This is a genomic window from Aeromonas sp. TW 6, assembly GCF_013168745.1.
Taxonomy (GTDB): domain Bacteria; phylum Pseudomonadota; class Gammaproteobacteria; order Enterobacterales; family Aeromonadaceae; genus Aeromonas; species Aeromonas caviae.
On the sequence record NZ_JABERS010000024.1, the window covers coordinates 1 to 57,140 of the forward strand.

The following is a 57,140-nucleotide window of genomic DNA, read 5'->3' on the forward strand; positions in this document are numbered from 1 at the left end:
TGAGCTAAACGACCTGGGATTCAATGTTCAGAGTGGTGGGTCGTGTAGGGTTCGAACCTACGACCAATTGATTAAGAGTCAACTGCTCTACCGACTGAGCTAACGACCCACATCCTGAACCTTTCACCAACCGCATGTGGCGGCCAGTGTTACAACATGGTGGTCGTTACTGGGCTCGAACCAGTGACCCCCTCCTTGTAAGGGAGGTGCTCTCCCAGCTGAGCTAAACGACCTGGGATTCAATGTTCAGAGTGGTGGGTCGTGTAGGGTTCGAACCTACGACCAATTGATTAAGAGTCAACTGCTCTACCGACTGAGCTAACGACCCACATCCTGAACCTTTCACGAACCGCATGTGGCGGCCAGTGTTACAACATGGTGGTCGTTACTGGGCTCGAACCAGTGACCCCCTCCTTGTAAGGGAGGTGCTCTCCCAGCTGAGCTAAACGACCTGGGAATATTGTCTTCACCTGCTGTGAAGAAATGGTGGGTCGTGCTGGATTCGAACCAGCGACCAATTGATTAAAAGTCAACTGCTCTACCGACTGAGCTAACGACCCTCACCACGACCAGTGCCGACTGCATTACTGCTCCGGCTCTGACGGCGGCCTATATTACGGATTTATCATCCTGGCGCAATAGAAAAATCTTAAATTAAATCTGATTGTTCACTGCGCATACAAAGCACGGCGGTATTTACAAGAGTGTTACGAAAACAGTGACATGCAGCAATGTCACAGCTTGGCCAGACTCTGTTTGGCCAGCTGGGCCGGCGAGGTGTTGGGGTAACCCTTGATCACCTGCTCATAGAAGGCCTTGGCCTCTGCTTTCTTGCCGTCAAGCTGGGCGAGCATGCCGAGTTTCAGCAGGGCATCGGCCCGCTTGGGTGACTTGCTGTATTTGTTCGCCACCGTGGAAAACTGGCTCGCGGCCCCCGCCCTGTCACCCTTGTTGAACATCAGCTGGCCGAGCCAGTAGTGGGCATTGGGAACATAGCTGGAGTTCGGGAACTGCTTGATGAACCCTTCGAAGGCAGGAATGGCCTTGTCGTAGTTCTTCTCCTTGAGCACCATGTTCACGGCTGCGTCGTAGGCCTGGTTCTCATCCTGGTTGGTGGAGTAGTTGGCAGCCGCGGCAGGAGGCGTTGCAGCACCTGCAGCAGGTGTTGCGGGCGCGGCGGCAGGCTGGCTGTTGGCCACCTTGTCGAGCTCTTGGTAGAGTTGGCGCTGGCGCTCCTGGGACTGCTCCATCTGGTAGGTCTGCTGTTCCAGCTGACCACGCAGCTCGGAGACCTCCCCTTGCAGGGAGTCGACCTGTTGCTGCAGTTCGGCCTGCAGACGCAGACGGGCGTTGAGGGTACGCTCCAGCAGAGCAACCCGGTCTTCCAGGCTGCCGGTCGGTACGATGGCACCATTGTTGCCGCTCAGCACTACGCCGCTGCTGCCAGAATCCCCGCTCAGATCGCTCACGGGTGCTGCCGCTTGCGCATTCAAAGCAACCAACACGGCCAGCGCAACACCAGCTTGCTTGTACACAGATTTCATTCGGATCAAACCTTAGCGTTTAGTGCAAATAAAACGGCCAGCGCATAGTCGCTCGCTGATACAGATTTCATTCGGATCAAACCTTGACGTTTAGTGCAAATAAAACGGCCATCGAAATGGCCGCTTGCATATAAACGAACTTCGTTCGACTCAAACCTTAGTAAACCAGGACCGCACGGCGGTTCTTGGCAAAGGCTTCCTCGGTGTGGGACAGATCCAGCGGCTTCTCTTCGCCATAGCTGACGATGGAGAGCTGCTCGGCCTGCACACCCAGGGTTTGCAGATACTTGGCAACAGCCTTGGCACGACGCTCACCCAGCGCGATGTTGTATTCCGGCGTACCGCGCTCGTCGGCGTGGCCTTCGATCAGTACCTTGACGCTCGGACGTTCACGCAGGTAGCTGGCGTGGGCATCCAGCAGGTCGGCGTACTGACCCTGAATGTCGTAACCATCGTACGGGAAGTAGATCACGTTGTCGCGTTGCAGCGCTTCGAACTTCTGACGCATCTGCTCTTCCGGGGACAACATGCCGTTGGCGCCGCCGGTTTGTACACCGCCCATGCCGTCGGTCATGCCGGACTCGGCGCCAGCGGCGTCGGAGTCGGAAGAGGAGCTACAGGCAGCCAGGGTGAACAGTGGCAGTGCGATGGCCAGACCCTTGAGCAGTTTATTGAGTTGCATGCTATTTCCTTAAACCTTTATAACAAAACAAAAAACAATCGATTTTTATCAATTCAAGAAGGGCGACCAAGCTGGTGCACGAATTTCACCGCTACTGGTCGGAAGCACTGCCTTGAAGCGACCGTCGGTCGACACCAATGCAAGACTCTTACGACCCTGATAGATGGTGGCATAAATGATCATGCTGCCATTGGGAGCCACACTTGGCGATTCATCCAGAGCACTCTGGGTCAGTACCAGCATGGCTCCATTTTCCATATCCTGGCGAGCGATGCGATATTGTCCCTGAACCCGGGTCACCATCACCATGGACTTGCCGTCCGGTGTGATGGATGCCCCCTGGTTGGAATCCCCTTCCCAGGTCATCCGGCGAGTCATGCCAGTCGCCAAATTTACGCTATAAATCTGGGGTTTGCCACCACGTTCAGAGGTGAACAGCAAAGTTTGACCGTCCGGCATCCAGGAGGGTTCGGTGTCGATGGTGCGGTTATTTGTGACTCGAGTGAGTTGCTTGCTAGCAACATCAACGACATAGATGTCAGGCTGCCCATCTTTGGACAGAACAATAGCCAAACGACGACCATCCGGAGACCACTCCGGCGCACCGTTGATGCCACGGAAGCTGGTGATCAGACTGCGCTGCTGGGTGTAGATGTCCTGCACATAGATCTCGGACTTCTGGTTCTCGAAGCTCACGTAAGCCAGCTTGCTGCCATCCGGCGACCAGGCCGGGGACATCAGGGGTTCACGGGAGCGCAGCAGAGTCTTCTCGTTGTAGCCGTCGTAGTCGGAGATCCGCAGCTGATACGGGAACTGGGTGCCCTGCTGCACGGAGACATAGGCCAGACGAGTCAGGAAGGCACCACGCTCACCGGTCAGACGCTCGTAGACGATGTCGGAGATGCGGTGGGCAAACTGGCGCATCTGCGCACCCGGGATGGTCGCCATGCGGCTGTCCAGGATGTAACCGTTCGCCTCACCGCCCTGGGTCTTGGCCAGCTGGCCTTTCAGGACGTCGACCAGCTCGAAGTTGATCTTGTAGGTGCCATCACCCACGGCGGCGATGGAGCCGACCACCACGGCTTCGACTCCCTGGGAAGCCCAGGGTGCGAAGTTGATCTCGCCGCTGGAGCTCGGCGTCTGCGGCATCTGGCCACGGGCCAGCGGCTTGAACTTGCCGCTGCGCATCAGGTCGTTGGAGACCACTTCTGCGATATCCTGCGGCAACTGGCCATTGCCCTCCCACTTGAAGGGAGCGATGGCGATGGGACGTGCACTGTCGATACCGCCGGTGATGACGATATCCAAGGCCGCCTGAGCACTCTGGCCCAGCAACAAACAGCCAACCAAAGCAAAAAACACTTTTCTTATCATGGCTTAAACTCTCAGTTCCAATTTGAGACTCAGTTCTCTGATCAACAACCCTTGCCAATCAAAGCAGAAACACTCTCTTAAATCGTTGGCGCTAGCTGAAGGCGTAGATCCTTCATCAATTCGAATGCCGCCGGATCCTTCGGCACCGGCAACTGGTTGGCCTTCAGCACCGCCGCCTTGCCGGAGCGGCAGACCGCCGGATCACCCTGACCGTTGTCCACCGAGATGACGAAGCCGCTACTGGCCAACTTGACACCGATAGTACATGTTTTGCCCCGCATGGTGGGATCCAAAATCATGTAGCGCTCGACCGTGGCCTTGATGAGGGCGGCATACTTGTCGACTTCGCCCTTGGCGGCTGCCGATGCTGCCTGACTGCGCGCATTGGCCTCGGCGGCCAGCTGCTGCTCCATCATGGCTTCCATCTCTTTTTGCAACTTGGCCTCTTCGGCCGCCTTGCGCTTGCGCTCCGCCTCAATCTTGGCCTTTCTGTCGGCCTCGGCCTTCGCCTTCTTCTCTGCGTCAGCTTTTGCCTTCTTGTCAGCCTCTTCCTTCGCCTTCTTCTCGGCCTCGGCCTTGGCTTTCTTCTCGGCTTCCGCCTTCGCCTTTTTCTCGGCTTCGGCCTTGGCCTTCTTCTCGGCTTCCGCTTTCTTGGCCTTGGCCTCTTCCGCCTTTGCCTTCTCTTCAGCCTGCTTCTTCTCCAGCTCTTCTTTTTTCTTCTTGAGCGCCAGCGCCTTGGCCTCTTCCGCCGCCTTGCGTTCGGCTTCGGCCTTCTTGGTCTTCTGCTCTTCCAGCTTGCGGGCTTCCTCGGCTTTCTGGGCCTTCTCTTCCGCCTGCTTCTGTTCAGCCTCTTTCTTCTGCTTGTCGGCTTCGGCCTTGCGGGTCGCCTCTTCGGCCTGCTTGCGCTTGGTCTCGGCGATACGCAGACGCTCCTGCTCCTGTGCCAGCTCGCGTTTGACGCGCTCAGCGTCTTCCTTGTCCTTCTGCTGCTGTGCAGCCTTGGGCTGGGCCTGCTTCTGCTGCTGGACCTGCTGCATCTGCTGCTCCAGCATTTCGCTGTCCATCATGACCGCATTGACGATCTGTCCCTTGGACTCGGGGCGCTTGGGTTTACTGAAGTCGACACCGACCAGCAGGATGATGCCGATGATCAGATGCAGCAGCAGCGACGCGACGAGATAACCGGAAATACCACGCTTCACATCCATCTCCGTCAGTTCACCGGATCCGTCATCAGACCAACCTGAGGCACACCGGCTTTCTTGAGGGCCACCATCAGCAGGATCACCTCCTCGTAGCGCACGGACTTGTCACCGGCGACCACCACAGGCGCGTTCTGGTTGATGGCCAGATAGCCCATAGCCTTCTCGGTGATGTACTGCTGCATCGCCTCTGGTGTGCCGCTCGGTACGGGTTCGTCATCCGCCTCGCCGGCCTTGATGACGTACTCACCCTCGGTATTGACGCTGACGATGAAAGGCGGCTTGGCGTCTTCCGGCAACTGCTCGGACTCCGCCTGGGGCAGGTCGACCTTGACCCCCTGCGTGATCACGGGCGTGACCGCCATGAAGATGATGAGCAGCACCAGCATGACGTCGATATAGGGCACCACGTTGATCTCGGCGACCTTCTTGCGTTTGAGCCGCTGATAGGTTTGCATTACTTCTCACCCTGCTGTGCGATTTGGCGGTTCAGAATGGTGGTGAACTCGTCCATGAAGTTGGCGTAGGCGTTTTCCAGCCGTTCGACCTTGTTGGTGAAGCGGTTGTAGAAGATAACGGCCGGGATGGCGGCAAACAGACCCATGGCGGTGGCGATCAGCGCCTCCGCGATACCCGGTGCCACCATCTGCAGGGTCGCCTGCTGAACCTGACCCAGAGCGATAAAAGCGTTCATGATCCCCCAGACGGTACCGAACAGACCGATATAGGGGCTGATGGAGCCGATGGTCGCCAAGACCGGCAGGTTGGACTCGAGATCGTCCACTGCTCGGGACAGGGAGACGCGCATGGCACGATAGGTACCGTCCATCACCGCATCCTGACCACGGGCACCGGCCTTGAGCAGGCGGGCATACTCCTTGAAGCCGGAGTAGAAGATGTCTTCCATGCCTTCGATGTCGTCACGACGGGAGGAGGACTCCTGGTAGAGACGATTGAGGTCGACCCCGGACCAGAATCTGTCTTCAAACTGCTCCGAGGCGAGGTTGGCCGCCTTGATGGCCTTGGAGCGCTGGATGATCAGCGCCCAGGAGACGACCGACATGCCCATCAGGGTCATCATGACCAGTTTCACCAACAGACTGGCTTGCCAGAACAGGCCAATAAACGAAATTTCAGCGTGCACTTAACAGCACTCCCTTGATTTTTTCAGGTATTGCAACAGGTTTCATTTGCGGATGACTGACACAGGCGATCTGTACCATGGCCTGAGTGATCAGCCGTCCATCAGCCGCCAGGATCTGCTGTGAAAAACGCATGGAAGCGCGTTTCACTTCAGTTACTTGCGTCATTACGGTCAGCAGTTCATTGAAGCGGGCCGCCGCGCGGAAGTCGATTTCGGTGCGACTCACCACAAACGCGATCCCCGCCTGCAGCAGGACATCCTGTTCGATGCCGCCTGCGCGCAGGAATTCGGTGCGGGCCCGTTCCATAAACTTGAGATAATTGGCGTTGTAGACGATGCCTCCGGCATCCGTGTCTTCGTAGTAGACACGCACCGGAAACTCAGAGACTTCCCCCATAAAAATCTGTGATCCATTCGACAGTCAGATGGGGGGCTATCATAGCGCAGGGCTGAATAGGAAAGAAGCAGGGGGAGACAGGGAAATCCCCTCTCTCCCTGTTTTTTATGGCGTGCTGCGGCGCCGACAGGCCGAAGACCACAGGGCTGTCAGCATCGCAAGAAAAGCGGAAAAGAGAAGTGGCTGCGAGCGGCGTGACGAACGAGGTTCTGTCGCTCTGACCGGGCGACGGCACGCCCCTCAAAAAAGAAGAAGGAGGTGGGCTGATGCCGACCTCCTTCATCATTTATGGCAGGTAGTAGCTGCTGGTCAGCCAGAGCCCGCAGAGCAGGCTGGGCAGGGCGAGCCAGGGGAAGAACAGCACGCGACCCACCAGGCTGCGCGGGTGAAACCCCAGTCCATGCATGACACCGCAACAGACCGCCCACATCAGCCAGGGCGCAAGCCAGAGGCCGTGCTCACTGGTATTGGCCGCGACCAGGTTGGGCGCCTGCAAGATGGCGACAGCCAGCAGGGCCGCCGCCAGCAGCATCAGACCTTGCCATGGCTGGCGCTCCAGAGGAGCGGCCAGCCGGGCGAGCCTGTCACTTGTCTTCATCAATCTGACGATCCAGGTTCTCGGTGTGCTCCAGCCAGAGCGCATTGATAATCCCAAACGCACAGGCCAGCAGCAGCCCAAGGATCCAGGTGAAATACCACATATCAGGGCACCTTCTTAGTAGAGCGATTGTTGGTTGTCTTCGATGTGCTTGTTACTCACCCGGCCGAACATCTTGATGTAGGTCCAGATGGTGTAAGCCAGCACGGTCGGCACGAAGACGACTGCGACTACCGTCATCACCTTGAGGGTGTTGAAGGAGGCGGTGGAATCCCACATGGTCAGGCTCTGGGACGGCTCGAGGCTCGAGGGCATCACGAACGGGAACATGGAGAAGCCCGCGGTCAGGATGATGCCGGCGATGGCCAGGGAGGAGAACAGGAACGCCACCCAACCCTTGTCCAGCTTGGCCGCCACGGCGGTCAGCAGACACATCACCAGACCCAGCACGGGTGCGGCAATCATCCAGGGATAGAGGTTGTAGTTCTGCATCCAGGCACCGGCCTGCACCACCACTTCCTTGTGAAGGGGGTTGGTGACGGCGTCGGTGGCGACGGAGCCCACAATCACATAACCATCCATGCCGCTCACCCAGACACCGGCCAGGGCGAACAGCACCAGGGTCAGCAGGGAGAAGATCATGGCGGCGGTGCGAGAGCGCGCCAGCACTTCACCTTCGGTCTTCATCATCAGCCAGGTTGCACCCTGGGTGATGATCATGAAGAGGCTCACCAGACCGGCCAGCAGGCCGAACGGATTGAGCAGACCGAAGAAGTTGCCGTGATAGGTCATCATCAGGAACTGGTTGAAGCTGAACGGTACACCCTGCAGCAGGTTGCCGAACGCCACCCCGAAGATGACAGGGGGAATGGCGCTACCGGCAAACAGAGCCCAGTCCCAGTTGGAGCGCCACTTGGCATCTTCCTGCAAGGAGCGGTACTTGAAGCCGACCGGACGGAAGAACAGCGCCATCAGGGTCAGGATCATGGCGATGTAGAAGCCGGAGAAGGCCGCCGCATAGACCATGGGCCAGGCGGCAAACAGGGCACCACCGGCGGTCACCAGCCAGACCTGGTTGCCTTCCCAATGCGGCCCCATGGTGTTGAGCATCACGCGACGCTCCACATCCTTCTTGCCGACGAAGGGGAGCAGGGCGCCCACCCCCATATCGAAACCGTCGGTGATGGCAAACCCGATCAGCAGCACGCCGACCAGCACCCACCAGACCAGACGCAACAGTTCGTAATCAAACATGGGTCACTCTCCTTATGCCTTGCTCTGTTCGAAGTGGTACTTGCCCGTCTTCAGGCTGCTTGGGCCCAGGCGCGCATACTTGAACATCAGGTACATCTCGATGATCAGCAGTACGGTGTAGAACAGGAAGATCCCGATCAGAGAGAACCAGATCTCGGACGCAGGAATGTTGGATGCAGAGACATAAGTCGGCAGCATCTCGGCGATGGTCCAGGGTTGACGACCATATTCAGCGACAAACCAGCCCGCCTCGATGGCGATCCAGGGCAGCGGAATGCCGTACAGCAGCGCCTTGAGCAGCCACTTGCGCTCGCCGATCTTGTGGCGGGTGCTGTCATAGAAGGCCAGACCGATCAGCACCAGCATCAGGATGCCGCAGGCGACCATGATGCGGAAGGCGAAGAACAGCGGCAGTACCTGCGGGATGGAGTCATCCACGGCGGCCTTGATCTGCTCGTCGGTGGCGTCGGTCACGTTGGGGGTGTAACGCTTGAGCAGCAGACCGTAGCCCAGATCCTGCTTCACTTCGTCGAAGCGGGCGCGGGTATCGTCGGACTTGTCACCGGATTGCAGCTTGGTCAGCAGGTCGTAGGCGGTCATGCCGTTGCGCACGCGCAGCTCATGCTCGCTCTTGAGATCCTTGAGACCAGTCACCTGACCGTCCAGGGAACGGGTGGCAATGATGCCGAGGGCATAGGGGATCTTGATGGCGTAGTCGGTGCGCATCTCCTCCTGGTTCGGGATCCCGAACAGGGTGAAGGATGCCGGAGCCGGCTCCGTGTTCCACTCAGCCTCGATGGCTGCCAGTTTCACCTTCTGCACTTCCCCGGTCTCGTAGCCGGACTCGTCACCCAGCACCAGCACGGAAAGGATGGAGGCCATGCCGAACGCGGCCGCGATGGCGAAGGAGCGACGAGCGAACGCCACATCACGATTCTTCAGCAGGTAATAGGAGGAGATCCCGAGCACGAACATGGCGCCCGTGGTATAGCCTGCCGCCACGGTGTGGACGAACTTGACCTGGGCAACCGGGTTGAACACCAGGTCGGCGAAGCTCACCATCTCCATGCGCATGGATTCGAAGTTGAACTCGGCACCCACCGGGTTCTGCATCCAGCCGTTGGCGACCAGGATCCACAGTGCGGAGAGGTTGGTCCCGAGCGCCATCAGCCAGGTAGCCGCCAGGTGCTGGTGCTTGCTGAGACGATCCCAACCGAAGAAGAACATACCGACGAAGGTGGACTCCAGGAAGAAGGCCATCAAACCTTCGATGGCCAGCGGGGCCCCGAAGATGTCGCCAACATAGTGGGAGTAGTAAGCCCAGTTGGTACCGAACTGAAACTCCATGGTGAGCCCGGTGGTAACCCCGAGGGCAAAGTTGATACCAAACAACTTGCCCCAGAACTTGGTCATGTCCCGGTACACTGTGTTGTTGGTCATCACATAGACAGACTCCATGATCGCCAGGATGAAGGCCATCCCCAGCGTCAAGGGTACAAACAGGAAGTGATAAAGGGCCGTCGCAGCAAATTGGAACCGCGATAGGTCTACCACATGCTCAGCAATCATGATGTTTCCTCACCGATTATTGGCACGGCTATTTTAAGTTTTAAGGACAAAGCTTCCATTGGAAGTCCCCGAACGGTCGGTCACCCCTCACGGACTGACCGGATTCGACTGCCACCACATTAACAACAAGGCAATATGCAGGAACAAAAAAAGCTAATGTTTAACATCTAATAAACAATAACCAGGGTTCTATTCCCGCCTATAATGATCGCTGTTTTATATCACCTTTATTTGATTGAAATCAATGTAAAACCACCCTCAATACATGTTTTTTCAAGGTAACTTATGGGGCTTTTCCCATTAATTATGGGAGCTTCATCACAAAAAACACCAAGTCGTAAATAATTGATTTAAATCAATTTTATGACACACCTAAATAGTTTCAATTCTGTTAAACAAATACGCAACCCCGGAAATAAAGCCCTCGCGTCTCGATTATTTCAATAAATGGCCAGGCTCATCCAAAAATCAATTTAAACCCAGTAAAAACACATGTTTATGCGGATTGACACCCCCACCAAAATCATTAGTTTATCTAATCAAAAGCCCATAGATTTTCTTGTTTGTCCCACCCGGAAAGAGCTCCTACAATGCGCCTCGCAGTGAGGGCATACCTCTGAATACAGGCCGGTCATTCCGGGTTCCCGGTACGTATTCGATGAACATTTCGAACCTGTTTGTTGGGATTAATGATGAAAAAGTTTGTTGCCAAGACCATCCGTTACTACAAGCTTTCTTTCGTTCAACTCTATCAAATGAACCGACTCTGAAGCCTCGCGACGGCTCCTCTGTTTTTTCCCGACCGGTCTGCAGACGCGCTCACTGTCTGTGAACATCCATCCTGAATTGTCTTTGCCCACCGCCTGTGCCGTGGGCTTTTTTTTGCCCGCAAAACAAAAAGCCGCCTCAAGGGCGGCTTTTTGGTTCATATCGCAACGTCTACTGATCTGCCGGTCGTTCCAGGCCAAAGTGTGCGTAGGCTCTCTGAGTTGCGATCCGCCCTCTGGGTGTACGTTGCAGATAGCCTTGCTGGATCAGATAAGGTTCCAGCACGTCTTCTATGGTGTCCTTCTCCTCACCGATGGCGGCGGCCAGGTTGTCGAGCCCGACAGGCCCCCCCATAAACTTGTCGATGACGGCCAACAATAGCTTGCGATCCATGAAGTCGAAACCTTCATTGTCCACGTCCAGCATGTCCATAGCACGGGCCGCAATGGGTCCGTCAATTCGCCCGTCAGACTTCACCTGGGCAAAATCTCGTACCCGCCTTAACAAACGGTTAGCAATGCGCGGTGTCCCCCGGGAGCGACGGGCTACCTCGAGAGCGCCGTCTTCCGTCATGTCGAGCCCGAGGCAGCGGGCGCTGCGAGAGACGATGTCGGTCAGGTCCTTGACGTTGTAAAACTCGAGGCGCTGCACGATGCCAAACCGGTCACGCAGGGGGCTGGTGAGGGAGCCGGCCCGGGTGGTGGCACCGATCAGGGTGAAGGGAGGGAGATCGAGCTTGATGGAGCGGGCCGCCGGCCCCTCCCCTATCATGATGTCGAGCTGATAATCCTCCATGGCCGGGTAGAGCACCTCCTCCACCACCGGGCTGAGACGGTGGATCTCGTCGATGAAGAGCACATCGTTCGGTTCCAGGTTGGTGAGGAGCGCCGCCAGATCGCCGGCCTTCTCCAGCACGGGGCCCGAGGTGGTCTTGATGTTGACCCCCATCTCGTTGGCGACGATGTTGGCCAGCGTGGTCTTGCCAAGGCCGGGAGGCCCGAAGATCAGCAGATGATCGAGGGCCTCCCCGCGCTGGCGGGCGGCCTCGATGAAGATCTCCATCTGATCGCAGACGTGATCCTGTCCGGTGTAATCGGCCAGCTTTCTGGGCCGGATGGCCCGATCGATGATCTCGTCCTCACGGGCGGCACCGGCCGAGATGAGGCGATCCGCTTCAATCATTGTCTACCTCACACCAGGCTGCGCAGGGATTCACGAATGATCTCCTCTACCGACATGCCGTCGGCGGCCACCTTGCTGACGATCTGGCTGGCCTGCTGCGGCTTGTAGCCGAGGGCCACCAGTGCACTGGCCGCTTCCTCACTCGCATCCGGGGCACGCAGCGGGCTCTCTTTCGCGGGCAGGGTGATTTCGGCCGGGGAGAAGAGATCGTGGCTGACCCAGCCCTTGAGGCGGTCTTTCATCTCCACCACCAGGCGCTCGGCGGTCTTCTTGCCCACGCCGGGCAACTTGACCAGGGAGCTTATCTCCTCGCGCTCAACGCTCATCACAAACTGGGTGGCCGTCATGCCGGAGAGAATGGCCAGGGCCAGCTTGGGGCCGACCCCGTTGGTCTTGATCAGCTCGCGAAACAGCGCCCGCTCCTGCTTGTGGTTGAAGCCGTAGAGCAGCTGGGCATCTTCACGCACCACAAAGTGGGTGTGAATGACGGCCTCCTTCCCGAGTTCGGGCAGATCATAGAAGCAGCTCATGGGCATATGAACCTCATATCCCACCCCTCCGACTTCCAGCAACACCTCGGGGGGTTGCTTCTCGATGATGACGCCTCTCAAGCGACCGATCATGTTCTTTTCCTCGCCACGCAGACTCTCGCAAATTGGGTCATAGCATAAAGAATAACTGGATAAGTATCCAGCATAGGTCCATGCAGATCATGGGATGACCAGCTCTTCATACCCGGCCATTTCCCTCGTTCAGAACACAGTCTGTCACTTTATTTTCCATCGGGGATGGCACATCTTCGTCATTGATTGAACACTGAAATGGTCTTGTTCGGCACCATGGAAGGCTTGAATCATGAAAATCGTCACCACATCCAACCTCGGACTCACCATTCTGCTCGGCTGCACCTTGGGCATGGGGGCGATCGGCTGGTATGGCAGCCAGCGGCTGGCTGATCTGCTCTCCTACGTCCTGGGTGCCGCCTGGCAGACGGCAGATGGTGCTATGGAGGGCTCCATCGAACTCGGCAACCAGTCGCTCTATATCCAGAAAATGCTCTCGGGGATCCCCCTCGACGCACCGGAACTGCAACGGGCAAAAGAGGCGGCCAGCGACGCCTTGCGCCGGGTGGAGCAAGGCGGGCTCATCGATGGGGCGGCCATTACCACACTGAAGCAGCATGAGCAGACCTATCAGCAAGAGCAGGCACAGCTGCTGACACTCTATCGCACCTTCACGAGCGCCGATGAGGCGCTGCGTGCCAGTTCGGAACGCATGTCACGCCTCTCGACTAGGCTGGAGGTGATCGGTGACGAGGCCGTCGAGAGCCTCACCCGCTCACCGGATCAGGCCATCAGCTGGAACGGCGGCCTCGCGACCCGCTGGCAGGCGGCCGATGGCGGCATGGAGGCCAACATCGGATTCCTGCGCCAGCTCTATGCGCTGGAGAAGATGCAGAGCGAAGGCCCTACTCCTGCCATCCAGGCCGAGCTGGCACAAGCCACCCGCTTCTATCAGGACGCGGTTGACGGCATGCTGGCAACCGGCCAGTTCGATGTGCCCGGTGACGGGGAGTTTGCAGGCCAAATGCTCTCCACCCAGTATCGCGCCCTGCAAGCCGACAATGCCCGCCTGATCCGTGAATGGACCACAGCCCTGAGCGCTTATCAGAACCAGCTGGCCCGTTACGAACACAGTGCCGACCAGCTCAGGCTGGCTCTGGTCGAGGTCGAGGCCCAGGGGGACGCCACCGTCGAGGATCAGGTTCACCAGCTCAACGCCATCATCGACTACACCAGGGGACTCATCCTGGGGGGCTTGCTGCTCAGCCTGCTGATCGTCACCTGCTGCGGCTTCTGGCTGGTGCGCACCATTGTTCGCCCGCTACTCCAGGTCGACAAGCGCATGCAGGACATCGCCGCCGGGGAAGGAGATCTCAATGCCCGCATCAACCTCTCACGCGACGACGAGATTGGCTCCCTGGCCGGCAGCGTGGATCGCTTCATCGAGAAGCTGCAGAAGATGATCAGCGCCACCATGGACAACAACCAGCACATCAACCAGCACGTGCACACCTCGGTCAACCGGGTCCAGGCCATCAGCCAGAGCAGCCGCCAGACCGCAGCGCATGCCCAGGCGCTGCACCACGACAGCGAGCAGATGGTGCAGGTGGCCACCACCATCTCGGACAACTGCAACCTGGCGGCACACAACGCCAACGAGGTGCGCCAGCTCACCACGCAAAGCAGCCAGTATGTCTCCTCCGCCACCGCCGGCATGCAGCGGGTGGTCATGGAGGTGGGTGAATGTGCCACCGCCATCAACGCCCTCAAGGAGCAGGCAGGGCAGATTGGCCAGATCATCTCCACCATCAGCAATATCTCGGAGCAGACCAACCTGCTGGCACTCAATGCCGCCATCGAAGCCGCCCGGGCGGGCGAGATGGGGCGCGGTTTTGCCGTGGTGGCCGACGAGGTGCGCACCCTGGCCAATCGCACCGCCACCTCCAGTGCCGAGATAACGGATGTGATCAACAGCATCCAGCAGCAGACAGAGCAGGCTTATCTGATGATGCAACGCAACCTGAAAACCGTGGAATCGGGTATGGCGGACTCCGACAACACCAAGCAGATCCTGTTCAAGGTAGAAGAGGCCATCGATCAGCTCGCCGACATGGTGCAACAGGTGGCAGAGGCGACCAGCCAGCTCTCCCACACCCTGGGGCACACCACGGGCAAGGTTTCGGATATCAGCCTGCAGGCCCAGACGGGCGAACAGGAAGCCCAGGAGTGCCTGCAACTGGCCTCCTCCCTCCATCAGGCCAGCCAGCAGCAACAGCAGTTGCTGTCGCAATTTCGGGTCTAGTGCGGGCGGGGCAAGGCCCCCGCCCTCCCCCCAGCGCCGCTGAATTTAGCCCTTGGGCCGGGGGGCTTCGCCTGTTAAAATTCCGCACTTGAAATTTTCCAGGGCCAAGCCGCCCGAACTAGCGAAGGTCTACCGCGATGCGTACCAGCCAATATCTGCTTTCCACTCTCAAGGAAACCCCCTCCGACGCTGAAGTTGTCAGCCACCAGCTGATGCTGCGCGCCGGGATGATCCGCAAACTCGCTTCCGGCATGTACGCCTGGCTGCCGACCGGCCTGCGGGTCCTGAAGAAGATTGAAAACATCGTCCGCGAAGAGATGAACAATGCGGGTGCCGTCGAAGTATCCATGCCGGTGGTACAGCCCGCCGAGCTGTGGCAGGAGTCCGGCCGCTGGGATGACTACGGCCCCGAGCTGTGCCGCCTGACCGACCGTCACAACCGCCCTTTCGTGCTGGGTCCGACCCACGAAGAGGTGATCACCGCGCTGGTCCGTTACGAAGTGAACAGCTACAAGCAACTGCCGCTCAACCTCTACCAGATCCAGACCAAGTTCCGCGACGAAGTACGCCCCCGTTTCGGCGTGATGCGTGGCCGCGAATTCCTGATGAAGGATGCCTACTCCTTCCACATCGACAAGGCCTCGCTGGTCGATACCTATGAGAAGATGCACGCTGCCTACTGCAAGGCGTTCACCCGCATGGGTCTGAACTTCCGTCCGGTGCAGGCCGATACCGGCTCCATCGGGGGTACCGGCTCCCACGAATTCCAGGTGCTGGCCGAGAGCGGTGAAGACTTGATCGCCTTCTCCGATAGCTCCGATTACGCCGCCAACATCGAGATGGCTGAAGCGCTGGCACCGGCCGGCGAGCGCGCTGCCGCCACTGCTGCCCTGACCAAGGTGGCTACCCCGGCCGTCCACACCATCGACGAAGTGGCCGCCTTCCTGAACGTGGCGCCGACCGCCATCGCCAAGACCCTGCTGGTACTGGCAGAGGAAGATGAGCACGGCAAGCAGGCCGTCATCGCCCTGGTACTGCGTGGCGACCACGAGCTGAACGAAATCAAAGCCGAGAAGCTGGCTGGTGTTGCCAACCCGCTGACCTTCGCCAATGACGAGCAGATCAAAGCGGCCGCCGGTTGCGATGCAGGCTCCATCGGCCCGGTCGGCTTTGCCGGTCGCATCATCGTCGATCGCAGCGCCGCCCATCTGAGCGATTTTGTTTGCGGCGCCAACGAGACCGGTTTCCACCTGACCGGTGCCAACTGGGATCGCGACATCGCCTCTTTTGAGGTTGCCGACCTGCGCAACGTGGTGGAAGGTGATCCGAGCCCGTGCGGCCAGGGCAAGCTGCTGCTCAAGCGCGGTATCGAAGTGGGCCACATCTTCCAGTTGGGCACCAAGTACTCCGAAGCGATGAAGGCGAGCGTGCTGAACGAAGGCGGCAAGTCCGTCACCATGGAGATGGGTTGCTACGGTATCGGGGTTTCCCGTCTGGTGGCTGCCGCCATCGAGCAGAACAACGACCAGTACGGCATCATCTGGCCGGATGCCATCGCCCCGTTCGAAGTGGCCATCGTGCCGATGAACATGCACAAATCCGAGCGCGTCGCCCTGCAGGCACAGCAGTTCTACGCCGAGCTCAAAGCCGCCGGGGTGGACGTGCTGTTCGACGACCGTAAAGAGCGCCCGGGTGTGATGTTCGCCGACATGGAGCTGATCGGTGTGCCCCACGCCATCGTCATCGGTGACCGTGGTCTGGACAACGGCGTGGTGGAGTACAAGTGCCGCCGCTCCGGCGAGAAGCAGGAAGTGGCGATCAAAGAGATCGTTGCCATGCTCAAGGCCAAGCTGGGTCGCTGATAACGCCGACACCGCCTTTCGCTTTTCATAGGAAAGCCCCGAGTGCCACGGCACTCGGGGCTTTTTATATGGCTCTCAGCCATGATGCACAAAAATGCGTCTCCAGCGTGAACCAATGAGATAACTGCATTGCCCTGTACACGGCACGGCTGATTTCCTAGACTGGCGCTCTTTACCCAGCTTGCCCGAGAAGTTATGTCCATCGCCTCAGCCAATACCGTTGTCGTGCTCGACTTCGAGACCACAGGGCTTTCACCCGGACAAGGGGATAGAGCCATCGAGGTCGGTGCCGTCAGAATCAAGGATGGCCATATCAGTGAGCGTTTCTCGGCATTGATGAATCCGGGCTTCAACGTGAGCAGCTTCATCGAGCAATATACCGGGATCAGCAATGCCATGCTGAAACAGGCTCCCCCCTGTAACGAGGTGATGGCGGATTTCGTCGACTTTATCGGTGATGACAATCTGGTCGCCCACAACGCCTCCTTCGACAAGCGCTTTCTGGATGCGGAAATAGAGCGATTGCCGGCGCAATACCGCGGCCAGTTCGCCTGTTCCCTGCTGCTATCGAGGCGCCTGTTTCCCGATGCCCCGGATCACAAGCTGGGTACCCTGGTGCAATACCGGAGTCTGCCCAATGACGGGGTGTTTCACCGTGCCCTGGCGGATGCAGAGGTGACGGCCCACCTCTGGCTTGCCTTGTTGGAAGAGCTGGCGTGTCGACATGGCATTATCGACCCGGACTTTGAATTGCTGCTGACCCTTGGCAAGAAGCCAAAACAGGTGATTCCATCCTTCCTGCGGGAATATGCGACTCGGAAATAATATGTGCCGACATGCATCATCAATCATCCATGCCATGTCGGCACTGAATTTACCCGCCTTCAAATCCATGATGGCCCGGCGTAAAGAGAGGCAGGCAAGCAGATAATTTAGCACTGCACATCAATGAAAAAGCGCGCCAAATGGCGCGCTTTTTGTTTCCTTGTCATCTGGCGACGGGGCAGGTTCACGGCGCTTCAGGCATTGCGACCGATAAAGAGATCGGTCACATGGCAGCTGCTTCTCGCGGCCAGCGCATCCAGCATGTAGGCTGCCGCGTCTTCCGGCGTCATGAAGCCACTCGAATCCACGTGATCCGAATTCTCCCAGAACTCGCTGCGGATCCCGCTCGGATAGAGGTTCACCAGTCGCAGGGGAGCACTCTTCAGCTCGGCCCGCAAGGATTCGAGAAAGCCGCGCATGCCCCATTTGGAGGCGCAATAGAGGCTCTCGTTGGCCTTGCCGGTCTGGGCGGCAGAGGAGAGCACATTCGCCAGCACCCCGCCCTTGTCACTGATGAGGCGCACCGTCTGCTGGGCCACCAGTATGGTGGAGATGAGATTGCTCTCCACCACCCGGCGGATCTGCTCGGCGGTGTAGACACCCACCGGACCGAACTCGCCGACACCGGCACAGTGGATCACCATGTCGGGCAGACCGCCCCACTCCACCGCAGCGGCAAAGGCGACATCCACCTCTTCGTGGTGCGCGAGATCGGCAGCAATGCCGATCACCGCCTTGCCGAGCAGCTCTTCCTGCTCCTGCAGTTTCTGGTAACGGCGACCCATCATGGAAACCTGATGGCCGCGTTCAACCAGCCCTATGGTCAGGGCGCGGCCCAGTCCGGACCCCGCGCCAGTCACTATGATGTGGCCCATGTGTGCTCCTCAGGGAGATCAGAAGGTGAATTCACCACCGATGAACCAGCCGTCGATGGTCTGATCGACGCGATCGAAGTCCATCTCGGCCTCACGCCAGCCGGCGCGGATCTTGAGCGGCACGGAAGAGAACTTGTAGGAGCCGCCCAGACGGTAGTCATAGTTGTCGGCATCCTGCACCCGCATATCGCCAAACGCAGCAAAGCCGGTCCCCGGGATGCGTACTTCACCCCCGGTGTAGGCCATCAGCACATCCTTGTCATAGGAGTAGTGCTGGGTGTTGAAATCACCGTCGTAGCGACGACCGGTCAGACCCAGATCGATCTGGAACAGGTCGTTGTTGAACAGGCGATAGTAGAGGCTCAGGTCGTAAGCCAGCAGATCGTTGTTGAAGCTGCCGCCGCTGCTGCTGAAGTCGGACATTTCGAACTTGGCGTTGGGCAGCAGCAGGATGCCGTGCTCCAGTTGCAGGTAGCCGCTCCAGTTGTAGTTCTCGTCGTAGCTGCCATCGGCACCCACGCTGCTGAGCTGGCCACTTCCCTGGGCATTCCACAGATCGGCACCCGCCGCAAAACGCCAGTCATTGGCGGCCATGGCCCCATGGCTGAGCAGAGCCATCACAGTGCCGGCAATCAGGGTCTTCTTCATCACTTCGCTCCATTTTGGACTGGAAAGGCCATCATTTTACCCGCTGGGCAAGGAATACCTAGAGTAAAAAGCTGAACAAGCGTCCATAAATGTCAGTGCTTCATCCCTTTCATGGGTTCGACCGGCTTCACGGGCAGGCTCAGTGACAGCGTCTGACCATCGTCCAGGGTCAGGGTCAGCGGGAAGGGCGTGCCCTGGGCCAGGGTATGGATGTCGAACAACATGATGTGCAGGCTGCCGGGCTTGAGCACGGCCTCCCCCTTGGCCGGGATCTCGATGCTCTCCACCTGGCGCATCTTCATGACGCCGTTCTCGTGCAAATGGGTGTGCAGCTCGACACGGCCCGCCTCAGGGGACGCTCCCGCCACCAGTTTCACCGGTTTGTCCCCATCGTTCCTGAGCACCATGAACGCCGCCGTGTTCGGCGAGCCAGGGGGCAGCAGGCGCACATAACCATCGACCGCGTCGACCTTGGCCAGGGCCGGGGCGGCCAGAAGCAGTGCCATGGTGGAATAAAACGCACGTTTAAACATGGTTGAAATCCTTTTATGATGTTGTTAAACGAGACAAAGCTTACCCCTGTGGCAAGCTTTTGACAGCCCCCGACAACAAGGATTCAGACATGGCCCTCACAATTCTGGCCGAACAGCAGGACGGCTTGCTCACCCTGACCTTCAATCGACCGGAAAAGCGCAATGCCCTCAACACGGAGACGTATCTGGCGCTGACCGACGCACTGCGCCAGGCCGCCTGGGACGAAGAGGTCCATGTGCTGCTGTTGCAGGGCCAGGCGGAGTGCTTCACCGCCGGCAACGATCTGGACGACTTTGTTGGCAAGCACGCCCTTGAGCCGGACGATCCCATCCTGCAATTTCTGCACACCCTGGCCGACTTCCCCAAACCGGTGATCGCCGCCGTGGGCGGCCCGGCAGTCGGCATCGGCACTACCCTGCTGCTGCACTGCGACCTGGTCTATCTGGCTGACAACGCCCGGCTGCAGCTGCCTTTCGTCGAGCTGGGACTGGTGCCGGAGTTTGCCGCCAGCCTGCTGCTGCCACGCGCCGTAGGTCACCTCAAGGCGGCGGAGCTGTTGCTGCTGGCAGAGGCCATAGATGGAGAAGAGGCGCTGCGTCTCGGGCTCGCCAACCGGGTGCTGGCCCCGGCGGACCTGCTCCCCTTCGCTCGGGAGCAAGGGCTGAAACTGGCGGCCAAGCCGCCGATGGCGCTCCAGAAGAGCAAGGCGCTGCTCAAGCAGGAGCTCAAACAGGCGGTGCATTTCGTCATCGACCTGGAAGCGCGCGCCTTCGCCCAGGCCCTGCAAGGGGAAGAGGCGCAAAACCGCATCGCCAGCAAGCTGCAAAAACGGCGCTGAACTCAGTTGAGACGGAACCGGCCTATCAGCTCACAGCCCTGCACCCTGTCCTGCACCTGGATAAGCCGGGCGATCTCCGGATTGGGGTGGCGCTTCAAGAAGGAGAGCAGGGCGGCGCGGCAGCAGCCCAGCTCGCTGATGAGAGATTCGCACTCCCGGTTGGGGCACTGGGGCACCAGGGCGGTGACCAGCTCGGAGGCGAGCTTGAGGTAGCGCAGTTCATAGGCGGGCTCTTCCATGGCACGCCAGAAGTCGGCCATGCGGTGACAGGTGGCGACCCGCATGCTGGCCAGTTCGTCCAGATCCCCGGAGGCCAGCTCATACACTTCCCCCAGGGCCTGCTGATAGAGGCAGATCGCCGTGCCCAGAGCCCCCATGCCAAGGGCATTCTCCGCCTCCAGCATGTAACGTTGCCAGTTCTGATGTTCCATGTTCCTCTCCTTTGCCGACACGAGTGGAGTCTGTATCATGGCCAATCGAGAACAAATATCAACCAGACCCTTTGTGCAGGATCCCTCAACCCGCCGTTCTGGGCTGATTGACGCGACACTGCTTGCCGGGGTAACCAGGCAGATCCGCCGCCTTGCTGCTGCACGCCAGCCGTTTGGCTTCGGCGAGGCGATCCGCGAGGTTGACCTCATCGATCGGCTGCCAGGCCATCTGCTGGCCGAGCCAGCTGGCCCAGGCAAACTCGACGAAGTAGACCTGATCCTTCTTGCTGAAGTAGCCCGCATCCTGCAACAGCCCCGCCAGGGTGCGGTAGGGATAATCCGGCAATTCACCGATATGACCGGGCAACTGCTCGGGAGTCAGGGGTTGACCCCGTTCATCCTTGAGCCAGGCCCAGTGGTTGTTCTGCATCTGGCTCCAGAAATTGGCCCTGTCCTGCAACCGTGCAATCACCTTGACCCTGACCTGCTTCACCCCCTGCTGCCACAGCGCCTTGGTCAGGTGGTGCCTGTCCACCAGCCAGTAACCCCCATCCGGCGCGATGACGATGGGGATCTCTTTCTTTTTCATCAGTTTGTCGAGCTGCTTCTCGCTCTTGTCCGCCAGCTCCCGGGCAGTTGTATCCACCTGCAACTGCCCCACGCCGCCCTGGGTGGGGTGCAGCGCCTCTATGTTCACCTCGCACCAGCTTCCCACCGGGCTGCTCTTCTCGCACGGGGCCAACGCCCAAGCGCCCTGGCTCAGCACGCAGACCAACAAGATCCATGCTCTCATCATTCTCTCCTTTTCCTAGCGCTCACGGCGCCCCTTCGTTGACAGCCGCATCGGATATCAATGGGACTCATGCTGGCGGTCTGACCAGCAAAGGGGATATCATGATTTCCCATCTGCCGGCGATGCATTCTCGCCGAGTTTTCTCCCCGCTTCACACATTTTGAAGGATTCACCATGAAAGGATGGAGCCCCCTGCTGGCCCTGCTGGGCTGTGCCTGCGTCCAGGCTGCCGATGTGCCGCCCGGCACCCCACTCGCCGCCGAACAGGCCGTCGTCCGTCATCTCAAGGATGAACCGGCGAGCCTGAGCCCTCTCAAGCTGGTGGGACTGCCGGAGCTGCAGGTCCTCAGAGACCTTTACGAGGGGCTGCTGACCCAGGGGCCGGACGGCAAGGTACTGCCCGGGGTGGCATCCCGCTGGGACAACGAGGGGAACCAGACATTCACCTTCCACCTGAGGCCGGATGCCCGCTGGTCCAACGGCGACCCCGTGCGCGCCGCCGACTTCGTCTATGGCTGGCGCAAGCTGGTTGACCCCAGGGAAGCCGCCACTTTCGCCTGGTTCGCCCAGCTCGCCCGCTTCGACAAGGTGGACGACATAGTGGCAGGCAAGCTGGCCCCCGATGCGCTCGGGGTGGAGGCCGTCGATGACCATACCCTGAAGGTGACCCTCTCCCAGCCGGTGCCCTATTTCCTGAGCCTGCTGACCCACCCCAGCCTGTCGCCCCTGCACCAGGCCAGCATGGAACAATATGGCAACCAGTGGACCCAGCCCGGCAAGCTGGTGGGCAACGGCGCCTTCGTGCTGAGTCACCGGGTGGTGAACGAGAAACTGGAGCTGACGCCCAATCCCTACTACTGGGATCGCGCCCACACGGTGCTGACCCGCGTCACCTTCGTGCCCATCAACCAGGAGAGCGCGGCCACCCACCGCTATCTGGCCGGGGATCTGCACATCACCGAATCCTTCCCCAAGGAGCAGTACCAGAGCCTGATGGCCCAGATCCCGGGGGAGGTCTATACCCCGGAACAGCTCGGCACCTACTACTACGCCTTCAACACCCAGCGCCCGCCCCTCAATGATGTGCGGGTGCGCCAGGCGCTCTCCTACACCATCGACAGGGGCCTGATTGCCGACAAGGTGCTGGGCACCGGGGAGAAACCGGCCTACCACTTCACCCCGGACGTGACCGCCGACTTCGACCCCAAGCCCAATCTGCTCTCCACCAGCAGTCAGCAGGCGCTGGACGAGCGTGCCAGAGCCCTGCTGAAAGAAGCGGGCTACGGCCCAAGCAATCCCCTCAAGCTGACCTTGCTCTACAACACGGCGGAAATTCACAAGAAGATGGCGCTGGCCATCGCCAACCTGTGGAAACAGAAGCTGGGGGCCCGGGTCGAGCTCACCAACCAGGAGTGGAAAACCTATCTCGACAGCCGTCAAAGCGGCCAGTTCGAGGTGATCCGCTCCTCCTGGGTCGCCGATTACAACGACCCCTCCGCCTTCCTCGGGCTCTGGGGATCGGGCCACAGCGGCAACATGGCCCGGTTCGCCAACCCGGCTTACGACAAGCTGCTGGCGCAGGCGGCCAACAGTCAGGATCCCGCAGAACGGGCCCGCCTGTTCGATGAGGCCGAGGCCATCTTGCAGAAGGAGGCCCCCATCGCCCCCATCTACCAGTACACCAATGCCCGGCTCATCAAGCCCTGGCTCAAGGGGTATCCCATCAACAACCCGGAAGACGTGGCCTACAGCCGTCAGCTCTACCTCGTCAAACACTGAGTCCGGGGAGGGGTCGGGACATCTGACCCCTCCTGGCACTGTTCCTGTTCAAGTTCCCGGCATAAAATGCCGCCTCTTTTCATTCATCAACCCCGTGATCCGATCCTGCCATGCGTGCTCTGCTCCTGATTGCCCTGTTTGTTGCCCTTCCCGCCAAGGCCGCCGATGAAACCGAATGCCGCCAGGCCTTCCTCGAATGGATGTTGAGCCAGCAGAAGCAGTTCAGCGACCGCAAGGCCAGCAAGATGGAGCGGCGCAATGCCGAACGAGCCATCGATCAGGCCCGGGATGCCTTCGCCAAGCAGGAGAGTTTCTGCCAGACCATGGCCTGGGTCGCCAGCACAGAAGACAATGACCCCCGCTTCAAGCCGAGGACGGGGGAGATCCACGACTTCACTCCCCGCGGCTGAGCCGCCATCTACGACTTTTTTCAGCCTTTCCCGTGTTGATTTATTGACCCAAGCCAAGGTGGTGTAACAGTCCACATCTACAATGACGCCGTAACAATCACAAAAATAAAAAATAATTTTATCAGTTACTTGGCTCATTCAGGATGCGCACATGACCACAACCCGGCACGAAGGGGAGATCCGTTTCCCCGATCACATATCACTGATCTCGACCACGGATCCCGCCAGTCACATCACTTATGCCAACCAGCACTTTTGCGATGTGGCGGGCTACAGCGCGACCGAAATGGAAGGGGAGCCCCACAATCTGGTCCGCCACCCCGACATGCCCAAGGCCGCGTTCGCCGACATGTGGCGCCGCCTGCAACAAGGAAAGAGCTGGATGGGGCTGGTAAAGAACCGCGCCAAGAGTGGTCAGTTCTACTGGGTCAACGCCTACGTCACGCCGATTCTCAACGATCAGCAGCAGATCATCGAATACCAGTCTGTCCGCACCCGTCCCCAGGATCACGACATCGCCTGGGCAGAGCAGCTCTATGCCCGGATCCGTGACGGCAAGGCACTGCCCTGGCTGACCCGGCTGACTCTGGAGCCGGGGCAGCTGTGTCTACTGCTCTCTGGCACCGCCCTGCTCGGCATGGGGGCCAGTCTGGTCACCGGCCAGCCGGGGTGGGGCGTCATCACCCTGCTCTGCTTGCTGGCCCAGATGGGACATGGCAGGCATCTGCAACGGCGGCTGGCCAGGCTGCTGACCATGGCGGGCGAGGAGCAGGGCAGCGCCCTTTGCCAGGTACTCTATGCCAGGCGTCAGGACAGCCTGGCCGCCCTTGAACTGCTGCTGCGCATGAAGAAGGCGGAGCTGCGCGCCGTGGTGGGTCGCAGCGCGGACACCAACCAGCAGATCCTGCAGGCGGCGGAGGATGACAGGGGGCATATCCAGACCATAGACACTCACCTGCAACAGCAGCGGGCCCAGAGCGAGCAACTGGCGGCGGCCATCACCCAGATGAGCCAGTCCATCCGCGATGTGGCTGACAATGCCCACCAGGCCAATGCGCTGGTGGGCGAGGTCCAGCAGGTGTCCGCCAGTGGCCAGCAGGCGCTGGCCACCACCCGGGATTCGGTCGACAGGCTTCATCAGGAGCTGGACGCCAGCCAGGGCGTGCTGGCGCGCCTGACCCAGGACAGCCAGAAGATCAACGGCATTCTGGAGGTGATCGGGCAGATTGCGGATCAGACCAACCTGCTCTCCCTCAATGCGGCCATCGAGGCGGCACGGGCCGGTGAACAGGGGCGCGGCTTTGCGGTGGTGGCCGACGAGATACGGGCCCTGGCCCAGAAGACCCGCAGCTCCACCGGCGAGATAAGCGACATGATAGGGGCGCTGCAACAGAGCACCCGGCAACTGTCCGATGGCATGGAGCAGGGGGCCCAGACATCAGTGCTCTGCCAGCAGCACATGGGGGCCACCGCCGAGGTGCTCGACCAGATCAACCGGATGCTGGCCCGGGTGACCCACACCAGCGACGAGATAGCCCAGGCGGTGAGCCAGCAGGCGGATGTCACCAGCACCCTGGATCAGGGGATCCACCAGATCCACCAACTGGCGAGCCACACCGCGGACAACAGCCGTCAGGCCCTCGATGGCATCACCCTGCTGGTGGAGCGGCTGCAAAACCTCTCCCGCCTGATCAACCAGTTCCACGACTGACCCCCTTGCCGTGTAGTTTGGCGCGCCTCCGGGCGCGCTGCCGATCTCTCCTCTCCTTCACGACGACAGGCTCCCGCCGGGGGCAAGAAGTCCGTCTCAGGATTTGCCCTTGAACTGCTTGATGCTGCGCTTGCCCTGGGTGCGACGGTTCGCCTGCTTGTCTCTTGGCGCCCGTTTGCTCTCCCCGCTGGCGGGTTTGTCGGTCACCGGGAAACCTGCCAGCGCCGCCAGGGGCAGGGGCCGACCGGTCAGGGCCCGGATCCCCTCGAGCGCCTCCCCATCCCCGTGGCAGGTAAGGGAGATGGCCAGACCGCTCTGTCCGGCACGGGCGGTACGACCGATACGATGCACGTAGACGGGCGCATGGTCCGGCAGATCCAGATTGATCACCACGGGCAATGCCTCCACGTGGATGCCGCGCGCCATCAGGTCCGTGGCCACCAGCACCCGCACCCTGCCCTCCTTGAAATCCGCCAGCGCCTGCTCCCGCGTGGCCTGATCCTTGTTTCCATGCAGGGCCGCCACCGTCATGCCAGCCCTGGCCAGTTTCTTGGCCACCCCGTCCGCGTCGTCCCTGGCACTGATGAAGACCAGCACCTGGGGCCACTCTCCGGCCTCCAGCAGGGCGATCAGCGCAGGCACCTTGCTGCTCCTGTTGACCAGATAGAGCCGCTCCTCGATGTCGCTCACCAGGCTGTTGAGCGGCTCGGCCTCGATGCGCACCGGATCCTGCAGCAGGCCCGAGGCCAGGCTCTCCAGCTCGACCGGCAAGGTGGCGGAGAAGAGCATCTGCTGCCGCGCCTCCGGCATCGCCTTCATCAGCCACTGGATATCGGGCCAGAACCCCATCTCCAGCAGGCGATCCGCCTCATCCAGCACCAGCATGCGCAGGGCACCCAGCCCCAGCGTCTGCTGGGCCAGCAAGTCCCGCAACCGTCCGGGGGTCGCCACCAGCAGTTGGGGGCCGAGAGCCAGTTCCCGCTCCTGCCACTCCTGGGCCACACCGCCACACAGGGTCAGGAGGCGCACCCCCAACCCGTCGGCAATCTCCTGCAGGGCGGCGCTCACCTGGCTTGCCAGCTCCCGGGTGGGGACCAGTACCAATCCCTGTACCCGGTCGCTGGCTGCGTCCAGCCTCTGCAGCAGCGGCAGGCCGAATGCCAGGGTCTTGCCACTGCCGGTCCTGGCCAGGGCAAGCAGATCCCGTCCTGACAAGGCTGCAGGAATGGCTAGCTGCTGAATGGGGGTCGGTTTTTCCAGCGCTGCGGGCAGCAGGGGCAACAGGGCGGGGTCAAGGGCGAGTTCGTCAAACGTCATGGGGATCGCAGATACAGGCTGAACGAGGATGTGGAGGCGAAGTCTAGCCAGACCCACCCCATAAGTAAAAGGTTCGGGAGAGCAATAAAAACGGCCTGCCCCGTGTGAACGGGGCAGGCCGTCAGGCAATCAGCCTGTGGCGCGACTTACAGAACGGCCAGGGCGGCGGCGTAGTTCGGCTCGTCGGCGACTTCGGCCACCAGCTCGCTGTGCAGCACCTTGTCGTGCTCATCCAGTACCACGATGGCACGGGCAGCCAGACCCACCAGCGGGCCGGAGGAGAAGGCCACGCCGTAGTCCTGCAGGAAGGAGACGCCACGCAGGGTGGAGAGGTTCACCACCTTGTCCAGACCCTCGGCGCCGCAGAAACGGGCCTGGGCGAACGGCAGGTCGGCAGAGATGCACAGCACGACGGTGTTGTTCAGGGCACTTGCCTGCTCGTTGAACTTGCGCACGGAAGTGGCGCAGGTCGGGGTGTCGACGCTCGGGAAGATGTTCAGGATCTTGCGCTTGCCGGCGAAGGTCGCCAGGGTCGCATCGGACAGATCGCCAGCAACCAGGGAGAAGGGCTTGGCCTGCTCACCGGCAACGGGGAAGTGGCCGGAGACGGAGACGGGGTTGCCTTGCAGGGTGACGGTATTGCTCATGTTAGGTCCTTGATGATTGATGTGGGATCCAGGGTCCCCAGTATAGGCCCGCCACGGGATGACAAACACCCGCTAATGAAAGGGATTTGGCATCCCTTTGCGTCCCCCCTGCTCCAGGGGCAGATCAGCGGCCACTGACATGGACCCGGACAAAGAGGAGAAGAGGGCTTGACCTTGGACTTTACACCAAGGTTTACACTCGGCTCAGTCATCCAGGATCCCGCAGGGGCGGGATCCCTCAAGAGGAACGCATCATGAGCAAATCCTGCTGCAGCCATCAACACGCCGCCGCCCCCATCAAGGCCGTCAGCAAGGCCGTCACCCCACAGGCCGGGCACAGCCACACCAGCCACTGCTGCGACAACGGGGCACAGGCCAGTGGTGTCGCCAACCCGACCCGCCACGATCATCAGGGGCAAAGTGGCGCAGACAGCCCGGGTGATGAAGAGCCCCCCAGAGGCGCTTGCGCCACCGACACAGCCCACGGCCACGAACACGAACACGAACACGACCACGACCACGATCATCATGATCAGGGGCACGAGCACGCCCACACGGGCGCCGCGACCGAGCCGCCGCTGGCTAGCACCGAGCAGAACAGCCGCCGCCATAGCTGGCAGGTGCTGGGCATGGATTGTCCCAGCTGTGCCCGCAAGATAGAGACCGCCGTCAGCCGGGTGGAGGGCGTACAGCAGGCCCGCGTGCTGTTTGCCACCGAGAAGCTGGTGGTGGATCTGGCCCCCGGCCTCTCCCCCGACCCCGTTACCGCCGCCGTGCTGGCCGCCGGCTTCCAGCTCAAAGGGGGAGCTCAGAACACGGCTCGCAGCGAACCGGGCCGCAGCCCGCTGATGCAGAGAGTCAGCAACCTGCTCGGCAAATACTGGCAGCCCCTGTCGCTCGCCGGATTGATGGGGGTGGCGGCCCTGTTGCCGGCCCAGCTAGGTCAGCCGCTCTTTACCCTGGCCACCCTCTGGGGACTGTGGCCCGTCGCCCGCAAGGCGTGGGCACTGACCAGAAGCGGCTCTCCCTTCGCCATCGAGACCCTGATGACGGTCGCCGCCGTGGGGGCCCTGTTCCTCGGCGAAACCGCCGAAGCGGCCATGGTGCTGCTGCTGTTCATGCTGGGTGAACATCTGGAGGCCTACGCCGCCGGCCGCGCCCGCGCCGGGGTCACCGCCCTGATGGCGCTGGTGCCCGACAAGGCGCTGCGCATCCGCACCACTGCCGAGGGCGAGGTGCGGGAAGAAGTCGCTGCCGACCAGCTGCGCCCCGGTGACATCATCGAAATCGCCCCGGGTGCCCGCCTGGCCGCCGATGCCCGCCTGCTCGACCCCCTCGGCGCCTTTGACGAGAGCGCCCTGACCGGCGAATCCATCCCGGTGGAGCGCCGCCGGGGTGACAAGGTCCCCGCCGGCAGTCTGGCGGCGGATCGGGTGCTGCGCCTCGAGGTGGTGTCCGAACCCGGCAACAACGCCATCGACCGCATCCTGCATCTCATCGAGGAGGCCGAGACCCAGCGCGCCCCCATCGAGCGTTTCATCGACCGCTTCAGTCGCTGGTATACCCCGGCCATGATGCTGGTTGCCCTGCTGGTGGTGCTGGTACCGCCGCTCGCCTTCGGCCAGAGCTGGGACGAGTGGGTCTATCGCGGGCTGGCGCTGCTGCTCATCGGCTGCCCCTGTGCCCTGGTCATCTCCACCCCGGCGGCGGTCACCTCGGCACTGGCGGCAGCCACCCGGCAGGGTGGCCTCATCAAGGGGGGCGCCGCGCTGGAGCGCCTCGCCCACATCGATACCCTGGCCTTCGACAAGACCGGCACCCTGACCCTGGGCAAGCCGCAGCTGACTGAACTGGTGAGCCTCAATGGCCAGCCTGAGGCCGACCTGCTGGCGCTGGCGGCAGCCATCGAGCAGGGCTCCCACCACCCGCTGGCCCGCGCCGTGGTGACGGCGGCCAACGAACGGGGCCTCAGCCTCGCCGCCGCCCAGGAGCTGCGCGCCCTGCCCGGCATGGGCGTGGAAGGCCGCATCGACGGCGCCCTCTGGCAGTTGCTGGCACCGAGCCGGGTCGCCTCCCTCGATGACGCAACACGGGGCCGGGTCGCCGCCCTGGAGCTGCAAGGCAAGACAGTCGTGGTGCTCGGTCAGCCCGACACCGCTCCGGCCGCCCTGCTGGCCCTGCGCGACCAGATCCGGCCAGAAGCGGCGGCGGCGCTGCAAGAGCTCAACCAGCTCGGTCTCAAGAGCATCATGCTGACCGGCGACAACCCCCGCGCCGCCGAGGCGATCGCCGGCGAGCTCGGCATGGGCTGGCGCGCCGGCCTGCTGCCGGAGGGCAAGGTCGATGAAATCGCCAAGCTCGGCCTCAGCCAGAAGGTCGCGATGATCGGCGACGGCATCAACGATGCACCGGCCATGAAGCGGGCCAGCATCGGCATCGCCATGGGAGGAGGCACCGACGTGGCGCTGGAGACCGCCGATGCGGCGCTGACCCACAACCAGCTCGGCGGGGTCGCCGCCATGATCCGGCTCTCCCGCGCGGCACTGGCCAACATCCACCAGAACATCGCGCTGGCGCTGGGGCTCAAGGCCATCTTCCTGGTCACCAGCCTGCTCGGCATCACCGGCTTGTGGATTGCGGTGCTGGCCGACACCGGCGCCACCGCCCTGGTCACCGCCAACGCCCTGCGCCTGCTGCGAAAACGCTAGGCCGGCCGTTAACGGTACAACCAACAGCCGCCCCAACGGGGCGGTTTTTTTTATTGCCTCGCCCACGAGCAAAGAAAAAGCGCGGCTGCCGGTCGGCAGTCGCGCTTTGCTTACTCTCTCGGTGTTATCCCGCCCTTGGCGAGGCGGAATTCAACCCGGGGCTGCCGAGCCAGCCCCGGGCTCGATGGGAAAGACTTACTTGGCGCTGCACTCCTGGATGATGACGCTGCCCACCTCGCCGGAAGTCTGGGTCGGGTCAACCTTCACCAGGAAGCTCCACAGACCCTGTTCCAGCGTGATGCTGTTGTTGCCCATGCCACCGTCGCCGTGCTGGAGCGGGTAAACCTGCTCGGGCTCCAGTGCGATCAGGGTGCCACCGGCATCCTTCACGAAGAACTGCTTGCTCCAGTTGCCATCGTCGTTGGCAAACTTGAAGTCAAAGCTGCCCGCGTAGTTGAAGGCGGCCTGATAGATGGCGAGGTTGCCTTCCATCCCCTTGTAGCTCAGCTGGTAGGCCGGCTGGGCGTTCCAGTCGCTCAGACTGCCGCGCACATAGAGCGGGAAGCCGAGCGGATTGCCCGCGACGGTATCCAGCACCTTGCAGCTCTGCGCCGGTTCGGTGTAGCTGACACTCAGGGTGGGCTTGTCCTTGTTCATGGCGGTGAAGACAAACTTGTAGGTGCCAGCCTTCTCCACGTTGAACGGCAGATCCCCGCCATTGGCACAGAGCGTATTGACCTGGCCGGTCGCAAGCTGGTCGGTATCGCTGCACTTGCCGTAATTGACGGGGCCGCTCCACTCGTTGCCAGCGATCTTCACCTGGGTCGACCCCAGCTGATCCGCCGTCACCTCGGTGGTGAACTCATAGGTGAAGTTGCCACTGAAGTTCATCTTGTTGACCGGATCCCACTGATTCAGGAAACCGCGCACGAACACCTCGGTGTCACCGAAGGGAGGCAAGGTGCTCAGATCCGTCTTCTTGCTCACCGGCAGCCCCGCGCCCTGGGCACCGCTCTGCGGCTTGACGAACACCGCCGCCGACCAGGCGCCAAGGGTCAGCTGACCGCTGTCATTGGCCGCACCGCTGGCGATGCTGTCGGAGTCACGGTGGGCACCGCTCAGGACCATGCCGGTCAGATCGATGGGCTGATCCTTGCCGTCACGGAAATCACCGATGCTCTGGGGCTGATTGGTGGCGTTGATCATCACTACCAGGCCGTCGATGGCCGGATCCAGATCCGCACCGGCGCCCACCCCGTCATCCACGCTCATCACGATGAGACCCGGGATCTGCTCAGGGCCGGTGTTGCGGAAGTCGACCCGCTTGATCACCTCGGCGCCGCTGCCAAGACGCAGCAGACGAGAGGATTGACGCAGTTCGGAGAGCTCCTGGTAGAAGTTCACCATCTGATGCATCTCGGCCGAACCCGGCTTGGCGTGCTGGCCAAGCACCTGCTCGATCAGCTCGTAGTTGGCCTCGTCCTTGTCCTTGCGCGGCAGCCCTTTGTCAAAATTATTGTCACTTAAGCCGTAGTCAACCCGGTTGTACCAGTCACCGGAGTCGTAGCTGTCCCGCTCCATGGACTTGGAACGCAGCAGTTCGACACCCGCGTGGGTGAAGGGAATGCCCTGACCCAGCATGGCAGTCGCCAGAGAGACCCCCTGCATCCGCACCAGGTCGGCCCCGGCGGGTGCCTTGTACGCCAGGTTGTCGAACAGGGTCTGGTTGTCGTGCTTGTCGACATAGTTCTGGATTTCGGTCGGATCCTGGGCATAGCCCGCCGGTTGACCGTTGTAGTCGATGTCGGAGCCTTTCTTCGGAATGCCGTCCTTGTCGGTCAGCACGAACTCCTTGAGGTTGCCCGCCATGCCGAGGCGCACCAGATCGGACTGATGCAGGGCGGTGGCGAGATCGACGCCGTCCAGCTCGTTGGCATCCACCAGGGCGCCGTTGCCAAAGCCCTGGGTCTTGCGAATGGCTTCGCCGCCGTCGAACGGGCTGCCGCCGCGCACCGCGTCACGCAGCCGGTCGGAGAAGGAGCCGATGCCGGTACCGGCCAGATGCTTCTGGGTCGCCTGCACGAACCGCTTGTCATCCTGTACCTCGCCGAAGTTCCACCCCTCGCCGTAGAAGTACATGTCCGGATTGACCTTCTTCACCTCGGCCAGGGCCTGCACCATCTGATCTTTCGGGTGATGGCCCATGAGGTCGAAGCGGAAGGCATCGATCTTGTAGTCCCGTGCCCAGGTGACCAGGGAGTCATCCATCAGCTTGGCGAACATGGCGTGTTCCGGCGCCGTGTTGGAGCAGCAGGTGGAGTTTTCCACCGAACCGGTCTCCGGATTGAGGCGCTGGTAGTACCAGGGCACAATCTTGTCGAGCACGGATTTGGAACCGAGACCCGCTTCGTTGGTGTGGTTGTAGACCACGTCCATCACCACGTTCATGCCGATGTTCTGCTTGATGGCCTGCACCATCTCGCGGAACTCCTTGATCCGGGTCGTCCCCTCCGCATTGGTGGCGTAGGAGCCTTCCGGGGTGGTGTAGTGGTAGGGGTCATAGCCCCAGTTGAAGGAGTCCACCCCGCGCAGATAGCCGTACAGCTCCTGCACCACGGGGTTTTCCTTGCTGTCGCTGGCTTGCAGATCACCGAGCACGGCTTCGATGGTCTCGCCGCCACCACAGTGGCTGGCAAACCTGGAGTTCTTGACCTCGGGATTGACCTCGCACAGCTTGCTGAAGTCATCACCGATGTTGGCCACCTTGGCCGGATCCTCGTTGACGGTGGCGATGTCGAACACCGGCAGCAGATGCAGGTGGCTGACGCCGCTCTTGGCCAGGGATTTCAGGTGGGTGACGGGCACGCTGTCGCTGTCGGTCAGCCCGAGGAACTTGCCGCGGTGATCCACCGGCGTCGACTCGTCGTTGCCGGTCAGATCCCGGACGTGGGCCTCATAGATGGTGATGTCGGCGGGGTTCTTCTGGCTGTGGGGCGCCTTGAGGCTGTCCCAGCCTTCCGGCTTGAGGGCCGGATCGTCGAGATCCACCACCTGGCTGAACTCGGAGTTCATCGCCAGGCTCAGGGAGTAGGGGTCGGTCACCTGATAGGATTCCAGCTTGCGGCTGACCGGGTGATAGACCTGGATATCGTAGCGGTAGTATTTGCCGACAAGATCGCTGCCCCCCTGCACGCTCCAGCTGCCGCTGGCCTCGTCCAGGGTCATGGCGCGCTCGCCAAGCGACTTGTGCTGCTCGTCGAACAGCGCCAGCTTGACCGACTTGGCGGTCGGTGCCCAGAGCCGGAAGGTGACATTGCCCCCCTCCACCACGGCGCCGTAGGCCAGCTTGGTGGCCGCCTCGCTGTAAAGGGCATCGAGGGCACCGGCACTCTGCACCAGGGTCGCCCCCTGCAGGATGCCGTCCGCATCGGTCCCGATGGCGACCAGCTCACCCTTGAGCAGGGGCTTGAGATCTTTCCCCGCAGGCAGGGCGAAGGCGGCGGCATCCTTGAGGTGCGGGTATTTGGCCTGCTGCTCTTCGGTCAGGCTGGTCGGGCTCAGCTTGAGGTAGGGGAAATCGAATACACCCTCGCTGTTTGCCGTGATGGTGCCTGACTCTGTGTAGTAGAGGCGCACATAGGGCTTGTCCTTGCCCCCTTGCCAAATCAGGGTGTTGTCGTCGATGAGATGGGCACTGGCCCCCGCCACGCCGAAGGCGGCGGTGAAGGCTTCCGCCCGGCTGCCGAAGATCTCGTTCTTGCCGGCGACGATGGCCACGGTGCGATCCGGGTGATCACTGAAGACCACCTTCATGTCGCTGCCGGTCAGGTTCGCGAGATCGCCGTTGCGGGCGATGAAGTTGATGCAGCCTTCCATCTTGGAGAGCGGCACGACCCAGGCCGGACCAAAACTGTCCGCCGCGGACGGCGTCTTGCTCTTGTCATCCCAACCGGTGTTGAGGCCGCCCTCCGAGGTCGAGTTGCAGGCGTCGTTGTTCCACAGGTGCAGGCTGTGGCTGGCGAACGGGCCGGTGACACCGCGCGCCGCGCTGGTCTGGGTATCCACCAGGGCGATGACCGCTTCGTCGGGGCCGGCCGTCAGCAGTTCGGCCGGGGGCTGGACGTTGGGAAGACGAGCGACGGGCTCATCCTGAGGGGCAGGAGCAGAAGAACTGTTGTCGTTACAGCCTGACAAAAGCGCGAGCAGTGAGGCTGTTACCAGCGCCACTTTGGTCTTTTTCATATCCATTTTTTTATAATTCCCGCTGTAGTTAGTCTCGATATCCGAGTACCCGGTCATTGCCGAGCGGTGTCATATTAATCAGCGGGAATTGCCGTAAATGTGAGCGGATGGGCAAAAAAAACCAATCCGCATCAACAAGATAACGTTTTCATAACGAAAACTCGATCGCGCTCACAGACCTGGCACCGCTTTCGGCCCATACCAGCGTGAAGAGGGGAGCGAGTGACGAAATCAATGTCCAATCAAATGGATAGAGGGGGCTTGGTGATGAAACGGATTGAGGAGCAGGCCAGGCGGCTGGACCAGGAGTATCAGGGCATTGCCCAGTTGTTCGATCAGTTCTGCCAGCAGGCCGGCGTGCTCGCCGAACGCTATCACTTCTTCAACTGGCCGGATTATGAAGAGAGCCCGCCCCTCGCCCGCGCCTTCACCCTGCTGGGGGAACCACGGGAGCTGCGGCTGCGCTGTCAACCCGGCGAGGGGGGTTCCCTGAACGGCCTCCTCCAGGTGTGTGGCGAGGAAGGCAAGGTTCACGCCAGCCTGGGCTTTCATGCCGACGGCCACCTGCTGCTGGAGCCGGGCCGCCTGCTCGACGACCCGCCGGGACTGCTGCTGAGGCTGATGCTGGGCTCCCTCTGGCAGGATCAGGGGAGCGAGCCTCCCCGCTGACCCCCGCCAGGGGCGTCAGTCGGCAGACACTTCGATGGTCAGGTGCACCAGCTCCTCGTGGATGGCGAGGCGCTCGCGGATCGCCTGTGCCGGGACCGGGGTCGCCATCTGCAACGACATCGCGGCGGCATACTGCATCTGCCCCACCCGCCAGACGTGCAGATCGCGGATCTCGGCGCCAGGCAGCTCGGCGATCACCTCGCGGATCTCGTCCACCAGCGGCGCATCCATCTCCGCATCCAGCAAGACACGCCCGGTATCACGCAGCAGCCCCCTGGCCCACACCGCCACCAGCACGGCCCCGGCGATGCCCATCAGGGGATCCAGCCAGTCCGCCCCCCACAACATGCCTCCCACCAGCGCCACAATCGCCAGCACCGAGGTGGCCGCGTCCGCCAGCACGTGGAGGTAGGCGGCGCGCAGGTTGAGATCCTGATGGCCGTGGTGGTGATCGTGCGAGTGGTCGTGATGACCGTGATGGTGGTCGTGACCATGGTGATGGCCGTGATCGTCCCTGAGCAGCCAGGCACAGGCCAGATTCACCAGCAGGCCCAGCAGGGCAATGCCGATCGCCTGCTGATAATGGATGGGGCTGGGGTCCAGCAACCTGGCCACCGACTCGAACAGCATCAACCCCGCCACCCCCACCAGCAGCAGGGCGCTACTGAAGCCCCCCAGCACCTCTATCTTCCAGGTACCGAAGCTGAACCTGTGATCCCGCGCGAAGTGGCGGGCAGCGCGATAGGCCAGCACCGAGAGGCCGAGGGCCAGGGCATGGGAGCTCATGTGCCAGCCGTCGGCCAGCAGCGCCATGGAGTTGTAGAACCAGCCGCCACCGATCTCCGCCACCATCATGACGACGGTGAGCAGCACGGCCCAGCGGGTCTTCTGTTCGGCCAGGGGATTCCCTTCGTGGACGACGGGGTGGTGGCAGTGGGATGAGGCGAGGGATGGCATGGATTTCTCCTGAAAACGAGGATGCTATATACTATACCCCAGTATAGTTTTATTGATCGAGAGGATCCTGCATGTCACACACGGTTCACGACAAGAAGAAGCTGCTGGCACGGGTCAGGCGCATCAAGGGGCAGACCGGTGCCCTGGAGATCGCCCTGGAACAGGAAACAGACTGCGCCGCCATCCTGCAGCAGATCGCCGCCATCCGCGGCGCCGTCAACGGCCTGATGCTGGAGGTGCTGGAGGGGCACATGCGCGAGCATCTTGGCGCCGAGGAGGCGACCCATGCCGAGCGGCTGGACGATCTGGATCAGGTGGTGAGGGTACTGCGTTCCTATCTGAAATAAGGGCGCCCGGTGATGACGGGCGCCTCTGTCAGTCGAAGTCCGCGTAGGGGGTGAGAGGCCTTGGCGGCATGTCGAGATCCCCTTGCCAGGGCTTGAAGGTGTAGCGCAGGAACAGGGTGACATGGCTGGGGGCATAGTCATCCGCCTGCTGGATGTCCACCCGGCCACCGATGCGCCAGTGTTCCGTCAGCCTGTGTTCCACCACGCCATTCAGGGTGTAGCCGAATCCACTGCTGCTGCCCCCTTTCACAGGCGCATTTCTGTCTGGCAAACCGGCGGGCAGCAGGCCTTCCAGCGGGTAGCGACGGCTGTCGTCGGTTCGGGCGTAGGACCAGGATCCCGATCCCCCCAGCTCCCATGACCAGTCCGAGGTACGCTGCCGGTAGCTGACCGGCACCGAGAGCGAGAAGTACCCTTGCGGGCTGTAATAACCCCCCTGCCCCAGGGTATAGCCCCCCAGATCCTGCTGGTAGTGCCACAGCATGGTGCTGAGCCCCACGCTGGCACGGCGATGGGTCTCGTTGACGAACTTGTAATAGCCCCCTCCCATGAGCCGGGTGCGCCAGTTGTCGGGCACGTTCTTGCCGGTCAGCAGGTGCTGCTGGGCGCTGCCCCAGAACCCGACGGCCCCTCCCAGATCCCGGCTGAGATCGAGGCGGATCCCGTTCGCCCGCACCCCGCCCCAGCTGATGCCCGTGCCCGGATCCACCGTTCCCCCATAGGAGAGCAGCGAGCTGCTGACGGGCCGACGCGAGAGGGTCATCCCCCACCCCAGCGTGTGCCAGTCACCGGTCAAGGTGGCGCCACCGACCCAGTCCACCACCTCGAAACCGAGGGGCGTGGTCCCCAGATCGAACGCCCAGGCCCCCCGCTGCCAGCCTGCCGCCAGGGTGGTCCCCCGGCTCTGCTGGTGCGCGTCCCCGCGGCAGTCCCTGGCCGCACAGGTACCGAACTGCGCCCGGTAAGGGGAGTCCGGCAGATCTCCGGCATCCATGTCGACCAGTTCAAGGCGGCCGAAAGCGGTACCACCGGCCAGCGGCGTATCCAGTTGCGCCATCTGGGTCAGCGCCCGCAGATCCGAGTAGCCCCCGGTACCGCTGGAGCCCCAGTAATCGCTGTCGAGGGAGAAGGTGGTCTGGCTCTGCCGGTAGTGCCTGTCGAGATCGCTGCGCAGGCCGGATGCCAGCCACCCCTCCCCATCCTGACTGCGGGCCAGCCGGGTCAGCTCGCCCCCCTCCAGATCCTCGCGGGGGGCCAGACCTGCGGCCACCAGCCCCTTGCGATCCCGCACCAGAGCCCCTTCCACATCATGCTCGGCAACGCGCTGACGGGCGGCATCGCGCCAGAACAGCGCCGTCTGCTGGGAGGCCGGTTGCATCGCCACCAGGGGTTCGTAGTCGGTGAAGATGGCGCGGGCTGTCTCGCCCTCTCCCAGCGCCTGATAGAGATTGGCTACCCGGCGGTAGTAGTTGGCCCCCTCCGGGGGCAGCGGGCTGACCGGCCAGGCGGGCAGCCAGTGACGGGCCTTTGCCAGATCGCCCCTGGCCTGGGCCAGTTCGGCCATGCCAAGCCTGGCCTCGGGCTGTTGCGGCGTGCGGGCAAGCACCTCCTGATAGCGCTGCTCCGCCAGTGCATAGGCCCCCCGATCCGTGGACCACTCCGCCAGCATCAGGCTTACCTCTTCATCCGGCTGCAACGGCTGAAGCAGGCGTTCGGCCCCCTCATCATCCCCGGCCTCGTGACGCGCCCTCGCCCTGGCGAGCACCTCGCCGCGGGCGAGGCGCCGATCCAGCGCATCCATGTCCTGTGTCCAGCCGGACCTAGGGATGGCGGCCAGCACCCCTCTCGCCTCCACCGTCTTGTCCTGCCCCGAGAGATAGAGGGCGGTGGCGTAGCGCAGGGTGGCGTCCTGGGGTCGCGCCGCCAGCCGTTCCCGCAAGAGCCGCTCCCCGCTACCGGCTTCCCCGAGGCGGGCCCGGGTATCGGCCACTCGATAGGCCAGCCACACCTCTTCCGGGGTCAGCGCGAGTGCCTGCTCGCGAAGGCGCAGCGCCGCCGCCACCTTGCCGGCCCGATCGAGCTGATCGGCCTCCTCCTGCAACAGCCCGGCCTTGAGCCGCCGCCCTTCGGCTTGCATCCCGGGGGTGCCCTGCTGCTCCAGCAGGGCCAGGGCACGTGCCGGATCCTGCTCCTTGTAGAGATCGAACAGGCGGGCCAGTGCCCGCTCCCGCGCGCTCCCCATGGCGAGCGCCTTGCGGTAGGCGGACTCCGCGTCGGCATCGCGATGACGGCCACGCTCGCTGTCTCCGAGCCCCAGCCAGGCTTCGGGTTCACGCCCATCCTGGGCGATGGCACGGCGATACAGGGTCGCCGCCTCATCCCACTGCTCCCGTTCCAGGGCGCTGCGCCCCTGGCTCACCAGCAGCCAGTAGCGGTTGGTGGCCAGCAGGCTGCGCCATTTGTCCTTGTCGGTCACCTCGGGGTGTGCCAGCACCCGTTCAAACTGGGCGATGGCCAGCGCTCGCTGATCGTTGCGGGAGTAGGCCTGCCCGAGGGCCCCCATGAGTTCGGGATCCCCCGGGTTGGCAGCCAGGGCACGCTGCAAGCGGGAGATGGAGGCACCACCTCCCGCCGTGCTTGCGAGCGCCGACTGGCGTGCACGATAGGCGGGCGAGGCCCACTTCTCCTCCTGGGCCGCGAGCAGCTGTTCCGCCTTGGTGGTATCCCCTTCGCCAAAGAGCACCATGTACTCCTGCAAGGCAGCGATGCTCCCGGGACCGATGGGCAGGGATTCGATGTCCGCGAGCCAGATCTCGGCGGCCTCGTCCCGCTGATAGGGGTCTCGCGCCATCTCGCGCAACAGGTTCTGTGCCCCCTGGCGCCGACCCTCCGCCAGATAGAGGCGAGCCAGCCCGCCCCGCACTCTGGGCTCACCCGGATATTGCCGGTTGAGTGCCTCCAGGGCCGCCAGCCCCTTCGCTTTCATGGCCGGGATCCGTGTCTGCAACAGGGCATAATCCACCGCCACGTCGAGATTGGGGGGCAAATCACCGGAGAACAGGGAGCGATAGAGACGCTCGGCCTCCTCCAGCCTGCCGGCGCTGGTCAGCAGCCTGGCTTGTTGCAGTTGCTGGCGCCTGGCCGGTTCGTTCAGGGCCAGGTTGGCCATGCCCTGACGATAGAGCGCAGAGTCGGGGTCTTGCTTGCCAAGGCGGGCAAGCAGTGCCCCGGCCTCCTTGACCTTGCCCTGGCGCAGGGCCTGACGGGCCTGGGCTGCCAGCAGCTCCGGATGATCGGGCTCCACCAGGGAGAGGGAATAGAGGCTGTTGCTGACGAGATCTTCCCGCCCACGGGCCTCGCCAATCCTGACCTGCTCCAGCAGCCAGGCCACCGGCTGTACCATCCCTTGCGCCAGGGCTCCGCTCATCAGGCAGGCGAGCAGGCACCCCAGGGTCACTCTGCCTGACATGACTCGCTCCAATCCGGCTGCAGGGTACCGTCGGCGGCAAAGCGATAACGCCCCTGATCCCAGCCTGCGCCGAACAGGGTCAGCACGCTGCCGTAGTAGGCATTCGCATCCAGCCCGTGATCGGAGACCTGCTTGCGCAAGGTGACCTGCGCCGGCAAGCCCCGTGACAGGGGCAGAAGGGCGGCGGCAAAGCCGCTCGGCCCCTTGCCCTGAACCTGTCCACTTTGGCTGGAGACCCGCTCGGGCAGATGACCCGATTCGGTCAGCTGCGCCAGCATGGGGGCAAAGTGGGCCACCAGGGAAGCCCTGGCGGGATCCTCCTCGCTCAGCATGCCGAGCCAGAGATAGACGCGGATGGCGTCATAGCCACCAGTGTCGCCCTTGTCCGCCGTCACCTGCCATCCCTTGTCGGCCTGCCAGTCCACCCAGTCCGGGGCAAAGCCACGGGGCGCACTCTCCTGCAACAGCTTGGGCAAGAGGGCCCGCATCTCGCCCCAGGGCCCCTTGAAGGAGGCGAATCTGGCCAGCAGTTGTGGAGGCAGATAGCTGGGGTTCAGGGTCCAGCGTCCCTCCCCCTCATAGCCTTTCGCCCCGGGCAGCAACACGGGGCCGAGACCCGGCAGCGTGGCGACCTCCTCCCGGGCGATACGGCGCAGCAACAGGGTGCCGAGGGCAGAGTAGCTGTGGTTGTCCCACAGGCGACCCGCCTCCAGCAGGCTGTAGGCTATCCAGAGATCCGAATCGGACGCGCTGTTCGCATCCAGCACACCCCAACTGCCGTCCTGCTGCCTGCCCCAGAGCCAGGATGGCAGGAAGCCGGTCAGATCCCCGCGGGCGAGCTGCCGCTCCGTCCAGTCGAGCAGGCGGGCAAAGGTCTCCCTGTCATCGTTGACCAGGGCGAAGAAGAGGGCATAGCTCTGGCCTTCCGAGGTGGTGATGCGGCGCCCCTCGGCAGGGTCGATGACCCTGCCCTCTTCGCTGATGTAGTGCTGGCGAAAGTGATCCCACTCCGGCCAGTGACAGACGGCCTGCGCCGGGAGGGAACAAAGGGCCCAGAGGAGCAGGGCACCACAGACATTTTTCATCTGAGTCATCTCTTAATCTTCCTTCAGACGGCGGCGACTGGCACTGGCAAGCAGCACCCGCAGGCCCCAGCCCAGTACCAGCATGCAGAGCAGGGTCAGCCCGGCAAGACGCACCGGATAACGGGCAAACAGTTGCCAGAGACGCTCCCACCACGGCAGGTAGCCCACCTCGTAGCGATCCCCCACCACCAGGCTCTTCACCCCGGATTCCCGGATGATGGCCACCGAGCCTGCCACCTGATCGCGCAGGGTCCGGGTCTGCAGGGCATCATTGAGCAATGTGACCCCCGCCGGTCCATCCGCCAGCAAGGCCACCAGGCTGCGCTGATCATGGGTCGGCGATTGCAGCCCCAGGATGACGGCGATGGCCCGGTTGCCCGTCATGCCCACCCGGGCCTGGGGCTGGCGATCGGCCATGGTGTGCAGCAGATCCCCCTTGTGCTGGCGGGTTGGCTCGTTGACCCAGCTGCGCGTGGATTGCAGCAGGGCGTCGGGAGCCAGATCCCCTCGAAACTCCTCCGGCAGGGTGCCGATGAGCAGGGTATCCCGATCCGCGGTGCGCGCCCGCTCCCAGTCGTCCAGAACCTGCAGGGAGAGCGCCGGATACCCGGTCTCGGCCCCGATGGCACCGACGGCATCGAGCAAGGTGGTGATCTGCCCGGGATGGGGTCTGGCCGGCATGACAATCTGGGTGTCGGCGAGATCCGCCATCCGGCTGAACGGGAAGCCGGCATAGGCGAACGCCTTGAGGTCGGGCATCTCGATGAAGTGACGATAGCCGGTGAAGTCGATGGTGGAGCCCTCGTCGATGCGCACCTGATGGGTAGGCGGCATCACCAGATCGCAACGGCCATCCTCCGTCCCTCCCATGTATTGCTGGGCATACTCGAACGAGAAGCTCAGGCTGTTGGCCTGGGTGGTCTTGAGCCCGGGCATGCGCAGCGCCATGGTGTCGCCGTCGTCGGCAAACCAGAGCGGCAGGGTCAGCAACCGCTCACTCTTGACCTCGCCGGGCTCGAGCGTGAACGACTTCATGAGCTGGCCGTTGACCCCCACATCCAGCCGGGAACCGTCGCGCAGGGTGGGCGAGGTATGGTGATACTTCAGCTCCGTCCTGATGCCGTTCTCCCCCAGCAGATAGAGATCAGGCGGCAGGCGCAGCGTCAGGCTCATGGGCCACAGCGTGCGTCCCGTTGCCTGCAACTGGCCCGGGTACTCCGTGAGCTCATCAAAGCGCATCTTGCGATCCAGTCGCACCCAGTTCGGGGCATCGTAGGGTTGACGCGGCAAGAGCGGCTTCACCTCGTCCACCATGACGCTCTGACCACGCAGCATGACATCGCCTCGCGCCAGCCCCTGCACCGCCGTCAGCAGATCCTGCTGATCCCGCCCCAGGATCAGCAGCAGCTTCACATAGGGATTGTCGGGGGAGCTGATCATGTCGATGGTGGGCCCCTTCACCTCGGGATAGTCCACCAGGAAATCGGGGCGAGCGTCATTGGTGGCAAAGATCACGGCGTTGCGATCCGGCAACTGGTTGATGAGCACCGGGAAGTGCTGGCCCCGCCACTGGGCCTTGGTGCCAAACCAGGAGGCCAGCACGGCCGCCGCCTGCTGTTGCAGCAGCGGAACTGTGCCGCTGAACACCATGGGCAGAGTCAGCTTGCCATTGTCCCGCACATCGAGGAACGGCATGGGGAAGAAGGAGAGCTCGTTGCGCACCGGCAGGGTCTGCAGTTGCAGGCTCAGCTTGCTGTCCCGGTTGACGTTGAGCCAGAGGGTATCGCTCGCCGGGTTCTCGCACACCTTCTGGTAGTGGCCGACGAAGCTCACCTTGATCCGGTTGAAGTCCTTGGCGTAGCGGGGATCCAGCTCGATGCGGGCATGGGTACGCTCCCCCATCTGCTCCTTGGTGAGGGCGGTGACCCCCATCAGCTCGTCATTGAGGTAGACCTTGATCTGGGAGAGCAGCGGCAGCAAGGAGGGGGACGGGGTGAAGTTCAGATCCAGGCTGGCCCGGGTGACCACCTCGTCCCGCCGCACCGTGAAGTCCGCCTGACCGTCAGGGGCATTGCCACGCAGGGAGAGGGTGCCCGGAGAGGAGGACATCTGTTCGAAACTCAGGTCCTGACTGCGCACCGGTGCGGGCACCGGCGGCAAGGGGCCGCCGGCCTCGGCGGCCAGCGCACTCTGCGTCATCAGCAGGAGAGGGATAAGGTAGCGTTGTGGTTTCATCATCCTTTCACTGTCTGTGTGGTCGGAGCCCCGGACCGGAAATCCGGCGAGACGCGACGTGGAACGAAAGAGAGCAGCCAGCGAGCCAGCTTCTCAAGCAGGATACAAACAAAGCCGATGGGTGAGGTGCGCGCCAGGCGCCAGTAGGCCCCCCAGCCGAGCAGCGTGATGTCGAGCAGGCTGTGGAGCGGGCGATCCTTGCCGAGGCGCTGCTGCCACAGGGACCAGGTGTCGGCCCGGGCGAAGGTGCACTGGATGAAGGCGATGTGCTGGGCCTGCTCCATGGGCTCCAGCTCCAGCCCCAGCTTGCGGCCGAACACCCGCTGCACCTTGGCGGCGAAGGCCTGCTCCCGCTGGCCGTGGCGCAGCAGCAGCCAGACCCTCTCCTTGTCGGCCAGGGGCAGGGCGTCTTCGAGCAGGACGCCGACCCCGCCATTGGAGTAGTCCTTGACGGTGCAGGGATAGAGGTGGCCGTTGGCCAGCTTGATGGCCGCCGGCATCACCATCTCCACCCTGGGGTTGGCACGGACCTGCCGCGACTCGAACGCCACCGCCAGCGCCCCGCCCAGTATGGTCATGTTGTAGAGGGTCCACAGCATGCTGAGGATCAGGGTCAGCACCTCGTCGGCCGGGCCGGTGCAGATGCGCCAGATGCCGAAGCCCAGCCCGCACAGGTTGAGCAGGATCAGGATCAGATAGGGCCTGGAGACCGACAGATCCAGATACACCTCCTCCGTCATGCCCCCCTTGGCGGTGACGTTGAACTTGCCCTTGTGGGGGGCAAACAGCGCCACCGTGGTCGGCCTGGCGATGTACCAGGCCAGCACAGTCTCGTAGACCTCCCCCCAGAAGGAGTGGCGCACCTTGCCCTGCAGCCGGGAGTTGGTCAGGGCGCTGTGGAAGATGTGCGGCAGCATGTAGAGGGCGATGGCCGCCGCCGGGGCATAGATGATGTAGGCGTGCAGGATCAGGAAGGCGAGTGGCGCCGTCAGGAAGATGAGCCTCGGTATGCCCGAGAGGAAGTGCAGCATGGCGTTGAAGTAGCAGAGCCGCTGCCCCAGGTTGAGCCCCTTGCCAAACAGGGGGTTGTCCAGGCGCAGGATCTGCACCATGCCGCGCGCCCAGCGGATGCGCTGCCCTATGTGGGCGGAGAGACTCTCGGTGGCCAGCCCCGCCGCCAGGGGAATACGGATATAGGCGGAGGTGTAGCCAAGGCGGTGCAGCCGCAACGAGGTGTGGGCATCCTCGGTGACCGTCTCCACCGCGATACCGCCGATCTCGTCTAGGGCAGAGCGCTTGATGACGGCGCAGGAGCCGCAGAAGAAGCTGGCGTCCCACATGTCGTTGCCATCCTGCACCAGGCCGTAGAACAGCGCCCCCTCGTTCGGCATCTTGCGAAACCGCTGCAGGTTGTGCTCGAACGGATCGGCGGAGAAGAAGTGGTGGGGGGTCTGCACCACCCCCAGCCTGGGATCCCGGTAGAACCAGCCCACCGTCATCTGCAGGAAGGATCGGGTCGGCAGGTGATCGCAGTCGAAGATGGCGACCAGATCCCCGCTCGCCTGCCTGAGCGCGTAGTTGATGTTGCCGGCCTTGGCGTGCTCGTGGGTCGGCCGCGCCACATAGCGGATCCCCGCCTCTTCGGCGAAGGCGCGAAACGACGCTCTGTCCCCGTCATCGAGCAGCCAGACGGTCAGCTTGTCGGCGGGCCAGTCGAGGGCCAGGGCCGCGTAGACTGTGCCCTTGACGATGGCGAGATCCTCGTTGTAGGTGGGGATCATCAGATCCACGCTGGGCCACTGTGCCGGGTCCGCCGGCAAGGGCGCCGGGGGGCGATTCAGCGGCCAGGCCGTCTGCCAGTAGCCGAGCAGCAGCACTATCCAGGCATAGGTCTCGGCGGCCAGCAGCAAGAGGCCGCAGGTGAGGCTGACGGGATCGAACCAGTCCAGGGTGGAGGTGTAGCGCCACCAGATGTAGCGGCAGGAGACGGTGAGGGAGAGCACCATCATCATCAGCATGGGGTAGCGGCCCGGCACGGCGCGCAGGATGAAGGCCATCCCCATCAGCATGATGACGAACACCAGCTGGGCCTGCAGGGTGAATGGCTGGGTGATGCAGAGCAGGGAGAGGGTGCCGGCCACCGCGCACAGCAGCACGCTCTTCCAGCGTGCCTCGCGGGGCGTAGCCCTGGCGGCGGCCAGCCCTTTCTCCTCCTGGCGGGCCAGGAAGGCCCCGAGAGCCTGTGTGCCCCAGTGCCAGATCCGCTGCCAGGAGGCGGGCCAGCGCAGGGGAATCGGCCTGGGGCGGCGCACTATGATCCAGAGACTCTGCAACAGGATGCGCAGGGGATCCCCGACCCGGGGCCGGGCCAGGTGGGGATAGAGCCCCCGGGCATGGCCCAGCACCCATTGCCAGCCATGACGCTCGAGGGGGAAGATAACCCAGGCCAGCAGCCAGCCCAGGGTCAATGCGGCCGCCCCCGGGCGGGAAGCCCCCCGCTCGCGCAGTGCGCGATAGCGCTGCGAGCACCAGAGGCTCGCCGTCGGCGTCAACAGCCGGGCTAGCATGGGTCGTCGCCCCCGGCGCCCAGACACCAGCTGGCCAGGGAGGCCAGCTCGTGGGCGATCAGGCTGGTGGGGGCATAGCGGCCCACCGGCTGCTTGGCGGCCATGGCTTCGGCCATCGCCTCGTCCCGGTGCAGCCGCAGGCCGAGCAGGGGCAGGCCGGCCGCCTGCCAGAGATCCAGCAGATCCTGCTGCAGGGCCCGGCGGCTGCTGAACTGGGTCACCAGCAGCAGCTCCCCGGCCGCCCAGGCATGGCGATGGAGTCGCACATGGCAGTTGGCATCGGCATTGACTATGGTCAGCAGCCGGCAAGGGAGCGCGGGAACCGGGCCCAGGGGCAGATCCAGCAGCACCAGATCATAGCCATCGATCCCCGCCAGCCACTCGGCCGACGCCCCCTCCCCCCCGCCATGGGAGAGCAGATCCAGCCCCTCCTCATAGTGATAGAGTGCCGAGCGCCACTCCCGGGCCGGATCCGCCAGCCGGCTCCAGCCCCTGGCATCGGCATGGGGCAACCCCAGATGGATGCCAAGCAGGTTGTCATGGCACAGATCCACCGCCAGCACCCTGGCCCCCTGCTCCCGGGCCGCCAGCGCCAGGCCGGCGACGAGGGAGCTGGTGCCCACGCCGCCACGGATCCCTTGCAGGGCAACGCAATTCATTCAGGCCCCCTCATCTCCAGCTCCGCCAGCAGGGGGAAGCGCTCGCGCAAGGCGACGAGCCGCTCCCTGAAGGCGATGTCCTGATAGGAGAGGCTCACGCCGAAGGCCTGCTGCACCATGGCCACGTCGCTCATCATGCCGCCTTCGACCGGCACACCGAAGGGGGTGGGCGTCACGGGTCGCCGTTCACTCTGCATCTCAGCCTCCGGTGTCACAGGGGATAGGGGACCCAGTCCCCCTCCCCCAGCTTGATGTGGTACTTGCCCTGATATTCGAGCACGACCGAGCCCTGGTTCTCCGAGACTGCTGGCGTCTCGGGCAACCCCTTGAGCAGCCCGTCCCAATCTATGGTGGCACTGCCGAAGGTGTTGCCGCCGACCAGGCGCGAGATGAGCTCAGAGATGGCCAGGAAGCTGCTGGGGGTGTCTATGGCCTTGGTCGCTCCATGGACGCCCTTGGCACCGATCAGGGCAACCCCGACCGGCACCTGGGTGATGCTGGGACTGGGAATATCCCGCAGACCGGCCATCTGCATCTTGTCGCCAGCGATGGCCGCCCCGTGCTCGGGCACCAGGATCACCGCCACCTTGCGACCAGACTGCTCCAGCGAGGTGAGGAACTGATCCAGTTGATCGAGCAGGGTCTGCAGTCGCGCCTTGTAGGGGGCAATCTGGCGGGTGGCCGCGTAGCGGTTGCCGTCGTGCAGGGCGATGAGGTTGAAGAAGGTCACATTGCGTTCCGCCTTGCTCTTCTGCCGCTCACTCAGCCAGCGGGCGAACAGGGCATCATCCCGATAGATGGGCTCCCCATCGAAGGAGGCGAGATCGTGGGGCATCCCCTCCTTGCTCATGAGGGGGACATCCAGACTGGCATACTGCTGCAGATCCTTGAGGTAGTTGCCGAATGCCCCCGAGTGATCCATGGCGACCTGCTTCTCAAACCCGAGCTGGGCCAGGTTATCGAACAGCAGGCACTGGCTGGGCGCTGTCGTGTAGAGCCCCTGGTGGCTGGTCTGTCCGCAACTGGCCCGCAGCAGGCGAATGGAGCTCGGGCCGCTGTAGGAGGTGGCGGAGTTGAAGCGGTTGAAGCGAATGTCGAAGTGGGACCAGACCGGGTGCCCTGTCAGGCCGCTCGCCTCCACGTCACGCCAGGCCAGGGAGCAGACATTGATGATGAGCACATCGAAGGGGGTCGCCTGGGCTGGCAGGCTCTCCGGGAAGTGCACCAGCCTCTCCTGCTCCTCCCGATAGAAGTCATCGAGATAGGCGTTGAGGTTCTCGTTGGTCGGCGGGGCACTCTGGTCAAGCTGCTCCTCCATGGGCAGCACTGAGGGGCGGGTCTCCTCCCGGGACGTGTTCAGGGCGTGCTCGCTCGCCCCCTTGCTGCTCGCGAAGGGATTGCTCACCTGGGGCGAGACCCAGAGCCAGAGCAGCGCCAGCAGGATCCAGGGGGTGAAGCGCAGCCATTGGGCGATGAACAGATAGAGCGTCAGCAGCACGAACCCCGCGCCGACCATCTCCCAATTGATGAAACGCCCGAGCAGCTCAGCCCAGTAATCCAGGGTGAAGGAGAAGACCTGGCTACCCTGGGCACGAATGCTCTCTATCCCCGGCAACCAGGTATCGTGATAGAAGATCCCCGCCCCCACCGGCAACGCCAGCCAGTGCCGCGCACGGCGCCACCCGGCCCTTGGCAGGGGAAAGATCAGGAAGGCGGCAAACACCAGGTTGATCAGGGGATGGAAGTTGAGATATCCCCCCCAGAGCAGGGCGAACTTGGCAAGAAAATAGACATTCCAGCCACCCAGGCCGTGCCAGTCCAGCCAGGGGGAATCGGCATCAGAAACATGTCGGGTCATCGGCGATGAGTCACCTGTTATCGTGGGCCCCCCGAAGGGGCCGGGCACACTGCAATGGTTGTCAAAAGAATAGCCTGACTATTATGCAACTATTTCTTTTGTCTCAGGCGGCGCCGAACCTGGCTCCCCCGGATGGGTGGGAGGGGAATGAGAGGGGCCGTATGCATCCATATATTATCCAAACGATGCCGATAAGGCAGCCTTCTCTGACAAAATGGGGGGAACGTGCAGACGGGATGCAGGATCCTGGCAAGGGCCCCGCGTTCACCACTGCGACAGACTTTGTCAGCCCTGTCGCCATCTCGAACAACTTGAGGCCACCTCTGGATTGCGCCATCATATCGGCCCGGCTGATGGCCGGCCGAATTGGACAGTCAACTTCAAGGACCCCCCATGTTTGAACACGTCGATGCCTATGCTGGCGACCCCATACTGACGCTAGTCGAGACCTTCCACAAAGATACCCGCGAGCAGAAGGTGAACCTGGGGATTGGCCTCTATTACGACGAGCAGGGCCGCATTCCGCTGCTGCCGTCGGTGCAGCAGGCCGAAGCGCAGCGCGCCGCCGCCCCGGCCCCGCGCCCCTACCAGCCGATGGAAGGCGCCGCCAACTACCGCACCGCGGTGCAGCACCTGCTGTTTGGCGCCGAGCACGAAGCGGTTAAGGCGGGTCGCATCGCCACCATCCAGACCATCGGTGGCTCCGGCGCCCTGAAGATCGGTGCCGATCTGCTCAAGCGCTACTTCCCGACCTCCGAGGTGTGGGTCAGCAATCCCACCTGGGACAACCACAAGGCGATGTTCGAGGGGGCCGGCATCAAGGTGCACGACTACCCCTATTACGATGCGGCCACCGGCGGCGTGCGGTTCGACGCCATGATCGACTGCCTGAGCAGCCTGCCGGCCAAGAGCATCGTGCTGCTGCACCCCTGCTGCCACAACCCGACCGGGGTGGATCTCTCCCGTGCCCAGTGGGACCAGGTGATCGCCCTGGTGGTCGAGAAGAACCTGATCCCCTTCATGGACATCGCCTATCAGGGCTTCGGTGACGGGCTGGAAGAGGATGCCTATGCCATCCGCGCCATGGTGGCCGCCAGTGTCAGCTTCTTCGTCAGCAACTCCTTCTCCAAGAACCTCTCCTTCTACGGCGAGCGCTGCGGCGGCCTGTCGGTCATCTGCCAGGATGCCGAAGAGGCGAGCCGGGTGCTCGGCCAGATGAAGGCCACCGTGCGCCGCAACTACTCCAGCCCCCCCACCCATGGCGGTCAGATCACCGCGGCGGTGATGAGCCAGCCCGAACTGCACGCCATGTGGGTCGGTGAGGTGACCGAGATGCGCACCCGCATCAAGGCCATGCGCCAGAAGCTGTTCGAGGTGCTGAGTGCCAAGGTGCCGGGCCGCGATTTTGGCTACTTCATCAACCAGCGCGGCATGTTCAGCTACACCGGCTTCACGCCGGAGCAGGTGGACCGCCTTCGGGAAGAGTTCGCCGTCTACCTGGTGCGCTCCGGTCGCATGTGCGTGGCGGGCCTCAACAGCCGCAACGTCGACTACGTGGCCGACGCCATGGCCGCCGTGCTCAAGGGCTAAGCCCGCAAGCCCCGCTCAGGCGGGGCTTTTCATTTGTCCCCTTGCCCGTGGAACCGTGATGGATCTCATTGCCCTCTCCCGCCTCGGCGGTCGCCACCTGGTGACCCTGCATCTGCTGCTCGACACCCGCAGTGTCACCCGCAGCGCCGAGCGCCTCTGCACCACCCCCTCCACTGTCAGCAAGACCCTCAACCAGTTGCGCGAACTGCTGGGGGATCAACTGCTCTACCGCCAGGGCAATCAGTTGCTGCTGACCCCGTTTGCCGAACGCCTCGGCCCGACGCTGCGCCGCCTGCTGGGGGAGCTCAACGGCCTCACCAGCCAGGAAGGATTTGCCCCTGCCAACTGGCAGGGGGAGCTGAACCTGGCGATGCGGGAGAGCAGCATGATCTGGCCCATGGGAGCCGTACTGGGTCAGTTGATGCAGGAGGTGCCGGGGCTGATGCCCGTCGTGCGTAACAAGGACGAGCAGGGACTGGCTGCTCTGGCGGCGGGCAAGCTCGACTTCGTGATCCTGCCCCACGATCAGAGCCAGCCCGGGGTCAATCAGCCCGGCCTCGTCTGGGAAACCTTGCGGGAGGACGAGCTGGTCTGCCTGATGCGCGCGGATCATCCGGCGTTGACGCGCCCCTGGGATCTCGATGCCTACCTGAGCTGGCGCCACATCGCCATTCGCGATCAGGAGCTGGCCGATCCCTTCTTCGAGCAGAGTCTGGCCCAGCGCCAGGTACGGCGCAGACTGGGGGCCACCCTGCCGGATTTTGGCAGCGCCTCCGCCCTGCTGCGCCAGAGCGATCTCATTCTCACGGCCGTGAAGGGCTGGGCTACCCGGGCTTGTACCCAGGGGTTGGTGAGCCGCCCTGTCCCCTTCGATTACGGCGCCGTGACCCACAGCCTGGTGTGGTATGGCCCCCTGGGGGAAGATCCCGCCCTGCGCTGGTTCCGTCAGCGCATCCTGCAACTGGCCCGGGAGCTGGACGCCCCACAATGATGCCTGGCGGCAGGACTCAGGGCTTCTTGGTATAGATGGGGCCTGGGAAAGAGGTGACGTTGTTGCCCAGTTCGGTGATGCGGGCGGCCCCCTGCTTGCGCACCTGATCGACCCGCAGCACGTGGTGTATGGGAATAAGGGTGCGGGTGACGTCGGCAAATTCGCTCTTCAGCTTCTCGTGGCTGGGGTCGACGATGAGCGCCGTGTGGTTGTCCCACACGAAGTGGGCGATCTCGATGAAGCCGAACAGCTGGCCCTGATTCACCTCTCTTACATAGACTTCGTAACGCTCGCTGTGACAAATGAACTGCACTCGATAAAGGGCGTTGGATTCACTCATGGGTATCTGTTGGTGATGGACGGTTTGCCCATTCTAGCCGTCCCCTCGGACAGCCCCTATAGACAGAGTTCACAGTTGCGTCATATCGGGTCTCAGCATCCCGACGTGCCGCAGAGCTCAGATCGCAGGCAGCATCACCGACCCAAACCCCTTGGCCTTCAATGCGTTGGCCAGCACTGTCAGATCAGCCGACCCGGCTTCTGGCCATGACAGCGCCTCCCCTCGCACCCCGTGGTGGCGAAAGCCGTTGAGGCGGATGGGCACGGGCCCCAGCGACAGCAAAAAGGTCGTCAACGCCTCCTCCAGCGCGCCGGTGGCATCGAGAAAATCGCTCCGCCCCGGCACCAGCAACAGCCGCACCTCCGCCAGCTTGCCCGCCTGCGCCAGCAGTTGCAGCGATGCCAGCACACGCTCGCGGCCCCACCCGGTCAGGGCCAGATGCACAGGCTCGCGCCACCCCTTGAGGTCTATCATGGCGCCGTCCAGCACCGGCAACAGCCGCTGCCAACCCGTTTCCCCCAGGGATCCGTTGCTGTCGAGCAGGCAGGTGAGACGGGCCAGATCCGGCGCAGCCTTGATGGCCGTGAACAGGGCGATCACGAACGGCAACTGGGTGGTCGCCTCCCCGCCGGAGACGGTGACGCCGGTGAGCAGCGGGCCATAGCGGCGCAGCAGGGCCAGCACCTCGGCCACCGACATCTGGCGCGTCTTGGGGCTGGCGTGGCGAGGGCAGACATCGAGGCAACGGTCGCAGTGGGTACAAAGCTCGGCTTGCCAGCTCACCCGCCCCTCCTGCATCGCCAGGGCTCTGCCCGGGCAACCGGGCACGCAGTCACCGCAGTGATCGCACAACCCCATGGTGTGGGGGTTGTGGCAGCCGGGGCAGCGGAAGTTGCAGCCCTGCAAAAACAGCACCAGCCGGTTGCCGGGGCCGTCCACGCAGGAGAAGGGCAGCCAGCGGCTCACCATCGCCCTGAGCTCGGCCCCCTTCTGCATACCGTTCTCAGTGCTCATTCAAGAGGGTCTCGATAGCCACCACCCGCGGTGCCCGCTGGCGGATCCCGGTCCGCTCGCTCGCCTCGGCGCCGAGGCAGGTGGTCTGCAGCCGCGAGCCTTCTGCCGCGAAGCGGGCCACATCGCGCTTGCGGATCATGTAGCCGGTCACCCGCACCAGATCGCTGTCCGCCACGTTGGCACTGAATTCGCGCATACCGAGGGCGAAGGCCCCCTTGCAGAGTTGCAGCAGCGCCTGCGGGTTCTGGCGTATGGTGGGATCCAGGGTCAGGATCTCGCTGATCCCGGAGTGATAAAAGCCGTGGTGGGGCGCCAGGGCCAGCAGGTGACTGGCGGGATCCGGCTCCTCGCCATAGGGGATCCGTACCCCCGGGGTCACGCCCCTGTCCACGCTGAGTCCCCCCTGGGAGTGGAGCAGGGCACGGCCGCCCCAGGCATGGGTCTGGCCCCTCCTGGCCACCCACTCGGAGAGGCGGGCCGAGATGCGATAGCCAAGCTGGTTGGCCTCATCGTCATGGCCATAGCGCCACGGCAAGCCTCCCTTTTCCATCAGCAGGTTCACCGCCTCCGCCATGCCAAAGATGCCGAACATGGGGACGAAGCGCGTCTCCTCGATCAGCCCCTCCTCCACCAGGAAGCTGTCGAAGAAACCCGACTCCCGGTGCAGGAAGGCGGCGCGCGCCTCGATGAGCCGCGAGGCCTGCTCGCAATAGTGAGGCAGTGTGCGCGCCATGAAATCCTCAACCCCTGCGCTCTGCCCGGCCACGCCCTTGAGGGAAAGGCGCACCAGGGTATTGGCACCGCCCCCCAGGGGCAGGGCATTGTAGCAACTGACGATGCCAAAGCCGCGTTCGTCGAAGGTGTCCCTGTGCAGCGGATAGTTGACAATGTGGGGCTTGCTGCAGGCCGAGATGTTCTCGACCCCTTGCAGCAACAGGCTGTCCGGTGTCTGCACCGGGTCGTGGAACAGACTGAGATTCGGCGCCACCTGCTGGAGTTCCCTGTCGATGCGCAGGATCAGCCGGCAGATCCGGTTGTCGTCGGGGCCGATGTTGACGTGCATGAAGGCATCCGGCAGCACCCGATCCAGATAGATCCAGAAGGCCTTCAGCTTGCGATGGAGCGTTTCATCATCCAGCTCACCGACGAAGGGCAGCAGCAGGTGATCGAGGCGCTCCAGCCAGACCGGCATGCTGGTGACGGAGGGCACGTGGTGGTAGAGGATGCGCAGGGCATCGAGGGCCTCGTCGAAGTCACGCGGTGGCGCCAGCTCCAGCCAGGCCGAGCCCTGTCGCAAAAACCGCTCGTAATCCGGCAGCACGTAGCGCGGCTTGTGGGGAGCGTGCCCCTCGAACATGTCGCACAGCACCCCTTGTGCCATGGCATCCTGCACGGCGGCAGGCAACTCGGGGTAAGGCAACGCGTTTTCGGCGGCGAGCGCCAGGGCCCGACCCTTCTGGGCCGGTGAGAGCAGAGGGTCGCGCACGATGCGCTGGCAGGTTTCGGTGAAGGACATGGTTCACTCCGTGGCGGGTGGAACCAAAATCCTCACACTTGAGAGGCCTTTTTTGAAGTGACATTCCCAACATGGCGGATATCCCATCAAGACATCCGCCATACCGGATCACGGCACGCCCTTCACCAGGGCCAGAACAGGGCCACGCCCCCCAGCCAGCGCAGCAGGAAGAAGCCCCCCATGCCGACGACCACCACCACCAGGGTAGGCAGGCGCAGCAGGGTCAGCACCGTCACCAGCAGGGTGGCGGCCAGGTAGTCCGGATCCCAGTCCAGCCCGTGGCCGGGCTCATAGCTGAAGACGATGGGCAGCCAGATGGCGGTCAGCACAGACTGAGCCGAGAAGCTGAGGAAAGCCCCCATCTCGGCCCCCGGCTGATAGCGGGTCAACCGCGAGAAGAAGGCAAAACGGTTGAAGAAAGTGATCAGGGCCAGCAGCCCTATCATCAGCCAGCCCATGATCACCTCCTCATCCGGTGCAATACATAGCCCACCACCATGCCGGCCAGGGCCGAGACGATGATGTGGATCTCCGCCAGCAGCGGCTTGGTGACGAGTGCCGTCCCGCCGCTCACCAGAGTGGCCGCCACCATGGGCAGGTTCTTCATGGCGGGGAGCGTCATGGCGATAAAGGTGGCGGCAATGGCAAAGTCGAGCCCCATCTTGTCCAGCCCGTCAATGTACTGGCCGGCGGCGATGCCGAGCAGGGTCGCCATGTTCCAGAACAGATAGAAGACAAAGCCCGCGATGAGCGCATAGGCGGGATTGAAGGCGCCGCTGCGCTCCCTCTCTTTCAGCGCCACCGCAAACATCTCGTCGGTCAGGAAGAAGGCGAGGCTGGCCCGCCAGCGCAGGGAGAGGGGCAGCACGTCGCGCCGGAAGGTGAAGCCATAGAGCAGATGCTGGGAGGTGATCACCATGGTGGAGCCCATGATGGGCAGCAGCGGCGTCCCCGCCCCGAACAAGGTGGTGGCCGAGAGCTGGGCCGCCCCCGCATAGACCAGCAGCGACATCAGCTGTGCCTGGAGCGGGCTCATACCCGCCTGAAGCGCCAGGGCGCCACACAGTATTCCCCAAGGGATGACGGAAATGGAGAGCGGGAGCATATCCAGGGTGGCACGCCACCAGAGCGCCCCCGTGCGCTCGGGCACAGGGGGGCGGGTTTCCGACATCATGGGATCATCCTTGTCACAGCCAATGCGAACCGGAAAAACTAGCACGGCGCAGGAGGCAGTGTCACGTCATGGTCTGCGACAAATGCAACGCCCGCATGAGAGCGGGCGTTGGCAGACAGGATCAGGGCTCGATGATGATGGGAGTGCCGGGCTCGATGGCGTTCCAGATCTCGTCCATCTCGTGGTTCAGCACCGCGATGCAGCCATTGGTCCAGTTGGACGGCTGCACCCTGCGATCCCCCAGACTGTTGCGCTGGCCGTGGATCATGATCATGCCGCCCGGGTTCACACCCAGCTCGTTGGCGCGCTTGATGTCGTCCAGATTCGGGTAGTTGATGTGAATGGCCTTGTAGAAACCGGAGTTGCTCTTCTTGTAGTCCAGGGTATAGCGACCTTCCGGGGTACGCTGATCCCCTTCACGCTGCTTGTGTCCCTTGGGAGCCGGGCCCAGGGCAATCCAGTAGCGCTTCACTTCCTTGCCATCCTTCATCAGGGTCAGGCTGTAACTCGACTTCTTCACCACCACCATATCGGCGGACAGAGTGGCAAAACTCAACGCGGGCCACAGCCCCAGCAAACACAGCAATACGGCTCTCACTATCCATCCCTCTGCGAGCCTTCTGGGCTCTCTTGTTAGCAAATCATCTGAATGCCGCCACCCTCTGGTGGTGAGCGAGCGCCATGATATGGGATCGCCGTGAATACTCAATATATCGAGAGAAACATATCTGTGGCCAGCAGGGGGAAATGGCCGTCAACCCGCCATGCAGACACCCTGCCAAGGGTAGGGCGTCGCCTCTTGCCCGCAACCGGGCGCCTCAGCGCTGATCGTCAAGGCCAGGAAGATGGCGCAGGAAGAAAAACCAGCGGGCAGCGCCGTCAAGGACACTTGAGCCTGTCCACCCGCCAATCCAAGGCTGGCGCCATGGGGTCAGGTCATCTCAACCCACAAAAAAGAGCCCCTGATGGGGCTCTTTTGACAGTGCGACACAGGGCTCAGGCCAGGGTCACTGGTTCGGCGGTCTCAAGGCGCCGGATCCAGGCCTCGAAGTCTGCCAGCATGCGCGCCTCGGACTCGCTGTTGTCGGCGATGAGCTCGGCCCCGTGTACCACCCGGATATGGGCGTCGAGGGGCGTTCCCTCCCCTGCCGGTGGGCGCTGCCGCGCGGCCGCCATGCATGCTTGCGCCTGTTGCCACGCCTCGGCGGCACTCCGGTTGCACGCCTCTGCCAGCGGCACCGCACTGAAACCCTCGCCGGTGAGGCTCTGCAGTGTCTCGTCGTGGGTCATGCCGTTGCCCGGTCCCCAGTAGTGGGCGGCCAGATCCGGCCCGATGCGCGGGTTGTCGGTGAGATAGCCGTCGCGCCTCAGGAAATAGGCGCGGGTCTGCTCCACCGCCATCAGCGCCAGCAGATATCCGTGATAGGCGCAGGCCGACTCCTGGTTCAGAAGGTGCGGGATGGCCAGCAGCGGGCGTGGGCTCTCCACCCCCAGGATCTTGCGCTCCCACTTGCGGGCCAGGGCTAGCACGGCTGCCGGGGTGCGCTCGTTCTCTGCCATGGCGTAGAGATCCCGCTCGAAGTAGGCCACCAGCGCGATCTGGCGCTCGTTGAAGGCGCGAAATGGCTGGCGCGCTTCAATCATGGCCTGGATAAGCGCATCGGGGATGGGTTCTCCCGCCGCGTTTCTGGCGTAGCGCTTGAGCCAGTCCGCGTCGTCCAGCAGGCTGTCGCAGAACATGGACTGGGTCTCGGCATAGGCCATGGAGGTGGGCGGAAACTCCTGGGAGAAGCAGGGGGCGTTGCCGGTGACGTTGGCAAAGTGCGCCGCGTGGCCGCCCTCGTGGAACAGGGTGTTGAGCCCGCTCCAGCCGCTGCCCACCTGGGCCGGATTGGCCAGGCTGGTGAAATTGACCACCGCCGGCACCCACTCCCCTTCCTGCCAGAAGCTCGGCACCGGGCCGTGACAGAAGCCGTTCTCGTATTTCCCCTCCCGGGTCAGCAGATCCAGGGTGAGGGTGGCACCGCGGTACTGGATGCCTAGGCGGCGGAAGCTCTCGACCCAATCCTTCAGCGCCCGGGAGAAGGGCACGTAAGGGTCGAGCTGGCGGGTCACGTCACCACTCACGCTGTAGCGCAGGTTGTGGGGCAGCAGGGCTGCTTCCCCCTTGGCCGCTTTCAGCTCCGCCAGACTCTGGTGCAAGCGGGCATCGGTGCGGGCGATGAAGTCGTCAAGAATGGCAAACAGCTGCTCCGGGCTCATCTGCTCGTTCTTGTGCACCTTGTAATCGAAGTAGTCGCGATAGCCCATGGCACGGGCGAAGCGGTTGCGCAGCGCGACGATGGCCAGATAGCCGTTGTCGACCACCCACTGCTCCAGGGTCTGGAACATGGCGAGCGCGCTCTGGCGCACCGCCTCGTCGCTGCTGGCGGCCAGCGCCGTGCTGGCGGCGGGCAGACTGCCGGGCACT

49 protein-coding genes and 5 tRNA genes (1 of these 54 running past the window's edge) are annotated in these 57,140 nt (G+C 62.9%); 12 read left to right on the forward strand and 42 right to left on the reverse strand.

What is annotated here, in order from left to right; genetic code table 11:
- Nucleotides 1-33: 33 nt before the first annotated feature.
- The 19 genes from HKD46_RS12920 to ruvA all read right to left on the reverse strand — a co-directional run bounded on the left by HKD46_RS12920 (nt 34) and on the right by ruvA (nt 12,337).
- Nucleotides 34-109, reverse strand: a tRNA-Lys gene (locus tag HKD46_RS12920).
- 48 nt (nt 110-157) lie between these two features.
- Nucleotides 158-233 (reverse strand) — tRNA-Val (locus HKD46_RS12925).
- Nucleotides 234-252: 19 nt separating this feature from the next.
- A tRNA-Lys gene (locus HKD46_RS12930) sits at nt 253-328 on the reverse strand.
- A 48-nt stretch (nt 329-376) separates the two neighbouring features.
- Nucleotides 377-452: transfer RNA gene (locus HKD46_RS12935), tRNA-Val, on the reverse strand.
- A gap of 32 nt (nt 453-484) precedes the next feature.
- Nucleotides 485-560 (reverse strand) — tRNA-Lys (locus HKD46_RS12940).
- A gap of 174 nt (nt 561-734) precedes the next feature.
- Entirely contained in the window at nt 735-1,544 is an 810-nt protein-coding gene (gene ybgF, locus HKD46_RS12945) for a tol-pal system protein YbgF (RefSeq protein WP_041211017.1), read from the reverse strand.
- A 157-nt stretch (nt 1,545-1,701) separates the two neighbouring features.
- Nucleotides 1,702-2,226: a peptidoglycan-associated lipoprotein Pal gene (gene pal, locus HKD46_RS12950; protein WP_010672877.1), complete on the reverse strand. Its 525-nt coding sequence runs from the start codon at nt 2,224-2,226 to the stop codon at nt 1,702-1,704.
- Between the two features lie 48 nt (nt 2,227-2,274).
- Complete coding sequence (tolB, locus tag HKD46_RS12955) at nt 2,275-3,600, reverse strand: Tol-Pal system beta propeller repeat protein TolB (RefSeq protein ID WP_041211016.1); 1,326 nt, start codon at nt 3,598-3,600, stop codon at nt 2,275-2,277.
- A 77-nt stretch (nt 3,601-3,677) separates the two neighbouring features.
- Nucleotides 3,678-4,808, reverse strand: coding sequence for a cell envelope integrity protein TolA (gene tolA, locus HKD46_RS12960; RefSeq protein WP_010672875.1), 1,131 nt, complete (start codon nt 4,806-4,808; stop codon nt 3,678-3,680).
- Nucleotides 4,809-4,813: 5 nt separating this feature from the next.
- Nucleotides 4,814-5,260, reverse strand: a complete 447-nt coding sequence (gene tolR / locus HKD46_RS12965) for a protein TolR (RefSeq protein WP_069784929.1) — start codon at nt 5,258-5,260, stop codon at nt 4,814-4,816.
- A complete protein-coding gene (gene tolQ, locus HKD46_RS12970; protein ID WP_213320854.1) occupies nt 5,260-5,934 on the reverse strand; it encodes a protein TolQ in 675 nt (224 codons plus the stop codon). Before tolQ ends, tolR begins: the two co-directional genes overlap by 1 nt.
- Nucleotide 5,935: 1 nt before the next feature.
- Nucleotides 5,936-6,343 carry a tol-pal system-associated acyl-CoA thioesterase gene (gene ybgC, locus HKD46_RS12975; protein ID WP_010672872.1) on the reverse strand — a complete coding sequence of 136 codons (408 nt, stop codon included), beginning with the start codon at nt 6,341-6,343 and terminating at the stop codon, nt 5,936-5,938.
- Nucleotides 6,344-6,629: 286 nt separating this feature from the next.
- The gene (locus HKD46_RS12980; RefSeq protein WP_039039483.1) at nt 6,630-6,941 is read right to left on the reverse strand and encodes a cyd operon YbgE family protein; all 312 of its coding nucleotides are present in this window, start codon (nt 6,939-6,941) and stop codon (nt 6,630-6,632) included.
- Nucleotides 6,928-7,044, reverse strand: a complete 117-nt coding sequence (cydX, locus tag HKD46_RS12985) for a cytochrome bd-I oxidase subunit CydX (protein ID WP_005331536.1) — start codon at nt 7,042-7,044, stop codon at nt 6,928-6,930. Before cydX ends, HKD46_RS12980 begins: the two co-directional genes overlap by 14 nt.
- 14 nt (nt 7,045-7,058) lie before the next feature.
- A complete protein-coding gene (cydB, locus tag HKD46_RS12990) occupies nt 7,059-8,195 on the reverse strand; it encodes a cytochrome d ubiquinol oxidase subunit II (protein WP_010672870.1) in 1,137 nt (378 codons plus the stop codon).
- A 12-nt stretch (nt 8,196-8,207) separates the two neighbouring features.
- Nucleotides 8,208-9,764, reverse strand: a complete 1,557-nt coding sequence (cydA, locus tag HKD46_RS12995; RefSeq protein ID WP_171865501.1) for a cytochrome ubiquinol oxidase subunit I — start codon at nt 9,762-9,764, stop codon at nt 8,208-8,210.
- Between the two features lie 686 nt (nt 9,765-10,450).
- Nucleotides 10,451-10,693: a hypothetical protein gene (locus HKD46_RS13000; RefSeq protein ID WP_029313687.1), complete on the reverse strand. Its 243-nt coding sequence runs from the start codon at nt 10,691-10,693 to the stop codon at nt 10,451-10,453.
- 10 nt (nt 10,694-10,703) lie between these two features.
- Entirely contained in the window at nt 10,704-11,714 is a 1,011-nt protein-coding gene (gene ruvB, locus HKD46_RS13005) for a Holliday junction branch migration DNA helicase RuvB (RefSeq protein WP_041211014.1), read from the reverse strand.
- Nucleotides 11,715-11,722: 8 nt separating this feature from the next.
- Nucleotides 11,723-12,337 carry a Holliday junction branch migration protein RuvA gene (gene ruvA, locus HKD46_RS13010; RefSeq protein ID WP_010672867.1) on the reverse strand — a complete coding sequence of 205 codons (615 nt, stop codon included), beginning with the start codon at nt 12,335-12,337 and terminating at the stop codon, nt 11,723-11,725.
- 232 nt (nt 12,338-12,569) lie between these two features.
- Here ruvA and HKD46_RS13015 point away from each other — a divergent pair, with 232 nt between their 5' ends.
- From HKD46_RS13015 to HKD46_RS13025, 3 genes are all read left to right on the forward strand, one after another.
- Nucleotides 12,570-14,579, forward strand: coding sequence for a methyl-accepting chemotaxis protein (locus tag HKD46_RS13015; RefSeq protein ID WP_171865502.1), 2,010 nt, complete (start codon nt 12,570-12,572; stop codon nt 14,577-14,579).
- 137 nt (nt 14,580-14,716) lie between these two features.
- Nucleotides 14,717-16,441, forward strand: a complete 1,725-nt coding sequence (locus HKD46_RS13020) for a proline--tRNA ligase (RefSeq protein WP_171865503.1) — start codon at nt 14,717-14,719, stop codon at nt 16,439-16,441.
- A gap of 195 nt (nt 16,442-16,636) precedes the next feature.
- Entirely contained in the window at nt 16,637-17,266 is a 630-nt protein-coding gene (locus tag HKD46_RS13025) for a PolC-type DNA polymerase III (protein ID WP_171865504.1), read from the forward strand.
- 194 nt (nt 17,267-17,460) lie between these two features.
- On the opposite strand, the gene HKD46_RS13030 is transcribed toward HKD46_RS13025, so the two are convergent.
- The 3 genes from HKD46_RS13030 to HKD46_RS13040 form a co-directional block, all read right to left on the reverse strand.
- Complete coding sequence (locus HKD46_RS13030) at nt 17,461-18,141, reverse strand: SDR family oxidoreductase (RefSeq protein ID WP_171865505.1); 681 nt, start codon at nt 18,139-18,141, stop codon at nt 17,461-17,463.
- Between the two features lie 18 nt (nt 18,142-18,159).
- Nucleotides 18,160-18,789, reverse strand: coding sequence for a TIGR04219 family outer membrane beta-barrel protein (locus HKD46_RS13035; RefSeq protein ID WP_069784883.1), 630 nt, complete (start codon nt 18,787-18,789; stop codon nt 18,160-18,162).
- 92 nt (nt 18,790-18,881) lie between these two features.
- A complete protein-coding gene (locus HKD46_RS13040; RefSeq protein WP_039039478.1) occupies nt 18,882-19,322 on the reverse strand; it encodes a copper chaperone PCu(A)C in 441 nt (146 codons plus the stop codon).
- 89 nt (nt 19,323-19,411) lie between these two features.
- Between HKD46_RS13040 and HKD46_RS13045 the strand changes: the two genes are divergently transcribed.
- Nucleotides 19,412-20,161, forward strand: a complete 750-nt coding sequence (locus tag HKD46_RS13045; RefSeq protein WP_162540582.1) for an enoyl-CoA hydratase-related protein — start codon at nt 19,412-19,414, stop codon at nt 20,159-20,161.
- Between the two features lie 2 nt (nt 20,162-20,163).
- Here the strand turns inward: HKD46_RS13045 and HKD46_RS13050 are convergent, their stop codons facing one another.
- Entirely contained in the window at nt 20,164-20,592 is a 429-nt protein-coding gene (locus HKD46_RS13050; protein WP_010672859.1) for a DUF2753 family protein, read from the reverse strand.
- A gap of 85 nt (nt 20,593-20,677) precedes the next feature.
- A complete protein-coding gene (locus HKD46_RS13055; RefSeq protein ID WP_052814963.1) occupies nt 20,678-21,385 on the reverse strand; it encodes a ParB-like protein in 708 nt (235 codons plus the stop codon).
- A gap of 174 nt (nt 21,386-21,559) precedes the next feature.
- Here HKD46_RS13055 and HKD46_RS13060 point away from each other — a divergent pair, with 174 nt between their 5' ends.
- The 3 genes from HKD46_RS13060 to HKD46_RS13070 all read left to right on the forward strand — a co-directional run bounded on the left by HKD46_RS13060 (nt 21,560) and on the right by HKD46_RS13070 (nt 25,285).
- Nucleotides 21,560-23,164 carry an ABC transporter substrate-binding protein gene (locus tag HKD46_RS13060; RefSeq protein WP_045523355.1) on the forward strand — a complete coding sequence of 535 codons (1,605 nt, stop codon included), beginning with the start codon at nt 21,560-21,562 and terminating at the stop codon, nt 23,162-23,164.
- Nucleotides 23,165-23,274: 110 nt separating this feature from the next.
- A complete protein-coding gene (locus HKD46_RS13065; RefSeq protein ID WP_171865506.1) occupies nt 23,275-23,574 on the forward strand; it encodes a hypothetical protein in 300 nt (99 codons plus the stop codon).
- 151 nt (nt 23,575-23,725) lie between these two features.
- Nucleotides 23,726-25,285 carry a PAS domain-containing methyl-accepting chemotaxis protein gene (locus HKD46_RS13070; RefSeq protein ID WP_109112503.1) on the forward strand — a complete coding sequence of 520 codons (1,560 nt, stop codon included), beginning with the start codon at nt 23,726-23,728 and terminating at the stop codon, nt 25,283-25,285.
- Between the two features lie 96 nt (nt 25,286-25,381).
- On the opposite strand, the gene HKD46_RS13075 is transcribed toward HKD46_RS13070, so the two are convergent.
- Together HKD46_RS13075 and tpx are read right to left on the reverse strand one after the other, a co-directional pair.
- A complete protein-coding gene (locus tag HKD46_RS13075; protein ID WP_171865507.1) occupies nt 25,382-26,602 on the reverse strand; it encodes a DEAD/DEAH box helicase in 1,221 nt (406 codons plus the stop codon).
- A 146-nt stretch (nt 26,603-26,748) separates the two neighbouring features.
- Nucleotides 26,749-27,249, reverse strand: a complete 501-nt coding sequence (tpx, locus tag HKD46_RS13080) for a thiol peroxidase (RefSeq protein WP_010672853.1) — start codon at nt 27,247-27,249, stop codon at nt 26,749-26,751.
- A gap of 254 nt (nt 27,250-27,503) precedes the next feature.
- Here tpx and HKD46_RS13085 point away from each other — a divergent pair, with 254 nt between their 5' ends.
- Nucleotides 27,504-29,957, forward strand: coding sequence for a zinc/cadmium/mercury/lead-transporting ATPase (locus HKD46_RS13085; RefSeq protein WP_171865508.1), 2,454 nt, complete (start codon nt 27,504-27,506; stop codon nt 29,955-29,957).
- 195 nt (nt 29,958-30,152) lie between these two features.
- Here HKD46_RS13085 and pulA read toward each other — a convergent pair whose 3' ends face one another.
- A complete protein-coding gene (gene pulA, locus HKD46_RS13090; protein ID WP_139699975.1) occupies nt 30,153-34,205 on the reverse strand; it encodes a pullulanase-type alpha-1,6-glucosidase in 4,053 nt (1,350 codons plus the stop codon).
- A 261-nt stretch (nt 34,206-34,466) separates the two neighbouring features.
- On the opposite strand from pulA, the gene HKD46_RS13095 reads away from it, so the two are divergent.
- Nucleotides 34,467-34,868 (forward strand): hypothetical protein, encoded by a 402-nt coding sequence (locus HKD46_RS13095; RefSeq protein ID WP_041211001.1) that lies wholly within the window; start codon nt 34,467-34,469, stop codon nt 34,866-34,868.
- A 15-nt stretch (nt 34,869-34,883) separates the two neighbouring features.
- Here the strand turns inward: HKD46_RS13095 and dmeF are convergent, their stop codons facing one another.
- A complete protein-coding gene (gene dmeF / locus HKD46_RS13100) occupies nt 34,884-35,825 on the reverse strand; it encodes a CDF family Co(II)/Ni(II) efflux transporter DmeF (RefSeq protein WP_043155840.1) in 942 nt (313 codons plus the stop codon).
- 71 nt (nt 35,826-35,896) lie between these two features.
- On the opposite strand from dmeF, the gene HKD46_RS13105 reads away from it, so the two are divergent.
- A complete protein-coding gene (locus HKD46_RS13105) occupies nt 35,897-36,172 on the forward strand; it encodes a metal/formaldehyde-sensitive transcriptional repressor (protein WP_041210999.1) in 276 nt (91 codons plus the stop codon).
- 28 nt (nt 36,173-36,200) lie between these two features.
- Here the strand turns inward: HKD46_RS13105 and bcsC are convergent, their stop codons facing one another.
- From bcsC to bcsG, 7 genes are read right to left on the reverse strand one after another with little or no spacing between them, the layout of a single operon-like run.
- Nucleotides 36,201-39,641: a cellulose synthase complex outer membrane protein BcsC gene (gene bcsC / locus HKD46_RS13110; RefSeq protein ID WP_161469986.1), complete on the reverse strand. Its 3,441-nt coding sequence runs from the start codon at nt 39,639-39,641 to the stop codon at nt 36,201-36,203.
- Nucleotides 39,626-40,735: a cellulose synthase complex periplasmic endoglucanase BcsZ gene (gene bcsZ, locus HKD46_RS13115; protein ID WP_235673828.1), complete on the reverse strand. Its 1,110-nt coding sequence runs from the start codon at nt 40,733-40,735 to the stop codon at nt 39,626-39,628. The genes bcsC and bcsZ overlap by 16 nt, the downstream gene beginning before the upstream one ends.
- 3 nt (nt 40,736-40,738) lie before the next feature.
- Nucleotides 40,739-42,964 (reverse strand): cellulose biosynthesis cyclic di-GMP-binding regulatory protein BcsB, encoded by a 2,226-nt coding sequence (gene bcsB / locus HKD46_RS13120; RefSeq protein ID WP_171865509.1) that lies wholly within the window; start codon nt 42,962-42,964, stop codon nt 40,739-40,741.
- Nucleotides 42,961-45,528: a UDP-forming cellulose synthase catalytic subunit gene (bcsA, locus tag HKD46_RS13125; protein WP_171865510.1), complete on the reverse strand. Its 2,568-nt coding sequence runs from the start codon at nt 45,526-45,528 to the stop codon at nt 42,961-42,963. Before bcsA ends, bcsB begins: the two co-directional genes overlap by 4 nt.
- A complete protein-coding gene (bcsQ, locus tag HKD46_RS13130; protein ID WP_171865511.1) occupies nt 45,522-46,187 on the reverse strand; it encodes a cellulose biosynthesis protein BcsQ in 666 nt (221 codons plus the stop codon). Before bcsQ ends, bcsA begins: the two co-directional genes overlap by 7 nt.
- Nucleotides 46,184-46,384 carry a cellulose biosynthesis protein BcsR gene (gene bcsR / locus HKD46_RS13135; RefSeq protein WP_041998134.1) on the reverse strand — a complete coding sequence of 67 codons (201 nt, stop codon included), beginning with the start codon at nt 46,382-46,384 and terminating at the stop codon, nt 46,184-46,186. Before bcsR ends, bcsQ begins: the two co-directional genes overlap by 4 nt.
- A 14-nt stretch (nt 46,385-46,398) precedes the next feature.
- A complete protein-coding gene (gene bcsG, locus HKD46_RS13140; protein WP_171865512.1) occupies nt 46,399-48,045 on the reverse strand; it encodes a cellulose biosynthesis protein BcsG in 1,647 nt (548 codons plus the stop codon).
- A 393-nt stretch (nt 48,046-48,438) separates the two neighbouring features.
- On the opposite strand from bcsG, the gene HKD46_RS13145 reads away from it, so the two are divergent.
- Together HKD46_RS13145 and HKD46_RS13150 are read left to right on the forward strand one after the other, a co-directional pair.
- Nucleotides 48,439-49,635 carry an amino acid aminotransferase gene (locus tag HKD46_RS13145; protein ID WP_171865513.1) on the forward strand — a complete coding sequence of 399 codons (1,197 nt, stop codon included), beginning with the start codon at nt 48,439-48,441 and terminating at the stop codon, nt 49,633-49,635.
- A 58-nt stretch (nt 49,636-49,693) separates the two neighbouring features.
- Nucleotides 49,694-50,626: a LysR family transcriptional regulator gene (locus HKD46_RS13150; protein ID WP_171865514.1), complete on the forward strand. Its 933-nt coding sequence runs from the start codon at nt 49,694-49,696 to the stop codon at nt 50,624-50,626.
- A gap of 16 nt (nt 50,627-50,642) precedes the next feature.
- Here the strand turns inward: HKD46_RS13150 and HKD46_RS13155 are convergent, their stop codons facing one another.
- The 7 genes from HKD46_RS13155 to HKD46_RS13185 form a co-directional block, all read right to left on the reverse strand.
- Nucleotides 50,643-50,966: a DUF1820 family protein gene (locus HKD46_RS13155; RefSeq protein ID WP_171865515.1), complete on the reverse strand. Its 324-nt coding sequence runs from the start codon at nt 50,964-50,966 to the stop codon at nt 50,643-50,645.
- Nucleotides 50,967-51,083: 117 nt separating this feature from the next.
- Complete coding sequence (locus tag HKD46_RS13160; RefSeq protein ID WP_049635970.1) at nt 51,084-51,932, reverse strand: YjjW family glycine radical enzyme activase; 849 nt, start codon at nt 51,930-51,932, stop codon at nt 51,084-51,086.
- A gap of 37 nt (nt 51,933-51,969) precedes the next feature.
- The gene (locus tag HKD46_RS13165; RefSeq protein WP_171865516.1) at nt 51,970-53,496 is read right to left on the reverse strand and encodes a YjjI family glycine radical enzyme; all 1,527 of its coding nucleotides are present in this window, start codon (nt 53,494-53,496) and stop codon (nt 51,970-51,972) included.
- A gap of 122 nt (nt 53,497-53,618) precedes the next feature.
- Nucleotides 53,619-53,954, reverse strand: a complete 336-nt coding sequence (locus HKD46_RS13170; RefSeq protein WP_010672834.1) for an AzlD domain-containing protein — start codon at nt 53,952-53,954, stop codon at nt 53,619-53,621.
- Nucleotides 53,955-53,956: 2 nt separating this feature from the next.
- Nucleotides 53,957-54,670 (reverse strand): AzlC family ABC transporter permease, encoded by a 714-nt coding sequence (locus HKD46_RS13175; protein ID WP_134997060.1) that lies wholly within the window; start codon nt 54,668-54,670, stop codon nt 53,957-53,959.
- A 121-nt stretch (nt 54,671-54,791) separates the two neighbouring features.
- Complete coding sequence (locus HKD46_RS13180) at nt 54,792-55,268, reverse strand: murein L,D-transpeptidase family protein (protein WP_029313677.1); 477 nt, start codon at nt 55,266-55,268, stop codon at nt 54,792-54,794.
- Nucleotides 55,269-55,666: 398 nt separating this feature from the next.
- Nucleotides 55,667-57,140, reverse strand: partial view of a M3 family metallopeptidase gene (locus HKD46_RS13185; RefSeq protein ID WP_171865517.1) — the 3' portion only. It continues 377 nt past the right edge of the window; only the last 1,474 of its 1,851 coding nucleotides appear in the window; its start codon lies beyond the right edge, outside the window; the stop codon is at nt 55,667-55,669.

Bases quoted from the DNA above. Each gene is read 5' to 3' on its own strand.
- ybgF (WP_041211017.1), bottom strand. From the start codon at position 1,544: ATGAAATCTGTGTACAAGCAAGCTGGTGTTGCGCTGGCCGTGTTGGTT.
- pal (WP_010672877.1), bottom strand. From the start codon at position 2,226: ATGCAACTCAATAAACTGCTCAAGGGTCTGGCCATCGCACTGCCACTG.
- tolB (WP_041211016.1), bottom strand. From the start codon at position 3,600: ATGATAAGAAAAGTGTTTTTTGCTTTGGTTGGCTGTTTGTTGCTGGGC.
- tolA (WP_010672875.1), bottom strand. From the start codon at position 4,808: ATGGATGTGAAGCGTGGTATTTCCGGTTATCTCGTCGCGTCGCTGCTG.
- tolR (WP_069784929.1), bottom strand. From the start codon at position 5,260: ATGCAAACCTATCAGCGGCTCAAACGCAAGAAGGTCGCCGAGATCAAC.
- ybgC (WP_010672872.1), bottom strand. From the start codon at position 6,343: ATGGGGGAAGTCTCTGAGTTTCCGGTGCGTGTCTACTACGAAGACACG.
- HKD46_RS12980 (WP_039039483.1), bottom strand. From the start codon at position 6,941: ATGAAGACAAGTGACAGGCTCGCCCGGCTGGCCGCTCCTCTGGAGCGC.
- cydX (WP_005331536.1), bottom strand. From the start codon at position 7,044: ATGTGGTATTTCACCTGGATCCTTGGGCTGCTGCTGGCCTGTGCGTTT.
- cydB (WP_010672870.1), bottom strand. From the start codon at position 8,195: ATGTTTGATTACGAACTGTTGCGTCTGGTCTGGTGGGTGCTGGTCGGC.
- cydA (WP_171865501.1), bottom strand. From the start codon at position 9,764: ATGATTGCTGAGCATGTGGTAGACCTATCGCGGTTCCAATTTGCTGCG.
- HKD46_RS13000 (WP_029313687.1), bottom strand. From the start codon at position 10,693: ATGAACCAAAAAGCCGCCCTTGAGGCGGCTTTTTGTTTTGCGGGCAAA.
- ruvB (WP_041211014.1), bottom strand. From the start codon at position 11,714: ATGATTGAAGCGGATCGCCTCATCTCGGCCGGTGCCGCCCGTGAGGAC.
- ruvA (WP_010672867.1), bottom strand. From the start codon at position 12,337: ATGATCGGTCGCTTGAGAGGCGTCATCATCGAGAAGCAACCCCCCGAG.
- HKD46_RS13015 (WP_171865502.1), top strand. From the start codon at position 12,570: ATGAAAATCGTCACCACATCCAACCTCGGACTCACCATTCTGCTCGGC.
- HKD46_RS13020 (WP_171865503.1), top strand. From the start codon at position 14,717: ATGCGTACCAGCCAATATCTGCTTTCCACTCTCAAGGAAACCCCCTCC.
- HKD46_RS13025 (WP_171865504.1), top strand. From the start codon at position 16,637: ATGTCCATCGCCTCAGCCAATACCGTTGTCGTGCTCGACTTCGAGACC.
- HKD46_RS13030 (WP_171865505.1), bottom strand. From the start codon at position 18,141: ATGGGCCACATCATAGTGACTGGCGCGGGGTCCGGACTGGGCCGCGCC.
- HKD46_RS13035 (WP_069784883.1), bottom strand. From the start codon at position 18,789: ATGAAGAAGACCCTGATTGCCGGCACTGTGATGGCTCTGCTCAGCCAT.
- HKD46_RS13040 (WP_039039478.1), bottom strand. From the start codon at position 19,322: ATGTTTAAACGTGCGTTTTATTCCACCATGGCACTGCTTCTGGCCGCC.
- HKD46_RS13045 (WP_162540582.1), top strand. From the start codon at position 19,412: ATGGCCCTCACAATTCTGGCCGAACAGCAGGACGGCTTGCTCACCCTG.
- HKD46_RS13050 (WP_010672859.1), bottom strand. From the start codon at position 20,592: ATGGAACATCAGAACTGGCAACGTTACATGCTGGAGGCGGAGAATGCC.
- HKD46_RS13055 (WP_052814963.1), bottom strand. From the start codon at position 21,385: ATGAGAGCATGGATCTTGTTGGTCTGCGTGCTGAGCCAGGGCGCTTGG.
- HKD46_RS13060 (WP_045523355.1), top strand. From the start codon at position 21,560: ATGAAAGGATGGAGCCCCCTGCTGGCCCTGCTGGGCTGTGCCTGCGTC.
- HKD46_RS13065 (WP_171865506.1), top strand. From the start codon at position 23,275: ATGCGTGCTCTGCTCCTGATTGCCCTGTTTGTTGCCCTTCCCGCCAAG.
- HKD46_RS13070 (WP_109112503.1), top strand. From the start codon at position 23,726: ATGACCACAACCCGGCACGAAGGGGAGATCCGTTTCCCCGATCACATA.
- HKD46_RS13075 (WP_171865507.1), bottom strand. From the start codon at position 26,602: ATGACGTTTGACGAACTCGCCCTTGACCCCGCCCTGTTGCCCCTGCTG.
- tpx (WP_010672853.1), bottom strand. From the start codon at position 27,249: ATGAGCAATACCGTCACCCTGCAAGGCAACCCCGTCTCCGTCTCCGGC.
- HKD46_RS13085 (WP_171865508.1), top strand. From the start codon at position 27,504: ATGAGCAAATCCTGCTGCAGCCATCAACACGCCGCCGCCCCCATCAAG.
- pulA (WP_139699975.1), bottom strand. From the start codon at position 34,205: ATGGATATGAAAAAGACCAAAGTGGCGCTGGTAACAGCCTCACTGCTC.
- HKD46_RS13095 (WP_041211001.1), top strand. From the start codon at position 34,467: ATGAAACGGATTGAGGAGCAGGCCAGGCGGCTGGACCAGGAGTATCAG.
- dmeF (WP_043155840.1), bottom strand. From the start codon at position 35,825: ATGCCATCCCTCGCCTCATCCCACTGCCACCACCCCGTCGTCCACGAA.
- HKD46_RS13105 (WP_041210999.1), top strand. From the start codon at position 35,897: ATGTCACACACGGTTCACGACAAGAAGAAGCTGCTGGCACGGGTCAGG.
- bcsC (WP_161469986.1), bottom strand. From the start codon at position 39,641: ATGTCAGGCAGAGTGACCCTGGGGTGCCTGCTCGCCTGCCTGATGAGC.
- bcsZ (WP_235673828.1), bottom strand. From the start codon at position 40,735: ATGACTCAGATGAAAAATGTCTGTGGTGCCCTGCTCCTCTGGGCCCTT.
- bcsB (WP_171865509.1), bottom strand. From the start codon at position 42,964: ATGATGAAACCACAACGCTACCTTATCCCTCTCCTGCTGATGACGCAG.
- bcsA (WP_171865510.1), bottom strand. From the start codon at position 45,528: ATGCTAGCCCGGCTGTTGACGCCGACGGCGAGCCTCTGGTGCTCGCAG.
- bcsQ (WP_171865511.1), bottom strand. From the start codon at position 46,187: ATGAATTGCGTTGCCCTGCAAGGGATCCGTGGCGGCGTGGGCACCAGC.
- bcsR (WP_041998134.1), bottom strand. From the start codon at position 46,384: ATGCAGAGTGAACGGCGACCCGTGACGCCCACCCCCTTCGGTGTGCCG.
- bcsG (WP_171865512.1), bottom strand. From the start codon at position 48,045: ATGACCCGACATGTTTCTGATGCCGATTCCCCCTGGCTGGACTGGCAC.
- HKD46_RS13145 (WP_171865513.1), top strand. From the start codon at position 48,439: ATGTTTGAACACGTCGATGCCTATGCTGGCGACCCCATACTGACGCTA.
- HKD46_RS13150 (WP_171865514.1), top strand. From the start codon at position 49,694: ATGGATCTCATTGCCCTCTCCCGCCTCGGCGGTCGCCACCTGGTGACC.
- HKD46_RS13155 (WP_171865515.1), bottom strand. From the start codon at position 50,966: ATGAGTGAATCCAACGCCCTTTATCGAGTGCAGTTCATTTGTCACAGC.
- HKD46_RS13165 (WP_171865516.1), bottom strand. From the start codon at position 53,496: ATGTCCTTCACCGAAACCTGCCAGCGCATCGTGCGCGACCCTCTGCTC.
- HKD46_RS13170 (WP_010672834.1), bottom strand. From the start codon at position 53,954: ATGGGCTGGCTGATGATAGGGCTGCTGGCCCTGATCACTTTCTTCAAC.
- HKD46_RS13175 (WP_134997060.1), bottom strand. From the start codon at position 54,670: ATGATGTCGGAAACCCGCCCCCCTGTGCCCGAGCGCACGGGGGCGCTC.